The sequence below is a fragment of the Nocardioides proteolyticus genome, from assembly GCF_051280635.3.
GTDB lineage: Bacteria > Actinomycetota > Actinomycetes > Propionibacteriales > Nocardioidaceae > Nocardioides.
Window position 1 is genome coordinate 1 of record NZ_JBNBPO030000027.1, and the last position, 55612, is coordinate 55612.

Sequence of the window (55612 nt, forward strand, 5' to 3'; positions counted from 1 at the left end):
CGCCGCACCAGCGAGGGCAAGACCAGCCGCGAGATCAAACGCTGCCTCAAGCGTTACATCGCCCGCGACCTCTACCGCCTACTCGAATCAGGACCAATCAGGGATTGACGATCCATAGGAGCGTCCGAGAACCCGCTCACCCGCCGCGAGGACCTCACCGAAGCCGAAGCCGACGTCCTCTCCCGCGAACGTCGCGACGTCGCCAGAGCGCTCGAGGACCACTTCGGACTCATCCTCGAAGTGCGGGCCGAAGGGGCACTCGCATACGACCCCGACGAAGAACTCACCGACGTCGCCTTCCCCGGAAACGGCACCGTCCGCCAAGCCGCGCTCCTGCTCCTCGACGCTCTCACCGACACCTCCGCCCCACCGCCGGCACCACCGTCAACCGCCCCACGCACAGCCGGGCCACCGCGAGCGACGACACCAAGGCCATGGACGAAGGCGGCGACCGAACCCGGCAGGTGCCTGGTGCCCTCGCCTCGTGGGAGATGGTCACCGGCGAGCTCGAGGACCTCGCCGCCCGCAACGGAAAGTCGTGGCGAGCCGACGTCGCCGGAGACGTGGACCGGCTGCGGACCGAAGTCGTCGACCTACTCGAAGCCGTCTCCCTGGTCAGCGCCAACCCGAACGGCCTCGCGCTGCACCCTGCCTGCTTCCGGTACCGGCCCCAACCCGTGCGCACCCCCGCCCGCCCGCGACGCACCTCCAGCGGCGCGACCACGGACGCAGACAGCGGCGACCCTTCGCTCTTCGACACCAACTCGGAGGTCCCATGACCATCACCGACCTCAACCCGCATGCGCCCGCAGGCGCGGGCGACGACCAGACTCCCGCCCAGCACCACCCGTACCGGTGGCGCATGCGGCGGGCCGGCATCGTCAACGTCTGGTACTACTACGACACCGAGTTCGACTTGTCCGGCGGCCGACTCGTGCTCCGCGGCACCAATGGCTCCGGCAAGAGCCGCGCGCTGGAGATGCTGCTCCCGTTCCTCCTCGACGGCGACCGCCGCAAGATGGACGCCACCGGAGCGAACAAGGTCCGCCTCCAGGACCTCATGAAGGCCGGTGGCGACGGGCAAGGCAACCGGCCCGGGTACCTGTGGCTAGAGTTAGCCCGTGACCTCGACCCCGACGACGAGGCCGACGCCGACGCGATCGCCGACGGGCGCGACGTCGCCTACCTGACGATCGGCGCCTTCCTGCGGTACTCCCCGGCCACGACCGATGTGAAGGCCTGGTATTTCATCACCGACCGAAGGGTTGGACACGACCTGCCGCTGTTGTCCCCGACCCGCGACGCGCTCAGCCGCGAACAGCTCACCGAGCTCATCGGCTCGGCCCAGATCACCGACTCGCCCACCACCCACCGCGACCGGGTCCGGACCGCCGTGTTCGGACTCATCGGCGAAACCGGTCGGGAGCGGTACGACGGGTTCCTCCAGCTCCTCCACACGCTCCGCTCGCCCGACGTCGGGAACCGGATCGAAGAAGGAAAGCTGCCTCAGATCCTCTCCGAAGCGCTACCCCCACTGAGCGAAGCGGCGCTGACCGCCGCGGGCGAACAGCTCGACGGACTCTCCGAGACCCGCAACGCCCAGGAGCGGCTCGAGGCGGCCCGCGACCACGTCCGCAACTTCCTCGAGACCTACCGCCGCTACGCCGCCGGTGCTCTCACCGCGACCGCTGAGGAAGCTCTCGCCGCAGCCACCGCAGCATCCCGGGCCGACAAGGACGCCACGACCAAGAAGGCCCGTCACCAGGAGCTCGTCAGCGAGCTCGCCGAAGCGAAGGCCACCACCGGGGAGCTTGCCGAGGCGGTCAGCGAGCTCGAGCGGACGATCGCCGGCATCAAGGCCTCCAAGGCGTACGCCGCCCAGCGCGACCTCGACGAGCGCGGCAAACGCGTCGACGCGCAGGGGGCCTCGGCCGACGTCGCCCTGGGTGCCGCTGCCCGATCCCGCGCTGCGGAGGATGCCGCAGCGGACGCCACACGCGCCCGCGCCGAAGAGGTCCTCGCCCAGGCCCGCGACGTGGCTGGCGAACTAGACCAGGTGCACCAGACCCTTGCCGCCGCTGGTCTCCCCATCCGGCTGCCAGAACCGGTCGGCGCGCGCACCACGACATCCCCCGCCGAAGCGGACACCGTTCGCGTGGACCGAGACGAGGACCCGCAACCGTTCACCCGTCCCACCGCGACAGAGGTGACCGTCGGCCCCACCCCGGCCGACCTTGCCGCACACTTGGACCGCACCCGCACTGCCGCAGGAGAACGGCAGCGTCATGCCGCCACGCGGCTGACCACCGCGCAGAGCCTCGACACCCAGCAGGCCGAAGTCACGTCCGCTGAGTCCGCAGCCGCGACCGCAGCTCAGCGAGCCGAGGAAGCAGCAGCCACCGCAGGCGAGCGGGCCGGCGCGCTCGACACCGCGGTCAACGGACTGCACCAGGCGTGGAGCGCGTGGCTCGACGACCCCGACACGCTCGACGCGTTCGGCTCCGGCATCGCCTGGCAGACCTTCGACGCCCTTCAGGACTTTCTCGGGGACCCCGCCCAGCTGACCGTGGTCGAGACCAGCCCTGCGATCACCGAAAACCTCGATTCCCTCGATCGCGTCCCGCACCTGGCAGCCAGCGACGCCCGCAGCCGCCACACCGCTCAGCTGGCCAGGCTCGCCGACGCCGACGACCGCGCCCGGGAGACCCGCGCCGAGCTCGAGGCCGAGAAGGCCCGCCTCGAGTCCGCGATCGACCCGGCCCCCGCCGCACCACCGTGGCTGCAGCCCACGCCCGAAGGAGAGGTGCCGCTGTGGCGCGCCATCAACTTCGCCGACGTCGTCCCCGCCGCCGACCGGGCCGGCCTCGAAGGTGCATTGCTCGCCTCCGGCTTGCTGCTCGCGACGGTCACCGCGGAAGCATCCCTCCGCGCCCCCGACGGTCAGATCCTCATCCGCCCCCACGGCGACCCCGCGGTAACGCCGGTCACTGGCACCCTGGTGCCCGACGACGCATCCGGGCTCCCCGCCGCCACGGTCACCGCCGTCCTCGACCGAATCGGGTACGGCGCCGAGGCCGGATCGGTGTGGGTCGACACCGACGGGTCCTGGGGCGCAGGCGCTTTGTCCGGCCGGCACCAGCCGCCCGCCGCTGCTCACATCGGTGCCGCGGCCCGCGCCGCCGCTCGAGCCCGCCGGTTGGCCGAGATCGCCGAACAGGTGGCGGACCTAGACAGGGCCGCGGAGGTCCGACAGGGCGCTCGGGTAGAGGCGGAGACCGCCCTGGAACGGATCAACGACCGGGTCCAGCGGGCGCCCGTCACCCGAGACGTCTCCAGCGCACGTGTCAGCGCTATCGAGGCAGCAGGTCGCGCCGAGGTAGCACAGCAGGCCGCTGACGGGGCCGCCCGTAGGGCCGAGGAGCTCCGGGCGCAGTGGGCCGCGGCGAGCGCGCGGCACCTCGACATCTGCCGCCAGTTCAGCCTCCCGACCGGCAGTGCCGAGCTCGCCGAGGTGCTGAAGGCGCTCGCCGAAGCGGACCGGACCTGCGCAACGGCGATCCGGATGACCCACGAACTCGACCGGCGGCTGGGCCTGCACGCCGACGCTGTCAATCGGCTCGACCGCGAACGGCAGGCGCGGCGCCAAGTCGAAGCCGCGGCCGACGAAGCGTGGACCCTGTGGCACGGCGAGGCCACCGAGCTCGAGTCGATCCGCGAAATGCTCGGCGCCGACGCCGCCGAAGCGCTCGCGAACCTCAAGGCGGCCGAAGCGGCGTTGAAAGAACGCAGCAGGGAGCTCGGCTCCGCACGGGAGTCCATGGAGTCCCTTCAGCACGACTGCGGCGTCGCTGAGAGCAAAGCAGCAACCGCTGCCGAACAAGCAGAAGCGACCCGTACCGAGCTCGCCACGGCAGCCGGCCGGCTGGTCCGCCGGTACGCACTCCCGGGCCTGGTGGCGGCCGCCACCGGCGCAGCTGTGGAACCGCTCGAGATCGCAGACGTGAGCGTCTCCTCTGTGCAGGCGGCCGCGAACCGGGTCCGTGCCGAGGTCGGCACCGCGACCGCAACGGTGAGCGACACGGCTGCGAGTAAGGCGGAGCAGACGCTGGACCACAACCTGACCGGCACGCTCGACGTCACGGTCGACGTCGAGGACGGCGTACGCCTCGTCGAAGTGTCCGACGCCGCCGGCACCCGGACGGTCGCTGAGGCAGCCGACGAGCTCGAGCGGCTCTGCCAGCAGGGCCGCGATGCCCTCTCGGATCGTGAGCGGCGGGTGTTCACCGAGTTCGTCCTCGGTGGAGTCGCCGAAGAGCTGCGCCGCCGCATCGGGCAGGCCGAGCACCTCATCCACGACATGACCCGCCGACTGGGCGCCATCCGCACCAGCCACGGTATCGGCGTGAAGCTGCGGTGGCGCCTGGCCGAGTCCGCGGACGGCGGCATCGCCCGTATCAGGGAACTCGTCGCCACGGACGCCCGTGTCCGCTCGCCGGAGAACACCGCCGAGCTCACCGAGCTTCTCAAGGCACGCGTCGACGAGTCGTTCGCCCTCGACGCAGCCGCCGGGTTCGCCGCCCACCTGCGCAAGGCGCTGGACTACCGCGAATGGCACCACGTTGAGGTGATCATCATGGGCCCAGCCCCAGGACTGGAGCGGCGCATCGCTCGACGGGCGAAACTGTCCCAGGGCGAGATCCGGTTCGTGTCGTACGTGACGCTGTTCGCAGCCGTCGACGCCTACCTGTCCGGCCTCCCGGACGCGAAGCGTGCCCTGCGGCTCATGCTCCTCGACGACGCGTTCGCGAAGGTCGATGATCGCACGATCGGCGAACTCATGGGCCTCCTGGTCCGGCTCGACCTCGACTTCGCGATGACCGGCCATGCCCTGTGGGGCACCTATCCGCAGGTCCCGAAGCTCGACTGCTACGAGATCCGGCGCGTCGAAGGAAGCGCCGCGGTCACCACCCACGTCCACTGGGACGGCCACAACAAGCACCTGCGAGCTGCCCGGTGACAACACCAGAGGGCGGCACACCATCTAGCCGGCCAAGGCTCGACCCGGAACTGCGGGCGTACCTGACCGACCCGTGCCTGACTCCGCTGTGGGAGGCAGTGCGGAACCGCCTCGAACGCAATCGGCTCCGAGCCGGCGGCGTGGTCACCATCGACCTGGATGAGATCGGAGCCGACCGGCTGTCCGGGCTCCTGGGCAGCAACACGCGCGCCGGCCGAGTCGGGGTGCGGCTCGATGATCTGGACCGTGCCCTGCGTGCCTCGTCCGCTGCCGCCGGCCTCGTGACGGTGGTCGCCGACCTGGCCGGACGACCGCTCGTGGACCGGGCGGCGGCCCGGGAGGACGCAGTGAAGGGCCGGGCAGAGATGATCGGCCTCCTCGATGCTGCGCTCGCCGATGCGGGCCTGACCGATGCCGGGTGGGTGCCCGGATTTGTAGACACAGTCCGCCGGACGGGGCTCTTGACCCGCGCCGGCCCCAGTGCCGCAGCCGCGATCCGCAGCGCTGGAGCAGTCCTGGCCGAGATGCGTGCCGCTGGCGTCCTCGCCCCCGCCACCCAGGACGGAGGCGAGACCGGCCTCGGGGGGTGGGAGCTGGCCGAGCTCGCGAGCCGCTGCACCGGTGACGCGCACGGCCTCGACGACGGTCGGGTCGCATCCGCCCTGGTTCTGCGGGCCGCGGCCACCGCCCTCGAGGTACCGGTCCCAGAGACTGCGGGCGCTCGCCGGGACCTGTGGGGACGACTCGGCGTGACGACCGACCACGTGTCCGGCACTGTGCTGGTGTGGGCCCTGCGACCACCCGGGAACGATCCGTGGTCGGTGATGATGCGGTCCCGCGCCGACTTGGGCCTCGTCACACACCTGACGCTGCAGGAGCTCCACGGGCCGGTCGCCGCGGTGCCCTCTTGGTGCACAGAAGGCACGGTCGTTTCTGTGGTGGAGAACCCTCAGGTTCTGCAGGCGGCAGCGAAGGCCCGCGTACCCGAGGTGCTGTTGTGCACATCGGGGAACCCCTCGACCGCAGGGTGGGTACTGCTCCGCCGCCTGATCGCCGACGGAGCGGCCGTTCGGTATCACGGCGACTTCGACTGGCAAGGTGTCGCGATCGCAGGTCGGGTGCTCGCGGCCGGCGCCTCGCCGTGGCGGATGGCCGCGGAAGACTACAGCGTTGCGGTCGCCGGCTTGCCGTCGGATGCGAACCTTGGCCTGTCCGGCACGCCGGTCGCGACGGCCTGGGACCCGACGCTGGCGATCGAGATGGAGCGCCTCGGTGTCGCAGTCCATGAGGAGCTGATCTTGGCGACTCTGCTCGACGACCTCCACCGTCCCGCGGGGAGCCCGCAGTCAGGCCAGGACGAGGGCACCGAAGCATCCCACTAGCCGCCAGTCGGCGCCGCGGGTGGCGTGTTGCCCATGGTGGCGATCAAGCCGGCGCGTAACGATGGCGCTATGGACTTGTATGAATCAGCGATCCATACAAGTGGGCAGGATCTGCACAGGGTGTCGTGTTCAGGTGGTGGGTGGTCGCCGGCACAGGCCCGACGTGGGAGCCGGCACGGTCGTGGCGATGTTGATCGATCCACGTCGGGCCAGGCTCGGGATCGTGATTGTGCGATCGGCCTTGGACATCGTGCGACGGACATCCTCGCCGCGGTGAATTCGGCGCAACAGGCGGGCTTCAGTGACCGTCATGGGCTTGGTGTCCGCCTCCCGTGCGGAATGAACGGCGCGCGGTGTGACTCGTAGGTCGTCGCCGTCCCGGGTCAGCGTGAGTCCGACGCTGGTCAGTGCGGTGTCGAGAGCCGGTAGCGCTGCGTCGACCTCGTCGATCGGCATGGCTACTGCCGCGGCGAGGTTGGTGAGGCTGATGCCGGGAGCGGACATGATCGTTCCGCCGATGCGTTCTTGGAGCTCGTGGCCTTCGGCGGCGTTGCCGTTGGCGAGGAGCATGGCGGGTCGTACGCCGAGTGCGGTGGCGATGCGGTCCAGGACGCGCAGGGGGAGGTCCCCGGGATCGGCGCCGTTCTCGAGGCGCCGGATGGTCTGGTGGTCGACGCCGACAGCCTTGGCGAGTCCACGAATGGAGTAACCGCGATCGACGCGAAGCGCGCGAAGGTAGCTCGTGTTGATCATGGGAGCTCGTGCACGGTGATGCCGAGCTGGCGGAGCGCTCGGAAGGTGTGGTCGCGGCTTCGTTCTGCCCGCCGGCCATGGACGTGGATGCCCAGGTCGATACGGGCGTCGGTCAGAGCCTTGGCCAGCGCCTTCGGGCTGTGGGGCAGCAACCGGTCGGCCGGGTCGGCGCCGGCTGCGCGGCGAAGGTGGAGCTGAGCCCGTAGCGCGACCCCGGCAGCGGGGGTGAGCTCGATGATCTCGCCGCTGCAGCGAACGACGTGGTCGTCGGGGCTGCAGTCGGCGAGGCGGATGGTCGTAATGTCACCGACGCCGTGTCCGGCCCGGGTGAGAGCTGTCGTGAGCGGCCGGAACGGCTGGCGGTAGGCGAGCATCGTGTCGTCGACCTGCGCGCGGGGGAGGAGTGGCCGCTCCTCGTGGTGGTGTAGCTGCGTGTGATGCACCTTGACGTATAGCTCGCGGTGCCATGCGGCCAGTTGCAGGCCGCGGATGTCAACCGCGAGCTGGTTGTCGGTAGGCGCCTGGTTGAGGAGGTCGAACACCAGGTCTGCGACCGTGTCCTGGGTGGCACCGTGTCGGTCGAATGCGGTGTTGCAGGCCGCGATGACGTCGACCAGGCGGGCCTGGGTGCGGTCCAGGTCGTCCCCGTGAAGGTGGTCGAGGCACGCGTCCCAGAAGCTGGTGAACTCAACCCGGGGCATCCGGGGCAGGTCGCACGCGGGCAGGAGGTTCGGTGTGCGTGCTGTCCGGGCCGGGGCGACGTCGTCGACGTCGCCAATCCGGGTGGTACGGCGGGCGAGCCCGTGGGCGTGAGCCTCGGTCGGCGGTGGTCCGTGCAGGAGCCACAGGTGCTGCAGGCCCGCGCCCGCGGCGAGGTCGCACAGGCGGCCGAGGGTCTGGGGACGCAGTCGTTCGGCGTGTAGCACGACGAGCTCACGGGTTCGGTGAGCAGCGAGCCACGCTTGGGCGTGGACGCTGTCTTCGTACTCGTTGCGCCCTTTGCCTGCGATGTCGCGGCGCTTTCCGAGCGCGGCCAGGACGTCCCCGGCGAGGACGTGAAGGCGTCGGAGGTCGGGGCGCACCTCCACCCACAGCGGTCCGGTGGGGTCTTGGGGGTGGTGGGGAGCTGTGGGCAGCGGACCGTCGAGGACGGGGACGGTGATGATGTCCATCTCAGGTGTGCTTCCGGTTCGGGATCTTGGCGAGGCTGGCGATGGTCGCCTGGGCCAGGCGCTTGTCGAGGCGGGGCGGAGTGCCGACGGGCGCGCTCGGGTCGCGCTCGTAGAGCCAGAGTGCTCGGTGGAGGAAGTTCGTCCAGCGGGCGAGGTTGCCGTGGCAGACCTGGTCGTCGATGGCGGTCAGCAGGGGTGGCTCGGCGTTGCGCAGCAGCGGGTGGAGGCCTTGGAGGCAGTCGAGCAGCTTCCCGCTGGTGAGCGGTTTGACGTGCACGGTGCCGGTGATGGCGTGGGCCAGGAGGGGGTCACGTCTCAGGGCGTCGCCGACGGCTTCGTCGCCGATGAGGATCATCGCGAACCTGGTGTGGGGGTGTGCGTGGAGCCACTGGAGCTGGCCGGCGGCCTCGCTGGTGAGTCGTTCGACGTTTCGGATGACGATGATCCGGTCCTGCTCGCCGAGGGCCTCGATCAGGTCGTCCTGCAGGTCTCGCAGGGGCAGGTCGGCGTTGGGCGCGAGCTGCCGGTAGAGCCAGGTGTTGATCTTGATGGCGTTCTGGCTGGGGGGAAGGTCGATCTGGTGGGAGGCAAGCCGCTGGGTGGCGAGGTAGGCCGATACTGCGGTGGATCGGCCGGTGCCGATGGCGCCGTGGACGAGCATGACCTCGTTGCGGGGGATGACGTACTCGGCGGTGTGGCGGACCTCGGTGAGCGCGGGCGTCGGTAGATGGCCCAACGTAGGGCTGGTGGCGGCGATCGTGCTCGGGGCAGGGCTGCCAGGGGACGGCGTTTCGCGGCCAGGGCGATTGGCGGTGGGGGTCACAGTTCGAGCCTCAGCTGGTCGGGGTCGGCCTCGACGAAGCTGGCGAGGACATCTTCGGCGCCGGCGTCGAGGTCGTCGAAGCTGGTCTCGGCGACGACGGTGCGGTTGCCCTTCTTGTCCCTCACGATGCGAGTAGCGCCGTCGGTGGCCCGCCGGGTGCGGTTGGCCGTGGTGAACCGGGCCACGGCTGCGCGACGGGCCTCGGCACGGTGGGCGAGGAACTCCTCGGTCTGGTCGGCGTTGAGCTGGTCCTTCGGGTAGGCGGTGCCGAGGTGCTCTCCGTCGAGGAAGACCTCGATGAAGTGGCGGTCGTGCGGCAGGTGCCGGATCTCGACCTTGCGCCCAACGGTGCCGTTGAGACCGCCGGTGGGAATGAGCCAGTCGATCGTGTCGAACCGGATCCCGTTCTTGGAGACCTTGACGTTCTTGGCGAGCAGGAAGTCCTGCCACAGCCGCTCGGGGGCGATCTCCTCCAACGGCGTCGCGTCGGCCTGCCACATCTGCAGCGGCGTCCGGCCGGTGCCAGAGATGACGTGGCCGGAGACGTAGTCGTCCATCCAATCCGCGAGCCACACCAAGAACTCGTCCTCGCACATCGCGTGTGTCTCCAGGGCGCTGTGGCCGCGCAGATCCCGGGGGCCTTCGGTGTACCCGGGCAGCACGGATAGGGCGGGCTTGAGGGTGCCGAAGAACCGTTCGATGCGTCCCTTGAGGTGGGGGGAGTACGCCGGAAGGGCGCAGGGGATGATCTCGAGCCGCAGGCAGGACTCGGTGATGATGTCGGCCAGGAACTCCAGACCGCGGTCCCAGACCGCCCGGGTGGGCCGACCGCCGACCAGCGTGTTGCCGTCAGGGGCCGCACGCAACGTGAAGGCCTGCATCAGCGACGCGCGCACCTGCTCCGCGGTGGGACGACCGAAGGTCAGGACCCAGGACAAGACGTAGCGGGTGCGCCCGTCCAGGACCACGGTCAGCCACGGCTTGAGGGCATGGGTGTGACCGGTGGGCACGACGTAGATCGGCAACTCGGTGTGATCCAGAAGCAGGTCGCTCATCCTGTGCGGGTAGTCGTTGGTCAGATAGACCTGCGCGTCCCGGTATCCGGCACTTCCCCGGCGGGCGTAAGTGAGCTGTCCGGTGCCCAATTCCCGGTTCACCCGCCGCTGGAAGGTGCGCAGGCTCGGCAGCTGCAGCTTCGGGCGGGTCTGGGCGAGCAACCGGTGCGCGGCGGCCATGTTGCCGCAGGCGAGGAAGACGGCGGTTGCGATGGTGGCCGGATCCAGGTCCTCCGCGGGCTTCGCCTCGTCGTTGACGGTCGCCGTCAAGGCAATGGAGGTGGCGTCGGCCTTGAGGACGCGGCGCAGGTGCCGCTCGGAGTAGCTAGACTCCGCGGCGTAGTGACGCAGCATGTGCGGTGTGATCACTTCGCCCCGCTCCCGGTGCTCGCGCAGGGCTGCGAGCGCCTTCTCGAGGAGAGGACGTTCGTGCTTGGGCCTGTTCACGGCCGGTCCTTTCGGTAGGAGGTGCTGGACAGCGGCACCGTGTGGAGTGCGGTGTCGGTGAAGGTGGACGATGCGGGGTTGTGGGTGCTGAGCAATCGGCACCCGAGGAACCGCGGGCCCCACAGGTCACGGCCGGAGGCGACGTACTCCAGGACTTGCGAGCGGACCGAGGAAGCAGCCAAGTGCCGGTGGTGGCCGACCTTGACCTCGTCGATCAGCACGCGGCCGTCGGTGTGTCGCCACAGAAGGTCGACGCGACCGCGGCCCAGGCGCGACTCGGCCGCGACGAACTGCCAGTGCGCGGGTAGGGCGAGGTGGCTGAAGTACGACATCACCGCTGCGCGCAGGTTCTGCCGATGCGCGCGCTTCTCGACGGGTCGGACGCCGATCAGCAGTCTGTCCACCGCCTTGGCTTGAGCCTCGAGCGTCGGGCCGGCACCGTCACGTGCGATGGTCGCGATCGCCAGGTGGGCCATGGCGCCCAGGTCGGCGCTTCGCGCCAGTTCCTCGTCCCATTCGGGGATGGTTCCGCGGTAGATGTGCATGCCCGCGGATGGTCGGTCGAGGACGATCCGGCGCAATCCCCGCACCGCGCACCGCGCGAGGTCCTCGGCCGGGATTCGTCGGCGCTGCTCAGTCGGCAGCTCCCGGGGTGCGCAGCAGAAGCCAGACTGCTGCAGAAACACCGGTCTCGCCCATCCAGACACGGCCCAGCAGGCAAGCGGACCAGAACTGCTTGGAGAACCCGAACCGTTCGGTGACCAGGGCTGCTGCCTGCCGGTCACCTCGAGCCCGAATACGGCACGCAAGACCGTGCTGGACCTGGGCCACGGCCTGCGACCGTCGGTCTCCACCGGCCGGGAGCCGGGTGGCGGCCTGAGGGTCTTGTCCGAACTTCCAGGGGTCGACCAAGTAGTCGCGGGGAGCAAGGCTGCGCTGGTCCAGCAGGCGTCGTCGAGCAGACATGCGGCGGACGGTGACGTCGCTCCCATCCAGTGCATTGCCCCGTTACCGGGGCGGGGGCCGACCAGGTTCTGCGGAGGGATGCGCCGTATCGGCGTCCTCCTCGTCATGCCCCACCGGACCACGCCGCTCCATCAGCCACCACGGCCTAGACCCGTTCGTCCAGCTACAACGCGGTGTCGGTGGACGATTGGCCGACGGGCGGGTGTCTGGGCGCGGATCGCGGCCTGTCTGACGCACCCTTGCTGACGAGGCGCGGCGACCGCCGGCACGAGCCGCCATCACCTTGGAGGTAGGTCGATGCACTCCGATGACCTGCCGTTCATCGAGACCGACTTTCACTGGGAGGACGACGAAGGCCGGCCTCAAGCGGTCCTCCGCCTCGGGGAGTTCGACCCCACCCGTGTGCGCCCCGGAGCGACGGCGAGGGCCGGCCGATGGGACGACTCCTACACCCTGCGCATCCTGCGGACTGAGCTCCTCACAGGACACGAAGGTCAGGAGTTCGTGCACGTGACGTTCGAGGCGCCAGCCGACTGGGCCCCGAAGGCTGAGCTCGCCGACGTGCTCCGCGCGCGAGAAGTCGCCGACACCGGCGCCCGCACCGACCTGGACGACGCTCTCACAGAGTTCGGGTTCGACCGCGCCAACCATGAGGCCGAACTCGGCGCGGAGGGAGACGGAGAGGTTCCTGAGGAGCTGCGCGCTGTGTGGACGAACAACCCCGACCCGCTGGACCGGCTCCGCGTCATCCGACGCGAGCAGTACGCCCACCTCGACAAGCACGGCTTCCTCTACGACGCACCCTCAGCAGACCCCGACGAGCTCGGATGGGCCATCAGCGAGATCCTGCGCCTGCGTGACGAGCTCGCCGAGGCGCGCCGCATCGGCACCTGGCTCTACGACCACCTCCCTCCGGCCTCCGGGTGCACGGATGGAGCTCGGCGACGTCTCCGAATGGCCCTGGCTCCTCGAGCAGAACAAAGAGGAGGGCTCGTGAAGACGACACCCGTCGCCGCCGAGCGCGATGGTCGCCTGGTTGTTGTCCGCGGCGTTCCTTACGAGGAAGGACCGGGCGGCGAGGTCCGGCACCCGGCCGACGTCACCGGACGCCTGGACGCACTCTTGACAGAAATGCTGTCGCGCGGCAGCCAGGTCTGCATCCGCCACTGGCAGGACCGATGACCGCCGAACGCCGGCTCGAGCCGTTCAGTCACATCCTCGTCCAGGCCATCGCCACCCACAGCGGCATCGCGCCGCTCGTGGTCTTGGTGCACGAAGGCACGGCGTCCCTGACGCGCCTCGGGGTGCTACCCGTCGGCGGGGCCGACGAGGACTTCAACGACGCCGTGAACCGGCACATCGGACGCCTCGCGCAGCTCACCGTGTCGCAGCGCATCGAGTACCACCAGCAAGTCGACATCACCAAGGACGCACCGTTCCTGGTCCAGACACTTGCGGAGCAGGCCCCTGCGGACTCCATCGTCGAACGGCTCGCGTCCACCGACTTCGCAGCCGAGCTCGCCGCCGAGGGACAGCCGGCCGTCTACCTCGACGACGACGGCAACATCCGGCACCACAACCACCTGGTGGAGCACCTGCTCCTCGAAGCGTTCGAGAACCCGACGGAGGAGAACAAGGCAACGGCGGAGCGCGCCGTCGCCGGCCTCCAGCGCCGGCTCGACCAGCTCCGGAGGCAGGTCGACGCCCCGCTTCCGGAGAGCGAGGTCGGCGACCCGCTCGAAGACATCTACATCCGGCACCACGTCGCCGCGCCAGGGCCCTGGACCATCAACCGCGGCACGATCAGCGACTCGCTCGGAAGGCCGTTCGCCGTCACCGGGTTCGCGGCATTCCCTGCACGGGACCCCTGGATCGTCGACGGGAAGACGGCCGACTTCATCACCCACTCGTGGGAGGACGTTGCCGTCCTCCTCAGGGAGGTCCGACATCTCAGTGCCCGGGTCGGGTACTTGGAGGCCGCGCTCGAGTCCGCGCAGGCGTGCGGGGCCGCCGCGGAGGCCGGACCAAACGAGCTCGGCACCCGACTGGACGACCCTGAGACCGGCCGAAGTCGGCCTCGGCGCCGTGTGAGGTGGAGGGTCACCCGGGAGGAGCTCGACGACGTGCGGAGTCAGCTGGCTGGGTTCGAGGAGCGGTACGGCTATCCCACGGCGCGCCTGGATGAGGTCCCCGAGTTCCAGCTCCCTGACGGCGCGGGCGTCGACTGCGACCACCCGGACCTCGTCACGTGGGCAGGGCTGGAGGCTCGGTACTCCTCGATGCTGGCCGACGAGGAAGGCGCTGAGTGAACGGCCCGTTCCCGCTCCTGGTGGCGGACCTGAGCTTCGACGAAGAGCCGGGCGGCATCCGGGCGTTCTCCTACGACGAGCAGAACCGAGGCCTCGACCACCCACTCGACGTCGGGACCGCCGTCTGGACGCGCGACCTCAACGAACCCATGGGCAGCGAGTACCTCGCCGAGATCACAAACACCCTCGAGGACGGCTGGCCGGTGCACTGGGTGTACTTCCTCCGGGCGACCGACCCCGCTGTCCTCGTGACCGACCTCGCCGCAGCGCTCCACACCACCGTTGAAGACCTGCTGGGCTCCCCATGAACGACCAACCCCGCCGGCCCGACGTCCGGTTCCGGTTCCGGCGGCCACTCACTGACGAGGAGATGGCGGGCATCGAAGCGGCTGCGGAGCGCGGTGGCACCGACGCCGCGTTCGACGCGACCTGGGACGTCATCTTGGGCGAAGCCGAGGGCATGACCACGGCCGAGGCGTCAGAGCGGGGTCTGCGGCTCGACCCGTCTGCCTACGCAATTCCGGAGGGCCAGGCGAGGGTTGTGCAGGGCATCTGGCACCGCCATCGCGGACACACAGGCCCGTCCTTCCTGTGGTTGCAGATGGGTCCCGCGACCTACGCGGACGCCGTGGACGACGTTCCCTGACCGTGGGTCTGCTCCCGGCCCTACCGGTGCCGAGGAGCTGACGTGCGTGGCTGATGCGCGCTCTCACCGCGTGGCGGAGCACGTGCCCCGTCGATCAGGTTGCAGACGATGGGCGTGATTGCCGGATGGCGGTGATGGCTTCGAGGGTCCCGAGTGCTGCGGCGAGCGCCTCGACTGGGTCGCCCTCGGGGAAAGCGGGTCCCGCGGAGGAGTAGAAGCCGCCGTGGAACTCGCCGGTGTGGATCGGGTGGGGGAAGTCCGCAAGCACCGCAATTTCGTGCCCCTCCTCGTCTTGCTCCCAGGTGACCGGCTGCAGGTAGAGGGCGTCGCCACCGATGCCGAGAGCGCGTTCGCGCGTGGCCCGGTCGGTGAACCAGAAGTGGATCAGGTTCCCGTCGGAATCCCACACGGACTCTGGGACGCAGAACCGCTCCCACGTTCCGCCCAGGGCAGCCCGAACCTCCTCCGGATCCGCGCCTAGCGTCTCCGCCAGACGGTCGAGGACATCGACCTCATTCGACTCCGGGCGTGCCTCGCCCAGCACCTCCCAATCCTCCAGGTCCTCGATCGTGCTGGCACCGGGCTCCCAGGCGACCTCCAGGGCCTGGCCATGCTTCCAGTGGAAGTCTTCGCACCACGACAGTGCGTGCTCAAGCTTTGACTGGCGGAACGGGTAGGACAGCTGGATCTGGACGCTGTCCATGCCTTGGTTCTGGATGTCGAGGAGGAACAGCGAGCCGGATCCCTCGGGGTTCGGTATGTCCTCGAAGTCGTATTGCAGCGGGTATGGCTCGAGGCGGTCCTCGAGGTAGTCCACGAAGCCTTGTTCGCCGCCGTATCCCACGCTGAGCACGTCGGTGAGGGAGCTGAGGAGCGGGTCGGAGTCGACGGGCTCGTCCTTCTCAGACGGTGCCATTGCACAACCCTAGGCCCCCGCAGGGGCGGCGGCGCCGATCCCAGGAGGCTCAGCCGCAGACATCGCAGACGCCTGTTGCAGGGATAGCCGTGTTGCAGCCGGGACACACCTTGCTGGGCGCGGACTTGGGCGTTCGTGGCCCGCGGTCACGTCCCTCATGGGAGGGCAGCCAGGCGCCGAAGAGGTCAGGCCTGGCGTCGCTCGGCCAGAGGTCGGACTCCGAGACAAATCCGCCGGTGGCCGTCAGGGCCTCCTCGCGGGAGATGAACCCGTTGCACCAGCCGGTGGCAATCCGGATGTCGGGTCCGCCATCGCGACGCTTCGCCTTGATGTAGCTGGTCGTGGGCTGGAACTCCACAAGGGCCAGGGCTTCGGCCACGGCCTGGACGACGCGACGGTTCTCGGGCTTGACCAGCTGCAGCACCGTGTCCAGGTCCCGATGGACCCGGCCGGCACTCATGCGAGCGCCTCGCCGCGAACCTCGCGCCACCGCTCGGCAGTCTCAGCCGTAACGGCCCACCACACCTGACCGCCGTTGTTGGGGATGTGGTCGCCCCCGGCCACCAGGGGCCAGTAGTGCTGGCCGCGGGAGTTGGCCGGAACACCCGGGTAGTTCGTCGCCAGGTGCCGCGGGAACTTCCGCGGCGCGTCACGCCACTCGTTGACCGTCATGCCCGCGCGCGCCGCGACCTCGCTCGTCGGCAACCAGATCTCGCCCGCCTCGCGCGCCTTGACGCACACGTCGAGGGCCATGGTCCACCGCTGAGCGGTCAGCGCGGAGCTGGCCGACAGCCGACGGAGGTCCTCGACCGACCACGACGGACGACCCGCCAGCCCGGAGTTCTCATCGGGACTCGGTGCGTCCTCGCCGCCGCCCGAGAGCGGCCGGGCGTACGGAGTCACGTTGACGTCGATCTGACCCTGAACGTCAGGGCTCCGCTCCGCCTCCCATCTGGCTACCAGGCGGGTGATCTCGTCGTAGTCCTCAAGCCGAACCAGTACCGGCACCCACTGCGCCATCGCGCCTCCTCCAGAGTCCAAGCGCGTACCTCGCGCTGATAACCCCACAGTAGTGGACGTCAATGGGTTTGGCAATGGATTAGTAGTGGGATTGCTAGTGCGGCTGCAGCGGGACTAGCCGTCGTGCGACGGCCGAGTCTCCTGGATCACCACGCAATGTTTGCGTGGGGACAGTAGCCCGGGAGATGCCGACCCAGCGCGGCGCAAGACATCTCTTCAGGGGCGTTGGCCAGGAGGCGGGTGAACATCGCGCGGTCACAGCCAGTGCGGGTGCGGTACGTCATCAGCACGACGACTCGCAGACGGCCCAGGGTGGGGGCTGCGGCGCGGATGGCGCCCTTCGCCCACCTCGAGCTGCGGTACTCGACCCAGCATGTGTGCCCGATGGCAGCAAGGAGCACCCCCACGGGGCCGAATACCGGGTGCAGCGCGAGCGCCGACAGGACAGCTGCCGCGAGCGTTGCGCTCAGGAGGACCCCAGCTCGGCGCAAGGTCACCTGGTGGCGGAGGAACTCCCGGACGGCCCTGGCCGCCGCTTCGTCGCGGTCCATCCCTGCGATCTCCTCCCAACTCAACTTCACGGGGTGCCGATCGGCTGTCGGTGGCAGGTGATTGTCAACGTCGTGGGTGGTCACCTGAGACTCCTGGTTCGGGAAGCAATGGTCTGAGCCGCCGGAGCGCATTGGAAGTCCGGGGTCCGGCAGGACAGCGGACTCTTCGGCTACCGGATGCGTTGCCCTGCGCAGGGCCCGGCTGACCGCTTCCCATCGGCACCGGCGGCGCGCGTCTGAACCGTCGCCACGAGGACCGGACGAGCCGTCCGGCGGCGGAACAAAGAACACTATGAAAGGCGGAACCCGATCCCCTGAGAAGGACCTCCGTGGTGCGGCCGGGAGGATGGGCCGCGGGTCACTCGCGTTCTGAGTAGGGCTCGGTCGAGGAGTCCGGACTCGGGAGCTCGCCCTGGTCCCAGCACTGGAGGGCCTCGTCGGAGTCCCCGGGGGTTCGTCTGAAGCGGCCGGCCACGTTCTTCGCCCTGGTGGAGGTGGCCTTCCCGAGCACCCGCGACACGTCGGCCACCTCGGTCCGTACGGCGGTGGCTCGCTGTCCGAGCTCGGCACGGGCCTCTGCCAACTGAGGGCGCTGTAGTTCCTTCTCCAGGGTCGGCAGCTCGACCCGAGCTGACCCGGCGAACGCCTCGACCGCCTCGAGAGCGCGGGTCGATGCCCGCTGCATCTCGGGGATGGAGAACACCCGGTGGATCTCGAGGGGATCGATGCGCCGCGCCGCGTCGAGCCGAGCGGTTGCAGTCTCGACGAGCTGCTCATCGAGCTCCCGCTGTGAACGGAGCAGGCCCCGCGCGTCGGCCAGCGCCGACTCCAGATGATCCGGGTCGGTGATGCGGACCCGCTCCAGCCGCAGGTACTCCTGCAGATGAAGCGCCTGCTCGGCCACCAGGATCAGACGCAGCGTCCCTGCCACGCCCTTGGGGCTTCCGGCACGCGCGGTCGCCGCCGCCCGCTTCGGGAGCACTGCGTCGGGGTCGAGCGCGTTGACGGTCTCCAGCGCGTAGGCGCGCAGGCTCTCCAGGGCCCTGAGCAGGTCACGCTTCGCCCCCGCGACCTCGTCCCAGTCGGCGTTCAACAGGTGGCCGCGCTGCCGCGTGGCCTCGACGACCTGCTGCAGGTACCGGAATGTGCCAACCACGTCACCGATCTCGCGGGCCCGGGTGTGACGCGCGATGTCGGAGACCTCTTCCCCGACCTGCTCCACGGTCGCTTTGACGTCGGCGATCGCGGAACGCAGAGCGAGCGACACGGCTGCCTGCTGCATCGCCAGCGCCTGCTCGGGCTGGAACGTCACCTTCTCGAAAGTGAGGTCTCCGGCGAACTTGTTGCCGTCCCGCACGTAGCCCCGCAGTGCCCCGTTCTTGGTCTGCTCGCCGAACTGGGCGACCTTCGCCAGCCCGTTGGCATCCAGGCGAAGGAACTCCTCCGCTGCACCGGTCATCGCCTGCGCGGACCCGGCGATCGCCGCCGCATCGGTGATCGAGGTCGCCGAGCGCCGGCGCGCGAGCTGGTCGGGCCCGAGGATCTCGCGGAGGACGACGTCCACGGCGGCGGCGTCACCGCGCACGTACAGGCTGCCTTCGCCGTCGAGGAACAGGGTCACTGCACCATCGGCGTCCTGTTCGTCGGACTCTCCGGGGTCCTTCTCGACATCCTCGCTGGCCTCCACGGCTCGAGCATAGGGAGGACTCCCGGTTCAATCCCAAGAACGCCGAAGGCCTCGGGTGACCCCGGAGAGGTCGTGAGGCCGCCAAGCACCCCGCCTGCGGCGACGGATGTCGGTGGGGCTGTCCGGTCAGGCGTTGGCCAAGGCCTGCGCGTCGGGAACGGAATGGGGAACCGCGGAGTACACGAACTCCTTGCCCCCGCGACCGGGTGCGCTTGATCGTGTCTTGCGCAGGGCGCCGGCCGCGACGAGGCGCTTGAGGCGATTGTTTGCGTTCTGCGAACTGAGGGACAGGGCATCGGCGATGTCGTTCGCCTTGAAGGTACCCAGGCGGAGGGCAGTGGCAAAGGTGTCAGCCAGCATGCGGTCGCCGACAAGCTGGAGTGAGCCAGCAGCGTTCAGGACTGCGATCTGCAACTCGCGACGCTCAAGGCACATCTCGACTGCCTCGAGATTCTCGGCGTTCAGGCCGGCCACCTTCACCGTCGCGTCGTGATCGCCCGGGCTGAAGGTCGACGCGAACTTGGCCAGAAATTCGTCGGCGAAACTGATCGTCATGGCCTCGACGCCGTGGAAGTCGATCGTCAGGTCGATGCCCTGTTTGCCGGTGAGGGCGTCCTCGAGCCGGTCCCGTCCCTCGCGCCCCTGCGCACGCGTTGTGGGAAAGTTAGCGAGTTGGACCACGCTGAACAGAATCGGTTCTGTCATCGCATCTCCGGTTTCATTGTCCCGATTGAAGCATAGTTCTACTCTCTTGTCGGCATCCGGTGCGCGAGCCACGCCCACGTACCGGTCGTCTGGTCCGGCCGGTCGGAAAGGGTCTGCTCGCGCGTTTCCGCGTTGCCGCACACCCTGATCTCGCCGCGGCCGGATCGCATCTGGAAGTGGATCCTGCCGTGATGCCGGGTGTGGTCGACGAGGTCGCTGAGTCCGTTGCCCCTGTCGTCCTCCACGCCGCTCACCCCTGCTTGTAGGGCGGTCGACAAGGCGATCTCGTCCCGGGTGAGGTGGCTGTGGCGCGGGTTCCGCCTCAGGTGGTTCATGACGCCGATCCCGGTGTCGCACACCGCGAACTCCAGTCGCGGAGCGTCCGTCGTTTCGCCGGTGTAGGTCTGCGCGGCGACGAACGCGCCGGTGACACTTCTGCCGTGCTCCACCGCGTTGGCAAGCAGTTCGCCACAGGCCCGGTAGACGACGTGGCCAGCCGTCGGGGAGTAGTCAGCGTAGAAGCTGGTCACCAGTCGCCCCACTTGATCGGCCACGTCATCGACGTTCCCCTCGGTCAGGTGGGTGACCTCGAGCAGGCGCCCTTGAAGGTCTGTGCGTGGACTAGTCGGCACCCTGCCGACCACCCGGGTGCGGGACGGCATGCGGCGCAGCACGTTCATCCGCTCCAGGTATGACGCAACAGAGTCATCAGTCGGCACCTTCACGGTCACGGGGATGGACTCCGCGGAGGCCCAGTGCGCCGTTGCTACCAGCCCGGCTAGATCGAGGGGACTGGCGAAGCCCAGTTGCGTGGCATCGAGGAGCAGGGAGTCAAGGCCAGTCTCGAACGTCATGATCCCGGCGGTCGCGAGCGGCTTGTCGCCGACCAGGACCAACTCCATGACTCAAGTCTCCCGCGGCGAGCTTCATCCGCCTCGCACCCGGAGTCTCTTGCGCCGAGCATGTTCCAGATGTATCGTTTTCACGGAAGCCGATGAAACCGGTGAAGAGAAGGCCCCTCGGGCCGCGAACCTAGGAGAACTGCCATGGAGAAGCAGGACGAGAGCCGCAAGAAGCTGACGATCATCATCGACGGCCAGCGGTACACCACCCGCGACGACGACCAGGAGGCAGCCTCTCTCCTGCGGCTCGCCGGAGCCGACCCCGCGCAGTACGACCTCGCCAGGATCAAGAACAACGGCGAGTACAAGGTCTTCCGTGACGAGCGGGTCCTGGACCTCGAGGACGGCGACGAGTTCGTCACCGTGCGGCAGAGCGCCCCGGTCGCCTGAGATGAACGTCTCCGGAGTGTCCGACGGAGCCGTGGGATTCGTGGCCGACCTCGAAGCGGAGGGCCTCGAGCCCGAGGTCCGCGGGGACGTGGTGGTGTACCGCATCGTTCCCGCGGCCGGAGCCTACGCCGGCCGGCCTGTCGAGACGGGAGTCAGCGTTCAGGAGCTCCAGGGCTGGCCGGCGGTGCCGCCGCACTGGATCCATGCCCCCCAGGAGGTGCGGTTCGCCCAGACGAACGCTGACCGCCAAGGGGTCCTGGACGGTTGGCAGCGGCACTCCCGCGACACCGGCCCGTGGGACATGTCCCGGCGCCCCATCCTCAACTGGCTCGCCCACGTGCGCGGCGTCCTCGGCCAGGCGGTGTCCGATGCAGCCTGACTCAGTTGCGATGACCGAGCAGGTGCACACAGAACTCGCTGGGCACCTCCTTCGAGACGACGGCGACGAGGACGTGTGCCTCGCCACCTACTCCGTATCCACCGGGGCGACCCGCACGTCGCGCCTGGTGACCTCCGTCGAGCTCCCGGGGCCGGGAGAGCGCGCCGTCCACGGCAACGCCTCGTTCGCCGGCGAGTACGTACTGCGCGTCGCGTCCCTGGCTGCGAGCCGAGGTGAAGGGGTGGCGGTGTTGCACTCCCACCCCTTGGGCACCGGCTGGCAGGAAATGAGTGCAGAGGATCGAGACGCCGAGCGGTCCTATGCCGCCTTGGTCCAGCGCATGACCGGTCAGCCCCTGGTCGGCATGACCCTGGCGGGTGCCGACCAAGCCTGGTCCGCTCGTACATGGGTCGGGGAGCAAGCCAGATGGTGCGGGTCCGTCCGGATCGTCGGGCCACGCCTCCAGGTCACCTGGAACGACCGCCTGATCCCGCCACCTCCCCAGCGAGAGAGCCAGGTCCGGACCATCTCCGCATGGGGGCCACAGGTGCAGTCCAGCCTCGCGCGCATGCGGGTCCTGGTCGTCGGTGTGGGCAGCGTCGGCCTGGACGTGGCGCAGAGACTCGCCGCTACCGGCGTACGGCAACTCACCGTGATGGACTACGACGTCGTCGAGCCGGCCAATCTCGACCGGATGATCGGCGCCACTCGTCGCGACGCCGCTCGGCGTCGCCCGAAGGTCGAGGTTGCTCATCGACTGATGTACTCCGCGGCCACCGCCGACAGGCCGACCATCGAGGCTCTCGCTACGAGCATCTGCTCCCCGGAGGGGCTGCGGGCCGCGCTCGACCACGACGTCATCTTCTCCTGCGTGGATCGACCCTGGCCACGAGCGGTGCTCAACACCGTCGCCTACGCCGACCTGATCCCGGTCATCGACGGCGGCATCAGCATCGACACACTCCCGGGTGGAGGGATGCGCGGGGCGAGTTGGCGCTCGCACACGGTGACCCCCGGCCGCCCGTGCCTCACCTGCACGAAGCAACTGGCGCAGCAGGAGGTCACCCTCGACATGGACGGTCTCCTCGACGACCCCGAGTACATCCGGCGAGCAGGGCGCGCCCGAAGCGCCGGCAGCCCGAACGTTGCTGCCCTGAGTGCCAGCGTCAGTGCCGCCGTCCTCGCCCAGTTCGTGAGCCTCGTCGCGGCACCGGCCGGTCGAGGCGTGCCCGGCCCACTCCGCTACGTCCTCGCACCGCACGCTCTCGAGCATCTCCCTTTCGAGACACTGCCGTACTGCCGCTTCGAGGCCCGGCCCGGTGAGGGGGACACCCGCGTGGACCTGACCCGCAACGAGGGACCGTGGACCAGCAGGCCCCTCAGGCCGAGAAGTCGACGGTCCGCCCGTGAACATGTCGAGGACCTGCTGGAGCGGCTCGCCAACTCGTACCTCGGGCGGTGACAGGACGTCCGCGCTGGTCAGCCTGTCGAGGGCGCGGTCGTTCGAACCGCGACGATGACGCGCCACGTTCATGCATGCCACGAACTTTTGACCGTCTAGGCCTCATCTGTCGGGTCCGCCCGGAATGATGCGTCTTGGCGCACTTGGCGCCGCACTGCCGGGAAGGTTGAGGGACGTGGACGGGTACGTCGTGATGTGGGACGGCGTCGACCGGGTCGAGCTGCCAGCTGCTGGCCGCGACGCCGGGAGGGGATTGGAGATCTCCATCTGGGACCGCGACGAGGCCCTCGCAGAGTTCGCCGCCACCATGAGCGGAGGCACCCCCCTTCCGTCCGGAGGTCTTCGCGTGCCGGTGGCGCTCCTGCCGCGCCCAGACAACAACTACGACCCACTCGCGGTTTCCGTAGCCGTGCCACAGGACCCGGCCGAACCCCGTACGCGCGACGACAGACACCTTGGCTATCTCTTCATCGACGACCTGGAGAAGTTCGGTCGAGAGCTTCTGCACGACCTGGCGCGGTACGGCGGAGGAGAGGTCCGGGCGACGGCCATCCTTCGGCCCCGATCCGCGCCGCGTCTGGATGTTCCCGCCCCGCGCGACGTCGGCCGGAGTGTCACCGCCTTCCTCGCTGCGCCGGCAACCCCGCCCCTGAGCAGTCGCCCTACTCTTTCCAACCTCCTCGGCATCGAGGCCGAACGGCAGGAGAAGACGCGGTACGCCATTGAGTGCATCACCACCTACCCGGCGCCCGCCGCGCAACCGGCGCGCATCGACCTGGTCACCCGGGTGGACAAGAGCCTGGCCCTCCTCGATGCGACCAGCGGGAGGGAAGTCGGCGTCATCTACTTCCTCGACGCTGACACGGCCGGCATGCTCACCCTCGCTGACGAACGGCAGCGCACGGCAGTACTCGAACAACTCGCCAGGCTCCAGGTGCCGATCCTGCCCCGCAGCCCTGTCCCCGAGCAGATCCGGCGAAGCTACCCGGACATTGACGGTCTTCCGCCGGCCAACCTGTACCTGTACCACCGGCACGGCGGGCTCGACTTCCGCTACCGCGACCACCGGGACGCCCGAAACCGGGACACGGCCGTCGGGTACTACCACTCTGAGACCGGCCAGATCTGGGTGGAGGACGCGGACCTCGTCCCGCACGTCGTCTCCTATGCCGCGCGGCTGGGGCTCCAGATCGGACCTGTGGAAGCACCGAAGGTCCCGTGGAACCTCCAGTGGGAAGTGTTTGTCAACGACCGGCGCGGCGACCCGAAGCCACCATCGCCGAAGGCATTCGAGTACCCATGGCAGGTCAAGCTGCATCCCGCTCCGTTGCGAAAGATCCCGGACGGGATCCTGGCTGCATTGACCCCGCGTCACCCAGAGTCGAAAGCCCGCGATGAAACGAGGCGTCCTGCTGAGGACCGATTCTGGCTTTGGGAGCGGTTCGTGTCCGAACGATCCCTGCTGTTCCCCGACCACAAGGCACTCCGCATCCGTCGCGGCTGCCGCCTGTGCTCGAATCCTGCGCTCGAGTTCACGACGCCCATCTGCACCGAGCCGCTGGCCTACTGCCACGCGTGCCTCCGGACGGCGACAATCGGCGGTCAGGTGAGTGGCCGTCAGGGGGTCGTCCGCGCGGTGAGAGAACTTGCAGCCCTGGAGTTCGACAACTCCCCGATGCTGGCCGAGCAGTTGGAGACGATCCACGTCGATCCGACCGACCCCAGAGCGGCTGTCGACATCGACCGGCTCGTCCTGCTCCGGTTCGGGGTCGGCGGCGGCTTCGCGTGGACTCGGGTACTCGAGGAGGCCGGTCTCGCCAAGGACGGTCTCCGTGTCGGCCGAGGCACGCTGATCCGCGCCCGCGACGGCCACCTATGCATGTCGCTACGCGAGAAGGCTGTGGACGACTTCCTGCACCAGCACGGAATCAAGCACGACCGCGAGCCGCTGTACCCACAGCATCTCGAGCTCAACGCCAGCGGGAAGCGACGTGCGGACTGGAAGCTCTCGGACGGCACGTTCGTGGAGTTGTGGGGCCTGCCCAACCAGGCTGCCTACGCAGAAAAGATGAGGCAGAAGCAGCAACTTGCCAAGGCGACCGGTTTGCGCCTCGTGGGACTCGTTGACGCGGACCTGCCCCGCATGCCCGAGATCTTCGCCGACTGGCTGCCGCCGGGGATCCTCGGCCGCACCACGTGGCAGTGGTCGCCCGTCACGATCATCGCCGACCCCGTGAAGCGGACGAGGGCGGCGAGTGCCCGCCAAGGCCCTGGGGATGGCCGAAACGACTACAACGCGGAGCAGCGGGCACAGCGCCTGGACCGATGTGCGCGCGCGGTCGCCCTGCAGAGATCAGGCCTATCCCGCGCAGAAGTCGCCAAGGAGCTTGGCGTGGGGCAGGAGACCGCTGAACAGCTGCTGCGCGATGGCAAGTTCTACGCGGAACCGGCCATGGATCCCGCCCGGCAGAAGGCGGCAGGGGCAGCGCGGGTGGCGCAGGCCGCCGGGCAGACACGGGCAGAATTCCAGCAATCGGGGGGCCTGTCACGAGCGAAAGCATTCGAGGCTTGGAAGGACGCCGCGGTTCTCTTCGTGTGCGAAGTAGAGGACGGCCCGGCCCCTGACCGCGGCTGAATGCGCGGTCGGCTACGCACGCGCGTCGCCACCAAAGCGACTGAAGGGACGTTCACCCTGAAGCGCTGCTTCAGAGTGAACGTCCGTCGTGTGACTAGGCAGGGCTCTGGTGTTAGCCGGTGGGCGTGGCCCAAGAGGTGAGGTGGAATCCACGGCAGCGACCGCAAAAGTAGGAGCGACGCTCCACCTTCGCGCTGGCGTCGCCGGGCACACCTGCCGCGACCACGCTGGCCTTCCCGGCTCGCGTCACCTGTGCACGGTGCAGGACCGCTACCGCCTCGCGATGGTCGCGGTAGCGCCGCTTGCGGCAGCTCCTGACGCTGCCGCGGCGAACCGTCCGCTTACCCGGCTGCACCGGTCGCCTCCGACTGACCGCCGGCGAACAGATCCAGGTACAGCGCCCCGCCGATCGTCGCGGCCGCGGCCAGACCGGGTGGTCCGAAGGTGGTGCACGTCGCCATCACTGCGGTGGCCACGACGGTGACCGTCTCGCGGTACTCGACGTCGTGCCGCATCCGATCCCGGTGCCGGCGGATCTTCCGCGCCAACTTGCGAGCCGCGTTGGCGGCCCGCTTGATGGCGCGGCTCATTGCACGTCCCAGCCGGTGCCAGAAGGGACCGCTCTTCTTCGACTTCTTCTGAGTGGTTACTCGTTTCATGTCGAGCACTGTAGGCACAGGAGAGGGCATACCACTACCCCATTGCCTACATTGGCGCGGATTTTTACTAAGGAAAGTTGTATGCTCTGGCGTTGTGGGCTATCTGGAGCAGGTCGTGGACGAGTTGGAGGCCGTCGAGCCCGAGCTGAGGTTCGGCGAGTTCGTGAAGCGTTGTAGAAGGCTCACCGGCAAGAGCCAGCGCGAGTGGGTCGAAGAGCTCGGAGGGGTCATGACCGTCTCCTACCTTGGCTTGGTGGAGAAAGGCCAACGGATCCCATCGGAGGAGAAGACCCGACTCTTGGCGGACAAGTTGGGCGAGGACCCGGTCTTGCTGGTGGGGTTGCGCAACCAGTCCCGGTGGGCGAGGGCAACCGAAGGGCTCGCGAAGCTCGGCACCGGTCAGACGACGACCGTGGACCTGACGTCGGCGTTGTCGCAGGTCGACGCCGATGACCTGCTGCCCAGGCGACGGGGCCGGCCGTCGAAGGCAGACGCGGTGCGGGGCGACCTCATCAGGAAGCTGGCCGAGATGGACGAGCGCGACCTGCTGAGGATCTCCGGGTATGTCGACGCGATCCTGGAGAACCGGGCCACCTGACCCGCGGTCTGTCGTTGACAGGGACGCTCCTCAGCGTGCGGGGTCTGGCATGAGGTCGAGGTGGACCGACCGCCATCCGGGGAGGTCGAGGCATCTCCGTCCCGGTGGACGTAGACCCGGCCACCGGCAGGGCGAACGGCGAGGAATGCGGCGACGACCTGGTCCGCGGACGACTAGCTTGGAATCGACCCGTGAGCGAGAAGGTCCCGGCCGGCGGGATTCACAGCCCGCACGCTCCCGTCGGTCTCGAACTCCAGCAACGCCATCCCGGCCCGGTCCGCCCACCCGACCGCCTGCTTGGTGTACCCCGACAATGAGAAGAACACCGCCCTCGCCTCCTCGAGCGCAGCGATCCCGTGCAACGCCTGCACCCGATCCCGGCCCGTCGGCAGCGCCTCCATCTTCACCTGGCACACCAGGCCGTCGGCCACGACATCCACACCACCGTCAGCTCCCGTCGGCGTGCGCCGTACCCGGGAGAACCCCAACGAGCCCAATACCTCCGCGGCGTACTCCTCCGCCGCCGCGTGCCCCTTCACTAGCCGGGCAGCCGGCAACACCGGCCGCCCACGGACTGTCGCCGCGCCCGCCGCGCCCGCCGAGCCCGCCGGGGCCCCGGTGTTCCCTGCGTGCAGCCACCGCAACCACCGGACCGCGTCACCGGCCGAGACCAGCTCCGGGGCGCTCGTGCCCGTCAACGGGGCGTGAGCGTGCACCAGCCGCAAGAGGTACGGCACCGTGTCCGGCGTTGTGTACGCGGCCAGGTCCTCGAGCAGCTCGGTCACCGCAACAGCCCGCAGGACCCGCAAGGCGACGTTGCGGCCCGGCCACACCGCAACCTCCGACCACGGCCGATCCGTACCTGCCCGCAGCACGTCGACAGCCAGCTGTCCGTCCGGTTCGGACACGAGCCGGCCGACCAGCCACACCGGCTGCCCGGGCATCCCGGGCATCGTTCGACCGGCAGCTGCCAGGTCCTCGTCGAGGCCGTGCACACGAAACAGGCCGTGGGCCCCGGACAGCCGCCCACACACTCCGCCCGACGAGCACCAACGGCCAGTCGCATCGACGTCCCGGTCAGCTTCGAAAGTCCCTTCAAGGAACACCAGCCGATCTGCCGGCGTGAACTCCTCGGCCGGCGCGGCCACACTCGGCGAGGCCAGTTCCGCCAACCGGTCAGCAAGACGTACTGCCGCCGGCCGGCTGTCCACCGTCTCCGACTCCTCCGACGCCCTGACGGCGGCCTGCACGGCGAGCACCGCTCGCGAGGTGTCGGTCTGCGGTGCCCACGCCTCGGAGCCGTCTGGAACGTCAGCAAGGAAGTCGAGCGCCGTGGACGCCGGCCCCCCGCACGCGGCCATGAACTCGGGCGGGAAGTCGAAGAAGACCTCCTCAACGTCGAGGGAGAGCAGCTCCGCCGCCGTGTTGCACTCAGCGGCACCACCGACCGACATGAGGTTGTCGAGGTACGACTTGGGGATGGGCACGCTGCCGACGGTACGAGCAGCGCAGCCCCTGCGCCGTCGAATCGCGCAACCTTGACCAACGCGACGGCGCTTGGCGAGGCGCTCGACAAGTCCTCCCCGCGCCGGTGACCGGCGCGCCCCCTCAGGACGGCCCCAGGGCCCCGGTTGGCGAACCAGACGGAGCCCCGCGAGGTGGTGACGAGATGGTGGGGTGGGCGGGAGTTCAGGTGTCTGCACGCGGCTTTTGTGTTGCTCGGGCGATGGGGTCGCTCCCGCGCATACACTGCTCACCATGCGCGTTGCACTGGTCGCCCTGGTCACGACGGATCTGCGAATGTCCGGGTGGCCGTTGGATGGACATTGGATGTCCGATCACACCTGATCTGAGCTCTCGCACGAGGGCGCCGGTCTTCTCACGTCCTTGAGCGACAGATTCTCAGTGGGGCGCGACTCGCCCGTCGGAGTCTGAAGCAGCACACGGAAGGGATCGGGACCCGGATGGGTCTCGGTCCCTTCCGCGCGTCCAGCGCCAGCCGGTGGGCGTGGGCGGTCAGCGACCGAGCAGGCGGCTGAAGAAACCCGCCCGTCGGTCGGCCTTGGGGTGCCCGAGGCACCACTGATCGGCGGGCACGGAGGCCTTGACCTGCGCGACGTGCTGGCCGCAACCGGCCCAGGTGGTCTTGCCGCAGGTGCGGCAGGTGGTGGGGCGACACATGATGTCTCCTTCGAGATGAGTGGCCGGGGTGCCGGCGGGTGCCCGGGAGCCGGGCAGTCTGGGGTCAGTCGTGGGCGAAGGTGATCGTGGGCAGGACCTTCTTCAGCCAGGCGGGGGTGTACCAGGCTGCGTCGCCGGTGAGGCGGAGCAGCACGGGCAGGAGGACCAGCCGGACCAGGAAGGCGTCGAGCAGGACGGCGACGCCGAGCACGACTCCCATCTCCTTGGGCGGGATGGGTCCGGACAGCGCGAAGGTGAAGAAGACCGCCACCATCACGGCGCCGGCGGCGAAGATGACGCGGCCGGAGTGGGCGAGGGACCCGACCATGGCGTCCTTGGCGTCGCCCGAGCGCTCGTAGTGCTCCTTGGCGGAGGCGAGCAGGAAGACGGTGTAGTCCATCGCGATGGCGAAGATCATCGCGAAGAAGAACACCGGTGCCCAGGCGTCGAGGAAGCCCTGGGGCTCGAATCCCAGCAGGTTCGCGCCGTGTCCCTCCTGGAAGACCAGGCGGGCGACGCCGAACGCGGCGGCCGTGGACAGCAGGCTGGCGAGGGTGCCCAGGAGGGAGATCAGCGGTGCCTGCAGAGCCACGAGCAGGAGCAGGAAGCCGAGCACCAGCACCACGCCGATGACCAGGGGCGTCGACTCGTCGAGCTGGGCCTTGAGGTCGAGGTTCTCCACGGGCGCTCCGCCGACGAGCGCGGAGCCGGGCAGATCCGCCCGGAGCCGGTCCACAGTGTCGGCGAGTTCGGGGTCGGAGGGGTCGACGCTCGGCACGGCCTGGACCAGGACGAGCCCTGAGTCGTCGGTGGCAGGCATCGGTGCCATGGCGGCGGTGATGCCGTCGTCGGCGCTCAGCACGGCGGTGGTGGCCTCGGCGTCGGCCTGGTCGGTGAGGATCTGCAGGGTGCCGGGGGCCCCTTCGCCGAAGGACTCCTGGACACGGTCGTAGCCCACGCGGGCCGAGGCGTCCTCGGGCAGCACCTTGATCGAGGGCATGGCGGTCTGGAGGCCGATGATCGGGGCGGCGAGGGCCAGCAGGATGACCAGGGAGGCGAGGCCCCAGGCGACGGGGCGCTTCCAGAGGCGCTCGCCCCAGGCGGCGAACCTCGGTGAGCGGTGCTCCCCGGACTTCGACCAGGGCAGCGCGAGCTTGTTGATGCGGTCGTCGAGCTTGAACAGCACCAGCGGCAGCAGCGTCAGGGTTGCGGCGAGGACGAAGATCACCGAGAGCATGATCCCGCCGGCCATGGACCGGAACGAGGGGGAGGGCACGAGCATCACCGCGGAGAGCGAGATGAGCACGGTGAGCCCGGAGAGCAGGACGGCCTTGCCGGCGGTGTCCATGGTCTGGGCGATGGCCCACTGCCGGTCGGCGACGGCTCGCTGGGGGTCGGCGGAGCGGCGGGCGGCGCGCGCGGCGCGGTAGCGCACGACGAGGAAGAGTGCGTAGTCGATGCCGAGGGCGAGGGCGAACATCATCGCGAAGTTCATCGCCCAGATAGAGACCGGCATCAGCTCGTTGATCAGCACCAGGGAGCCGGCGGAGGCGACGAGCCCGGCCAGGGTGAGGAGGAGCGGCAGCCCGGCGGCGACGAGGGCGCCGAAGGCGAGCACCAGGATGGCCAGGGTGACCGGCCAGGACATGAGCTCCGACTTGAGCATCGCGTCGAGGTTGGCCTCGTTGAAGTCGCTCCACAGCAGGGAGGACCCGGTCGGGTTGACCTCAACCGCGTCGGTGGAGAGGCCTTCGAGCTCGCCCTTGAGCTCGGTGGCGACCCGGACCATCTCGTCGGTGTCGGCGCCGGCGCCGGCGAGGATGATCGCGGTCTGCCCGTCGGCGGAGATGGTGGCGTCGGGCATGGGCTGCACGACGTCGGCGATCCGAGGCTCGTCCTCGAGGATCGCGGTCACCTCGGCCAGCACCTCCTTGCCGTCGCCCTCGGTGACCGGACCGTCGGTGGAGCGGACGACGACCTGGATGGCGGAGGAGGTGTTGCCGCCGAAGTGGTCCCGGGCGAGCTCGCGGGCCGCGACGGACTCCGAGCCGTTTGCCTGCCAGCCGGCGCCGGAGAGGTTGTGCTCGACCTGGGGGGCGAAGGCGCCCAGGCCGACGATGGCCAGGAGCCAGGCGACGGTGACCAGCCTGGCGTGGTCGGTCACCCAGACGCCCAGGCGGCCCAGGGGGCCCGGTGCGTGGGCGACGTGGCGGCCAGGGCCCTCGACCGAGGCCGGAGCCGTGCCGGAGCGGGAGGCAGGGGTGGTACTCATCGGGTTTCCGTTTCTGTGAGCGTGCGGGAGTCCGCGTCGAACAAGATCGATCGGCCGGCGGCGGTGCACCGGACCGCGGTCATAGGAGGCCGATCAGAGGAGAGCGGGCAGGGCCTGGGTGGCGGTGTAGGTGGCGACGCCGAGGACGAGGAGGGTGAAGGCGCCCTGCAGCCATGCGGTGTCGAGCCGACCGGCCAGGCGGGCCCCGGCGATGGCCGCGAGGGCCGAGGGGACGGTCAGGGCCAGCACGACCGGCCAGTCGGGGCTGGTGCCGGCGCCGGTGCGTACGGCCAGGGCCGCGGCGCTGGTGATGGTGATCACGACCAGGGAGGTCCCGGCGGCGTACGACATCGGGAGCGCGAGCGCGACCAGGAGGGCGGGTACGACGAGGAACCCGCCGCCGACGCCGAGGAAGCCGGTGAGCAGCCCGACGGCGGTCGCGGTGAGCAGGACCTTGAGGGCGCGCGGGCAGTCGCAGGCGAAAGTGGGGCTGAAGGTGAGGATCGGGTCGTCCAAGGCGGGCCGCGTCCCGACGATCGCGCCGCGCCGGGAGTTGCGGATGTGCCGAAGCTGGCGCCAGGTCATCAGGCCGCCGACGAGGAGCATCAGCGCGGCGAAGGCGGCCAGCAGGACCTGGTCGTCCACGTGCGTTGCCGCCCTCGCGCCGACGGCAGCGCCCGCGATGCCCACCAGGCCGAAGACCGCTCCCCGTCCGAGCAGCACGTTGCCGGCCCGGTGGGCGGCGACGGCTCCGATCAGCGACGTCACGCCGACCACGACCAGCGAGCCCGTGGTGGCCTGGGTCGCGGACTGGTCGAGCAGGTAGACCAGGACCGGCACGGCGAGGATGGAGCCGCCGCCGCCGAGCGCGCCCAGGCTGAGGCCGATGAGCGCGCCGGCGGCGACGGCGATGAGGATGCTCACGCCTCGGGGCCGACCAGGTGCAGCCCGACCTTCTCGGCGTTGTCGAAGGTGTCGTCGATGGCGACGAGCTTCCGTCCCGAGGCGTCGAGCATGGATGCTGCGACCGAGGCGCGGTAGCCGCCTGCGCAGTGGACCCAGACCTCTCCGGCCGGGACCTCGTCGAGGCGCTGCCACAGCTCGTGGAGCGGGACGTTGACGGCTCCCGTGATCGCGGCCTTCTTGTGCTCGTCGGCACGCCGGACGTCGAGGACCACGACCTCCCGGTGATGACGGACGTCGGCGAGGTCGGCGAAGGACGCGGTCGGGAAGCTCGACAGGTCCCCGACCGTCCAGTCCTCAGGGCCGCCGGTGGCGTGGGCGGCGGGCCGGTCGATGCCGATGCGGACCAGCTCGCGCTGCGCCTCGGCGACGTCCTCAGCGGTCTCGCCGAGCAGCGTGACCGGTGTTCCCCACTCGATCAGCCAGCCGAGGTAGGTGGCGAAGGCGCCGTCGAGGCCGAAGTTGAGGGTGCCGGGGGCGTGGCCGGCCGCGAAGGCGGTGCGGTTGCGAAGGTCGACCACCCACTCCCCGGCCTCGATCCGGGTACGCAGCTGCTCGGCGTCGGCGACCTGCGGCGGGGAGAGGTCCGGCTCGGAGGGGCCGGAGGTATTGGCCGGGCCCATGTGGGCGTAGTAGGCCGGGTAGGCGCCCAGTCCGTCGAGCAGCTCGCGGACGTAGGTCTCCTCGTCCTGGGTCAGCACCGGGTTGGACCGCTTCTCCTGGCCGATGGTCGACTCGGTGGCATCGGACTGGGTCGCGGCGCAGAAGGACCCGAAGCCGTGCGTGGGGAAGACCTCGGCCTCCTCGGGCAGCAGCTCGGCCAGCCGGTGGGCCGAGGCGTGCTGGTGGCGCACCAGGGCGCCGGTGTGCTCCTCGCCGAGCAGGTCAGGTCGTCCGGTGGCGCCGTACAGCAGCGAGCCGCCGGAGAACACGCCCACCGAGCCGTCGAGCCCCGCGTCCGCCTCGGTGTCGGTGAGGGCGTAGGAGAGGTGGGTGAAGGTGTGGCCGGGGGTGGCCAGCGCGGTCACCCGCATCCGCGGTCCCACGGCCACGGTCTCGCCGTCGCGGATGGGCGTGCGGTCGAAGGAGACCTCGTCCTCGGCGTTGACGTGGTAGGCCGCACCGGTGCGCTCGGCCAGGGCCAGGCCGCCGGTGACGTAGTCGTTGTGGATGTGGGTCTCGAAGACATCGGTCAGTCGCACCTGGTGCTGCTCGAGCAGGTCCAGGACGCGGTCGATGTCGCGCTGCGGGTCGATCACGAAGGCGACCTCGCCGTCGTGGACGACGTAGCTGCGGTCACCCAGCGAGGGGGTCTCGATCGGGAGGATGGTCAGGCCGGAGTGCTTGCTCATGTGCGTCTCCTTCGTGGTTGTCCGGGGCGGGGAGGCGGTCAGCTGTTGGCCGGGATGCCGGTCTCGAGCGGCCGCCCCGACCGAGCCCAAGCGGTGGTCCCGCCGACGACGGAGTACGCGTCGAAGCCGGCGGCGACCAGCAGGTCGGTCATCGCGGAGCTGCGGTTGCCCGAGGCGCACACGACGTACACCGGGAGCGTCTTGTCGAGCTCTCCCAGCCGAGCGGTCAGCTGGGTCATCGGCATCAGCGCGGCACCCGGCACGTGGCCGGCGGCGTACTCGCCCGGCTCACGCACGTCGATGACGGCGGCGCCGGAACGGGCCTGGTCGAGCTGGTCGATGTCAATCTCGGGAGTGGCGGTCATCGTGACGGTTCCTTCGGATAGCGGCTCGGACAGATACCCCAGGGGGTATCGCTTCGGCACAAACGTACACACCCCCGGGGGTATTCCCAAGGGCTCGGTGCCCGCCCGTGAGGTGGGCAGGCGTCCGCTTGTGGGTCGGGACAGCCGCGGCTGCGCGGCGGTACGGCAGGCGGTGGCGCGGAATACCGAGGGGGGTATCCTGGTTGAGGAGATGCCAGCCGAGCGACACCGCAAGAGATGAGGAGGGCCTGATGACCACCATCACCCTGGGTGCAGAGAACTTCGAGAGCACCGTGAGCAGCAACGGCATCGTCTTCGTCGACTTCTGGGCGTCCTGGTGCGGCCCCTGCCGCATGTTCGCCCCCGTCTACGAGAAGGCCGCTCAGGACCACCCCGACATCGTGTTCGGCAAGGTCGACACCGAGTCCGAGCAAGCCCTCGCGGCTGCCGCGCAGATCAGCTCGATCCCCACCCTGATGGCGTTCAAGGACGGCACCCTGGTCTTCTCCCAGCCCGGCGCGCTCCCCGCCGCCGCCCTCGAGCAGGTCATCACGGCCGTCCGCGACCTCGACATCGAGGCCGCCCGAGCCGAGCAGAAGCAGGGCGCGTGATGTCCGGCTTCACCCTCACCGCCACCCTCGTCCAGCCCTACGACCACGCAGTCGAAGCGGTCCGCGGCGCTCTGGGCGACCAGGGCTTCGGCATCCTCACCGAGATCGACCTCAAGGCCACCCTGAAGGCCAAGCTCGACGTCGACGTCGCACCGCAGGTCATCCTCGGCGCCTGCCGCCCCGCCCTCGCCTACGAGGCGCTCCAGGCAGAGCCGGCGATCGCCGCCGTCCTGCCGTGCAACGTCGTGGTCCGAGCCGTGGACGAGCACACGACGGTCGTGGAGGCCTTCGACCCGGACGCGATGATGGGGCTCGCCGACAACGACGCCCTGCACGTCGTCGCCGCCGACGCCAAGCAACGCCTCACCGCGGCCCTGGCCGCTCTCCAACCCAACGAAGGAGCGAGCTGATGGAGCTCGACCCGTCCGAGATGACTCCGGCCATCAACCGCATCAAGCGCGCCCGAGGCCAGCTCGACGGCGTTCTGCGCATGCTCGAGGAGGGCCGCGACTGCGAGGACGTCGTCACGCAGCTGGCCGCCGTCTCCCGCGCCCTGGACCGAGCCGGGTTCGCGATCGTCGCGACCGGTCTGCAGCAGTGCCTCAGCAACGGTGACGGGCTCGACAGCGTCGACGCCAAGAAGATGGAGAAGCTCTTCCTCTCGCTCGCCTGAAGCTTGCAGTGGGCGGAGCCGTGGCACTACGACACCGCGTAGCCCAGATCCCGCCTCAGAGCGACGACGCCGCCGCGGCAACCGGCCCGCGGCGGGCTCGCCATTCCACTGGACGGTGGAGAGCCCTCCCGGTCAGTAGCTCTGGAATGTCACTTCCGGTTGATCGTCCACCAGGTCGACCTGGACGTCGAGGTAGATGCTGTCCTCCTCGGTCTCCGTGGTCCATTGCGGCGCACCGAAGCCGTACGACTCGTCGTACTCGTAGGTGACGGTCGCCTGACCTTCGGACTCCGAGGACAAGGTGGCAGGAAATGTCCCATCGAAGCCCTCCCACGAGACGGTCGGCGGAGTGGTCAGCGTCCACGTGATGTTGCGCTGTTCATCGCCGTACCCGATCGCGTCCTGAGGGCAGTCCCCGGGCGGATCGAGCTCCGTGGCCGCCATGCATTCGTTCAGCCAGGTCTCGATCTCGGCATCCACGTGCGACGTGAGCGCCGCGGACGGCGCCGGACTCTCGATCTCGGCGTAGACGCCGAAGGACGAAGCCGGCACTGTCGTTCGCGTGTCGGTGGGCTCCAGCCACTTGCTGTCGCCGTAGGGATTCACGGCATAGGAGCCCGGCAGCGCCCACAGGTCGACATCCCGGCCGCCGGTTGCGGTGATCGACACGCCGTTGACCTCGAGGGACGAGCTCGTCTCGGGCATGGAGACGGTGAGCTCGCTGGCCAGGCCCCCATCTGCCACCTTCCAATCAGTGAAGAAGATCGCGCGGGACCCGTCCTCCTCCAGGGTGAGTTCGACGCCGTCGCCTTCCGGCACGCCTTCGAGGTCCACCGTGACGGTGACGGTGTCGCCGAACTCCTCGACGTCGGTGATGTCGTAGCCGGAGATCCGGTCCTCCGCTGCGCCGTAGACATCGTCGGTCATCAGCGCCGCCGACGCTTCGTCGCCATCGACGGGAGCGAGCTGCAGTGCCTTGTCGGCGTCGCCGTCGACCAACGCGTCCAGGTAGGCCTCGGCCTGCTTCTCGGGGTCCGACAGCACCGACCCGGCGATCGAAAAGGCCACCAGCCCGACGATGCCGATCCCGCCCACGACGCCGGCGCCGATGAGCGCCTTCCTGGCGCGCGCCCTGTCGGCCGGTGACATGGGAAGTCGCTGGGCCGGCCCCATCGGCGGCGACGTCAGCTGGGCCGGGCCCTGGGCGAGCCGCCGCACGATCGGCCCAGGCATCGCGCCTGCGAGGGCGGGCGCAGCGAATCGAGACAGCGTTTCGACGAGCGCGCCCCATGCCGCAAGGAGCGGGATGAGCCAGTACGCGATGTGAACGGTGAAGCCGCCCTCGCCGAAGAAGACGCCGGAGATGCCGACGGTCGACACCAAGCAGGCGGTCAGTGCTGCCGCAGCGTACGCAAGGGGCAGCCAGACCCACGAGACCGGTTGCGCGAGGATGGAACGATCGTCCCCTCGGCGCAGGTGCCACGCGATCGAGGCGACGAGGGTGAGGACGACCGCCAGGAGGGGCAACGCCACGCCGGGGAACCATCCCAGGTCCCAGGCGAACTGCTGTTCGCCCACCGCGGTGAGGGCGCCCAGGTGGCCGAGCCCGAACGAGGCGAGGCCTACCGTCGGACCCCAGACGAGGGCGTAGAGCGCGGCCTCCGCGCCGCTGTCCGCCATGAGCCAGACCGTCGCGACCGGAATCGCGACGACGAGCCACGCCAGGACGTGCTGCGCCACGAGGTGCGCGGCCCGACGGGCGTCGGGAGGAAGCCAGTGCGGCCACAGCGGACCGTGCGCGGCAACCCGTCCCAGCAGAGAGGCGGTGAACCCCAACGCGAGCGTCCCCAGAAACAGGCCGATGGAGGCGGTGTGCATGACGGCTCCTCCGTCGCGCATCGCCAGCGCCCGGGTCAGGACCGTCGCGACGACCGCCGTCGCGAGCGCACCTGATGCGGCGAGAACCGCGCGCTCCATTGTGCTCGCCGAGGGAGCCTTCCGTTCGGCGCGCTTCGACAGCAGGTAGGCCGACACCGCGAACAGGGTGGTCACCAGCAGGGGAGGCGCGAAGAGCGACAGCGTGGAACCGCCCTCGCTGAACTGCAGCGGGCCGCCCAACGCCATGCCCACAAGCTGGAACGGCATGCCGACGAGCGTGCCGATCGCCTCGATGTCGATGTTCTCCGAAGGATCGGAGTCGCCGTCACCACCACTGGACTGCACGGCGAGCGCAGTGACCAGGAGAACCATCAGGGCCAGTGACCCGGCCACGGCGATCGCGTAGCCGAGGAGGGGGGCGACGCACGCCCGAAGCGCAGCGCCCGCAGTCGGAACCGTCGCTACCAGCACGCGAGGAGGCCCGGCCTCAGGGGCTGACGGGGGCGGAGCTGGTGGCGGGGGCGGAGCTGGCGGCGTGCCTTCGGTGGGCCGAGGCTCGAGGGGGTCCATGAGCCGAGCATGCTCGGACGAGCCGACGGAATCCGGCGATCTCCGAAAACGCCAGACGCAGACGGAACGGCTGCGAGCAGCCGAACGCACCTGCGAGCATCGCGCCGTGGTCACTTGCATCCCCGAGTCGCCGAGCTTCGTGACGGCCTCCGAGCACGAGGTCTGGCAGCGCCTTCGCGACCAGCTCGGCCCGGACGACGTCCTACTGGCGAGCCTGCGGCTGACCAACGAGGACAAGGACTACGAGGCCGACGTCGTCGTCCTCATGCCCGGCTACGGCGTTCTCGTGCTCGAGGTGAAGGGCGGGTCCGTCTGGTACGAGCAGGGCTGGTGCCAGAAGGCCGCCGGCGAGACGAGGTGGATCCAGCCGGTCGACCAGGCGCGGGACGCGAAGTACGCCCTTCGGTCGTACGTCGAGCATGACCCCCGTTGGGGTAGCCGCGGGCGGGTCGCATGGGCGCATGGCGTCGTGACGCCGTACTCGTCCTTCGAGGACGACTTCACGGTGCCGGAGCTGCCGCGGTGGGCGCTGCACGACAAGGGCGACATCGAGTACTTCGCCACCCGCGTCCGGGAGAACGCGTGGAGGGGCGACGCCGGCCAGCGGACGATGGACGCCGACGACGTCGAGGCGATCCGGGAGATCCTCACCGGGCCGCTGCGGCCGGGGACGTACGACGTGAACGCCGAGGCGGCCGAGCGGGCCGCAGAGGCCAACCGGCTCACCGAGCAGCAGGCCCTCATCCTCAAGGTCACCCGCCTCCTCGACCGCGTGGAGGTCCGCGGCGGCGCCGGGAGCGGCAAGACGGTGCTGGCGCTGCAGCAGGCCCGCGAGCTGACCCACGGGGTCGAGGGCAGGCCGCGGAGGCGAACTGCGCTGCTCTGCTACTCGATCGGGCTGGCCGAGCACTTCAAGCGGCAGGTCGCGACGTGGCCGCGCAAGCACCGGCCGGCGTTCGTCGGCACGTGGGAGGACCTCGGGCGGGAGTGGGGAGCGCCGGAGGGCAAGCGCGAGGACAGCGAGTTCTGGGAGGAGCGGCTCCCGCGTCTCATGGCCGGCCTCGCGGACGAGCTCCCGGACGGCAAGAAGTACGACGCGGTCGTGATCGACGAGGCACAGGACTTCGCCGAGTCGTGGTGGACGCCGGTGCTCAAGGCCCTGCGCGACGAGGAGGAGGGCGGGCTCTACGTCTTCTCCGACGAGAACCAGCGGATCTTCGGGCGGTTCGGTCGCCCGCCGGTACAGCTCGTGCCGCTGGTGCTCGACCACTGCCTGCGCAACACGAAGCAGGTCTTCGAGTCCTTCAGCCCGCTTGCGCCGTCGCGGATGTATGCCCGTGGTGGCGAAGGGCCGACCGTGCGTTTCGTCGAGGCGTCGCCTGACGACGCGGCCGACGTCGCCGACGACGAGGTGGTGCGCCTGCTCGACGAGCGCGGCTGGGATCCAGGCCAGGTCGCGCTCATCACCACCGGCCACCGCCACTTCGTCCAGGTCGACCAGACGAAGGAGCTGGGGCAGGCCGGCTACTGGTCGACCTACTTCGACGGCGAGGAGGTCTTCTACGGCCACGTGCTCGGCTGCAAGGGACTCGAACGGCCAGCCGTCGTGCTGTGCATCAACGAGGACGGCTCGCGGGACCGCGTCCGCGAGCGACTCTACGTCGGCATGTCGCGCGCCACCGACGAGCTGGTGGTCGTCGGTGACGCTGACGTCGTACGACGCGTCGGCGGGCCCGCGGTCGCGCGAGCACTCGGGATCGACTGAGTTCTGTCGGAGCGCCGCCGCACCCTGGTCGGGCTCGCGAGGTGCGGGCCGGAAGGGGAGCACGATGCAGCCGGTGATCGACGAGAGCGAGCATCTCGCCGACGTCCTCGGGATCTCCACGGCGGAGTTCGTCGAGCTCTTCGGTGCGATGTGGAGGCGGAGCCCGACCGAGCCGTGGCACGACTACGACTCCGACCCGTCGGGTGGCGAGGACTGCCTGACAACGCCGTGGCACATCGCGGGAGATCCGGTGCAGCTGATGTTGCGCGTGTTCCACCACGGTGTGTTCATCGGCCTGCCGACCGCGGTCCGCCGCGGCGTCCACGAGCTCGACTACCACGCCCGAGAGCAGCAGTACCTCCGCGTCGACGAGCTCGAGCAGCTGGCGCCCGCTGTCGTGAAGCGGGTCCTGACGGCACGCCGGCGGTCATTCCGGTACTGCAGGTACTGCCGCGAAGCGACCGCGCCGGAGCACCGGTTCTCCGATGACACCTGTCAGGGCTGCGCCTCGACCTGGCACGGCGTTGTCTACTAGCGAGAAGAGCCGACGATGAGGAGGGTGCGATGAACGAGGAACGCTCGGTGCCGCTCGTCGAGGCCAACCTCCGCGGGATCGGTGACGAGTAGTGGCGAGGCAGGTCCAGAACCGGGTCCTCGATCTGGTCGAGCAGGCGCTCGGAACCACCCTCGAGCGCGAGGTGGCTCCCGCCTGGTTGAAGAGGCCTGGGCCGGTCGAGTGCGGGGACAGATGGGAGGTCGTTAGGGCCATCTACACCGACCTCACCAGAGCAACCCTGCCGGACGAGATGCCGCCGCGCGAGCGACGCAGCATCGACGCTGTCCTGACCAGCATCTCCACAGGGATTCCCCGGATCGTCGAAGTGGACGAGGTGCAGCACTTCACGCCGCCGAGGGCGCGGACGCTGCGGCTCTACCCGTCCGAGGTCGAGACGGCCTTCGATCGGGGTGAGTGGAGCGCTCGCTCCGCCGCCGCCACGAGGCTCCGAGGCGGCGGCTTCGGCCGTCCATGTCCGCCACTGTTCCCAGCGGAGGGCGGGCGCCACCTGCAGCGCGCGTTTCGCGACGCCCTCGCCGATCTGCTCCCCGGGATGCACGGTTGGGCTCCGACGCTTCGGATCGGGGACTTCGAGGTGTCGGACTGGATGCACGACGACGAGGCCGTCGGTCGGATGAAGGCGCTCCTGGCCATGAAGGGTGTGACCTGATCGGTCCTGCAGGAGGACGAAGTGACGCTCCTGCGCCTCGTCCGTGCGGCCGCGCCGCACGTCCATGCGGATAGCATGGAAGCGACCTGCCGATGGGGCGGTAGTCGGTGTCAGCTCGAGCTGGCGCGTTCGAGACCTGGGGGGCCCGATGGCCGGTACCGCACCTGGCGTCGCGGCGCGGCGCCGCTTCCCCGCCCACCCGTCCAGCGTCGGTCAGGCGCGTGCCCTGCTCCGGGAGGCGCTGAGCGAGCCGGCGCACGAGCCGCTGCTCGACGACGCGCAGCTGCTGGTCAGCGAGGTGGTCACCAACGCGCTCGTCCACGCCGGGACGCCGATCGACCTCGCTGTGTCGGTGCAGGGCGCGACGCTGCGGGTGGAGGTGTCCGACGGCGCCGCGCACCTGCCCGTACGACGCGACTACGCCGCCATGGCCGGCACCGGCCGCGGACTGCAGCTGCTCGACGCGCTGGGCGACCGGTGGGGGGTGGACCCGACCCACGACGGCAAGACCGTCTGGTTCGAGCTCGGACCGGCAGGGGCCGACCAGGGCGAGCGGCGGGAGGTCGCCGAGCCGGCGTCGGCCGAGAGGGTGAACGGCGTCGCGGCGCCGGACGACACGGTGACCGTGACACTGCGGAACGTGCCGCTCCTGCTGCACTCGGCCTGGAGCCAGCACGCGGAGTCGGTGCTGCGGGAGTACCTCCTGTTCACGCTCGACGACGTCGACGCCGTCGACACGATCGAGGCCCACGCTGCCGCCCAGGAGGCGATGGCGCTGCTCGTCGAGGGCGTTCCGGCGCCGAGGCTGGGCGACCGCCCCGAGGAGCTGCTCGCCGACGCGATCGAGCCGCTCGTCACGCAGGACGAGGTGCTGCTCGCGGTGCCGCGGACGGCGGTGCCCCACTTCGCGCTGCTCGACCAGACCATGGAGGCCGCCTGGCAGCTCGCCAGCGCCGGCCGGTTCCTGACCCCCCCGATCCAGCCGGAGATGCGGGCCCTGCGGCACTGGATGTGCGGCGAGGTGACCCGGCAGGCCGCCGGGGAGCCGGCCACCCCATGGTCCACCCCGGGGCCGACGCCGCCGGAGGCGCTCACGACCGCCCCGGACTTCGGCGTGGTCGCGAACTCGGGCCGTCCACTCGTGGCCACCGACGCGTGGAACGGCATCGTTGCGGTGAGCCGCCCCGCGCTCGACCTTCTCGGCTACGACGACGCGGACGAGCTCGTCGGCCAACGGCTGCTCGCGATCATTCCGCCTCGGTTCCACCAGGCGCACCTCGCCGGCTTCACCCTGCACCTCAGCATGGGACGCAGCACGCTGCTCGACCGGCCGGTGACCGTGCCCGTCCTCCGGCGCGACGGGACGGAGACGGAGGTGGAGCTGACCGTGCGGGCGGATCAGACGTCGGGCGGCGAGCAGATGTTCGTCGGTGAGCTCAGGGCGTGACCCGCTCCTTGCCGCCGGTCTGCCACTCCAGCAGCATGGTGGTGGCGTCGTCCTGCAGCGCCCCCTCCTGGTGGTCGAGGATGGCGTGCATCAGCCGGCGCATCGTCTCCGGCGCCGACTGACCGGCGCCGGCCTCCCGCGCCACGAGGTCGGCGAGCCGCTCGGTGCCGAAGAAGTCGCCCGCTGCGTCCCGCGCCTCGACGACGCCGTCGCTGTAGAGCAGCACCCGGTCGCCGGGCTCCAGCGACTCCGACGAGAGCCGCCGCGGCTCGCCGTGCACGGCACCGAGCCCGAGCGGCACCCCCGGGTCGGCGTGCATCGGGCCGATCACCCGGGTGCCGCGCAGCAGCAGAGGAGCGGGGTGGCCGGCGCTGTGCCAGGTGAGCCGACCGGTGGCCAGCTCGAGCTCGGTGACCAGGCCGGTGACGAACTGGTCACCCCCGAAGGTCTCGGCGACGGCGGTGTCGATCGCGGTGACGGTCCCGGCGAGGTCAAGACCGGTGCGGCGGGCGTGGCGGTAGGCGGCGATCGCCACCGTCGCCAGCAGACCGGCCTCGAGCCCGTGGCCCATGGCGTCGAAGACGGCGAGGCGGGCCCGCGTGTCGTCGACGGCGTAGTCGAAGCTGTCCCCGCCGACGTCGTACGCCGGCGCGAGCATGCAGGAGATGACCACCCGGTCGGTGCCGAACGTCAGCGGCGGCATCAGGTTCCAGGCGATCTCGCCGGCGAGCGACATCGGCTGGCGGCGCCGCACCAGCGTCAGCAGGTCGCCGTAGTGGTTCTTCACCATCAGGATCTCGGAGACCACTGCGGCGAAGGCGTGCAGCAGCTCGTCGTCGACGCGGTGCGCCGGGTCGCCGAACCCGAGTCGCAGGACGCCCAGGCGCTCCAGCCCGTCCAGCAGGGGCACCCACACCTCCCGGCCGCCGTCCGCCTCCTGCAGGTGGGTCTGCCGGTAGCAGCGGCCGGCGAGCGTGGCGTCGACCTGCAGCGGCTCGGGCGCTTCGGTGGCCGCCGTCGGCACCGGCACCAGGAGGTACTGCTCCTGGTCCGCCAGGTAGATGGTCAGGTCCTCCGCACCGAGCGACCGGGCGTTCTCGGCGAGCGTGGCGGCCACGTCGTCGGGCACGCTCAGCCGCACCGCCTTCAGCAGTCCGGTCAGCATCTCGCGGGCAGCGTCGGTCACCGGAGCAACCGTAGCCCGAAGCCCGGTCGAGCTCGCGCGCGGGGACGCCCGCGGGCTCAGCGACCGTTCGCCACCTCCTCCGCCAGGCGTACGACGGCCTCGGCCACGATCGGCCCGAACATCACCGGGTCGTTGTGGTCGGCCCCCTCCACGACGACCCGCTCGACGAGGGAGCGGACCTCGTCGGCGACCCGGGCGCTGAGCCGGGTGGGCACCACGGTGTCCCGGTCGCCGTAGATCACCACGAGCGGCACGTCGCTGCCGCGGAGGTGCTCCACCACGGGGAAGCGGTCCCGGAGCAGGAGGCGGACCGGCAGCCACGGGTAGTGGTGGGCTCCCACCGCGGCCAGCTCGGTGAACGGCGAGCGCAGCACGATCCCCGCCGGCGGGTGTCGCTCCTGGAGCGCGGCCACGACGCCGGTGCCCAGCGACTCCCCGAGGTAGATCGTGCGGTCCAGGGGGTAGCCGAGCTCGTCCAGCGCCGCCACCGCGGCGTCGGCGTCGGCCGCCAGGCCGGCCTCGCTGGGGCGCCCCGGGTTGCCGCCGTAGCCGCGGTAGTCCATCAGCAGCACGGCGAGCCCACGGCGGCTCAGCTGCTCCGCGAGCCCCGCGCGGCTCGCCCGGTTGCCGCCGTTGCCCGGCGCGAGGAGGACCGCCGTACCGGTGTCCTCGCCGGAGGCGGCCGGGACGAACCAGGCGCCGAGCTCCAGGCCGTCGGCGGTGTGCAGCGTGACGTCGCGCGCGCCGTCGATCACGTCTGCCGCGGGCGGCACGGACGTCGCGTCGGGGTAGTAGATGAGCTGGCGCTGGAAGGCCCACAGCAAGGCGATCACCGTCCCGAGGAGGAGCAGGAGGACCAGGAGGCCGCGCCGGAGCCGTCTGCCTGCCACTGGGGCCATCCTCCATGCTGGCCCGCGCCCGGTGCACCCCGCAACAGGGTGGCGGCAGGGCCCTGTGGACGACGCACGCGCGGGTGGGGCGACCTGTCGCACGCTGGGGCGATGACCGACCACCGCAGCCCGCGGCCGTTGCCGCCCGGGCAGATGCCGCTGATCACCGACCAGATCTCCCTCGAGCTCGCCTGGCGCGCGTTGATGGGACAGCTCGGGTTCGCCGCCCCGCAGCTGTGGATGATGCTGCTCGCCGAGGGACGATGCCTCCACCTCGTGAAGACCGAGGGCGTGCCGGAGCACCCCACGGCCGCCGACGCGGAGGCCGTGCTCGACTTCGCCCGTGAGCTCGACGCCCGTCCGGAGGCCTTCGCCCACCTCTACGCCCGCCCGGGAGGCCCCCGGCTGACGCCCGGTGACCTGGCGTGGGCCCGCGGCCTGACCGCGCCGGGCGGCTGGCCGGTGCACGTGGCGAACGACCACCGGCTGCGCGTGGTCGCTCCCGACGACCTGGCCGCCGCCGGCTGAGGGGCGCCGCGGCGCTCGTCACGGCGGCCGTCGAGGCCGCGGGAGGTGCCACAATCGGGCCATGCCCGACGACTTCGTCATCGCGCGCAACCCGGACCCCGGATCCTCGCTCCCCTTCCTGCTGCGGATTCCGCTCGGCGACGGCATCGTGCTCAAGGCGCGGGAGACGTGGCCGCGCACGGCCAAGGTCTACTGCCACCGCTCCGAGGAGTGGCCGGTGGACGCCGAGATCGTCGAGCGGGTGCCCGTCCGTTCGTGTGTACGACGCGGCGCGGCGATCGACCTCGTTCTCGACCGCGGGCGGGAGAACCGCTCCCAGTTCGTCAGCACCGTCGTCCGGGGCGACCGGCAGGTGATCTTCTGGCAGTCCTCGCGCACCGCGAAGCAGGCCCGGCCGCGGGTCGCCGTACCCACGGCCCGGGCCAGCGGCGTCGCCGATCTGGAGATCGTGGTGGACTCGGGGGAGCGGTACGCGTGGTCGTTCTCCGCCCAGCAGGCCACGACCCGTCGCCAGCGGCTCCCGGCCGGCGACTACGGCGTGCTCGCCGGTGATCGCCTCGTCGCGGCGGTCGAGCGCAAGAGCGTCGAGGACCTGGTCGGCTCGCTCACCTCCGGCAAGCTCAGGTTCCAGCTCACCGAGCTCGCGGCGCTGCCGCGGGCGGCGGTCGTCGTCGAGGAGCGCTACAGCAGGGTGCTCGACCACCGCGTCGTGCGGACGTCCGTCATCGCCGACGGGCTGGCCGAGCTGCAGGTCGCGTTCCCGAACGTCCCCGTGACGTACTGCGAGACCCGCAAGCTGGCCCAGGAGTGGACCTACCGGTTCCTCGCTGCCGCGTTGGCCGCCGACGAGCTGGACCACCACGGCGAGCAGCTGGTCGGAGAGCTGCCGGCCGCGGCGCCGCTGCCGGCGCGGGACCCTGCTCCGGCCGAGGTCCGGGCGTGGGCGGTCGCCAACGGCTACGCGGTGTCGAGCAAGGGGAGGGTGCCGGCCGCAGTGCGGGCGGCCTGGGCGGCCGCTCACCGCGGTGGCGACTGATCGAGCCGCGACCCACGAGCGCCTCGGAGCCCGCACCCGGAGGGGGAGCCGGGTGCGGGCTCGTCATCCGCCGGGCCCGAGGCGAGCGGTGCCGGGCCCGCGGCGGCCTCAGGCGGCGCCGGCCAGCTCCGGCTCCATCTCGCCCGCGTCGATCTCGGGCTCGTCGGCGGGCCGGTCCCACAGCAGGCCCGCCACGGCGACCAGCGCGCCGACCGCGCACACCACCGTCGCGAAGACCAGCCCGGGCTGGTAGCCGTCGAGCACCTCGGCAGGGGTGCTGGCGCCTTCCGCGCCGGAGGCGATCACCGCGGTGGTCACGGCCAGCACGATCGCGGCGCCGACCTGCATCGAGGTCTGGAGGACGCCGGCAGCGAGGCCCTGCTCGTCGTCGTCGATGCCGCTGGTGGCCTGGATGTTGATGGCGGGGAACCCGATCCAGCCGGCCCCGATCAGCACCAGCGCCGGCAGCAGCGCCCCGAGGTACGACGGGCTGGTGTCCAGCCGCAGCACGAACAGCAGGTAGCCGACGGCCATGACGGTCATCGTCACCGCGATGATCCGTCCGGTGCCGAACCGGCCGACCAGCTTGTCGGAGAACACGGCCGACAGCGTCACCATCAGGCCGATCGGCAGCAGCGCGAGCGCCAGCTCGAGAGGCGTCCAGCCGAGGTCGTCCTGCAGGAACAGCGTCACGATGAACTGCCAGCTGAAGTAGGAGCCGCCGACGGCGACGATCGCGATGCTCGCGCGCACCAGGGTGGCCTTGCGCAGGATGCCGAGCCGGATCAACGGGTGCGCGATCCTGCTCTCCACCGCCACGAACGCGGCCAGCAGGGCGGCCACGCCGACGAAGGAGCCGACCGTCCGGGCCGAGCCCCAGCCGACCTCCGGGGCGGTGACGACCGTGTAGACGAGCAGGAGCATCGCCCCGCCCGACGTCAGCGCCCCGAGCAGGTCGTGCCCGCCCTCCTCGGCGGGCCGGTCCCGCGGCACCAGGAAGTACGCCGCCACGAGGGCCAGCAGCGCGATCGGCACCGGCAGCAGGAAGGTCCAGCGCCAGCCGACGCCGGTCATCAGGCCGCCGAACAGCAGGCCGGAGGAGTAGCCGCCGGCACCGAAGACCGTGTAGATCGACAGGGCCTTGTTGCGGGCGGGCCCTTCGGCGAAGTTCGTCGTGATGATGGACAGCCCGGTGGGTGCGGTGAAGGCGGCGGCGAGGCCCTTGATGAAGCGGGTCGCGATCAGCAGCGGGCCGGAGCTCACCAGGCCACCGAGCAGCGACGCCACGGCGAACACGGCGAGCGCGATCAGGAACACCCGCCGGCGTCCGAACAGGTCGGCGGTGCGTCCGCCGACGAGCAGCAGACCGCCGTACCCGAGCACGTAGCCGCTGATCAGCCACTGCAGGGACGAGGTGGAGAGGTCGAGCTCGGCGCCGATGGACGGCAGCGCGACGCCGATCATCGAGACGTCGAGCCCGTCGAGGAAGAGCACGATGCACAGGGTCATCAGCAGGCCCCAGGTGCGTGCGGTCCAGCGGAGCTCGCTGGTGGGGGAGGGGGGAGTGGTCACGGACATGGCACCCGAGGATTCCATGCGCGTGCATTCAATGCAAGAGCAAATAATGCGTTTGCATGGAATCACGAGAGCGGCTAGGCTTGCGTCGTGCCGAAACCCTCAGCCACCAGTCCGCCGCGAGCGCCACGCGCCGCGGACCCGGGCCTGGTGACCGCCTGGCGGGAGCTGCTCGGCCGGCACGCCGCGGTCAGCTGCGCGCTCGAGAACGCGCTCCAGGCCGACCACGGCATCGGGCTCAGCGAGTTCGAGACCCTCGACCGGCTTGTCGACGCCCAGTGCCCGGACTACCGGATGGCCCAGCTCGCCCAGGACATCCACCTGAGCCAGAGCGCGCTCTCGCGGGCCGTCGCCCGGCTCGAGCGGGAGGGCCTGGTACGCCGTACGGCCTGCATGGAGGACCGGCGCAGCGTGTTCGTCTGCCTCACCGACGCTGGCCGCCGGGTCCACGACGAGGCGCTGCCGACCCACCGCGACGTGCTCGCCCGCACCTGGGACGAGGGCACGGGCTGCGCCTGAGGCGTCAGCCGCAGCTGTCGCACACGCCGGTGGCGGGCAGCGCCATGAAACAGGTGGGGCAGATCGCCGTCACCGGCTCCGGCTTCGGCTCGGCCTTCGGCTTCCGGGGCGCAGCCGGGCGCTTGGGCTTCGCGGTGGGGACCACCGACTCCACCGGTGGCGGGGCCTCGACCACCGGCGGCACCCAGCCCGGCGGGTGCGGCTCGGTGATCCCGAAGCGGTCGAGGATCGCGCGTGCGGCGTCGGTCGGCTGGTGCTTGGGCCGGGTGACGATGTCGAACGGCGAGGACGCGCCCTCGAGGAAGGTCTGGGCGTCGGGCTTGAGCCGGTCGGGCAGCCGGCGGTGCCGCCAGCGCTGAGGGGTCTCGCCACGCTGGGTGATGGTGACCAGCTCCGGGCGGTCCCAGCAGACCAGGACCCAGTCGCCGCGGTGGCTGGTCGCCCACACGCCGATCGGCCGGTCGCCGGCCCGGGCGGCTGCGCGGAGCGCGATCCGCTCCGGGTTGGAGAACCGGCCGGTCACGTGGAGCACGCCGGGCAGCGGGCGCTCGACGTCGTACTGCTCGGAGTGGAGGGCCTCGACGACCTCGGCGAAGGGGTCGGCGGGCTCCTCGGGGTCCTCGACGGACGCGGGGCTCGCGGGGGGCTCGGCGGGCTCGGGCACGGCGTTGGTCTCCATCGGGGTCGACGCTATCTCGCCCGCCGCTCGACGCAGACCGCGGCCGTGCCTGCCGGCGACCTACCCGCCGTCGGTCGTGACCTGCACCCGGTCGGGGTAGAAGGCCAGGTGGCCGGCGATCTCCGGCACCGCGTCGTGCGGCCGCTCGTAGGACCAGACCGCGTCGGCGACGGTGCCGTCGGCGGTGCGGACGTGGTAGTAGGACGCGTCGCCCTTGTAGGGGCAGTAGCTCTGCGTCCCGCTCGGCTCGAGGGCCGCCACGTCGGCGTCCTCACGGGGCACGTAGAGCACCGGTGGGTACGACGCCTCGCGCAGCTCGAGTGCGCGGTCGGTCTCGGCGACGGTCCGGTCACCGGCGCGCACCCGCACGTGGCCCGCGTGCGGGGTCACCGTGATCGGGTGGTCGGGACCCGGCGCGAGGATGGGTCTGGCCATGTCCCGACCGTAGCCCCGACGGCGGCCCCGGCGGTAGCGCGGTCCCGCGCCGGCCCTGCTCAGGCCGCGGCGCTCGCCCGCTCCCGCTCGAGCGTCTGCTGCAGCTGCTCCAGCGGCATCGGACGGTGCAGCAGGTAGCCCTGCGCGTAGAGACCGGGCGCGCTGCCGATCGCGGCCAGCTGCGACTCCCGCTCGATCCCCTCGACCACGACGTCCAGGCCGAGGGCCCGACCCATGGTGGTGACCGAGCCGAGCAGGGCGCTTGCGCGGTCGTCGGAGTCGATCGCCTGCGCCAGCGACCCGTCGGCCTTCAGGATCCGGACGGGAAGGTCGGTCAGGTAGCTGATCGTCGAGAAGCCCACGCCGAAGTCGTCGATCGCGAACGCCACGCCGAGGTCGGCGATGGCGTGCATCGACGCGAGGAGCTCCGGGCCCATGTCGATCCCCTCGCGCTCGGTGATCTCCAGGACGAGGTCCGCGCCGTCCAGCGCGTGGGTCGCCTGGCGCACCCGGTCGACGTAGGCGGGGTCGCCCAGCTCCTGCGCGGAGACGTTGACGCCCACGGTGACCGGTCCGGGGACGGTGTTCCTGAGCAGCGCCGCGTCGGCCGTCGCCCTGGCGAGCACCAGCGCCCCGAGGTCGATGATCAGGCCCGCGTCCTCGGCCACGCCGATGAACAGGTCGGGCGGCACCGCGACCCCGCCCCGGTTCCACCGGGCCAGCGCCTCGACGCCGATGATCCGGCGGGTGTCGGTCGCCACCACCGGCTGGTAGACCACGTCGATCTCGTGATCGGCGATCGCTCGGCGCAGGTCCTCCACCATCAGCAGCCGCTCGAGGCGGGAGGCCCCGATCGCGTCCTCGTAGGGCACCAGGCGGTCCTTGCCGGAGGCCTTGGCGGCGTACATGGCGAGATCGGCCTTGCCGAGCAGGTCGGCGCCGTCATCGTGCCTGCCGGCGTAGGCGATGCCAGCGCTGGCGCTGAGCGGCACCGGCTGGCCGGCGACCGTGGCGCCCTGCCGCACCGCCGCGAGCACCCGTTCGCAGACCGCCTCCACGGCGGCCGGCTCGGCTTCCTCGAAGAGGATCGCGAACTCGTCGCCACCGAGCCGGGCCACGGTGTCCGCCTCCCTGACACAGCCACGCAGCCGGTCGGCCAGCTCCACCAGGACCTCGTCGCCCGCGCCGTGGCCGAACCGGTCGTTGACCGGCTTGAAGCCGTCCAGGTCGACGAACAGCAGCGCCACCTCGCCGTCGCACCGCCGGGCGCGGGCCAGGGCGTGGTCGACCCGGTCGAGCAGGATGCCCCGGTTGGGCAGGTCGGTCAGCGGGTCGTGGCGCGCCACGTGGACCATCTCGTCGGTGAGTGCCAGGCGGGCGAACGCGTCGGAGGTGACCGCCGCCAGGGTCTTGAGCGCCTGCTCGTCCGCGGCGACGGTGGAGCGCGCGCGCTCCAGGGCCTTCGCGACGATCCACAGCCGGGAGCCCCCGTCGTGGACCTGCGCCCCGATCTCCCCGTCGGCGGGCGGAGCGGTCCGCAGCGCGACACGCTGCGAGCCCAGCAGCTTGCGGGCGTCCTCCAGGAGCGCCCTCCCCACGGTCTCGCGCTCGGAGAGGGTCTGGGCCCGCACGGCGGCCTCGAACAGCACCGAGAGGCGGCGGGCGTTCTCCCGTCCGCGGGTGAGGGCACGGGTCGCCACCAGCAGCGTGGCCAGCGGGACGGCGAGCAGGATCAGCGTCCACGGCGCGGTGGACCGGTGGACGAGCGCACCCAGGTAGCCGAGCGTGTCGAACGGCACGAAGCAGCCCAGGACGAGCAGGGTCCCGGGCTGGAGCAGCTGGTCGCGCAGGGCGGTGGCGGCGTGGATCGCGACCGAGAAGGCGGAGAGGGCGAAGTCGGTCGCGAAGTAGACCGCTGCCGCGGCGCCGACCGCGGCGAGCTCGCGCGGGTCGCTCATCGCCTCGCCCCGCACCACGCCGTACGCGACGGCGGCGAGGCTGCCGGCCACGATGCCCACACCGATGTTGAACACCTTCGACCACGGGCGCTTGCCGGTCGTCAGCTGGGTCAGGATCACTCCGAGGGACCACACGACGACCGCGTCGTGCGCGTCGAGGGTGCAGAGCAGGAACATCAGGACGCAGGAGTCGAAGCCGACCTCCACCCCGCCGTCCCGGACGTCGATCACGACGGGGAACCGCGCGATCACCACGATCAGCGGCACGCCGAGCAGCACCACCGCGTTGACGTCGAGCCCGTCGCGCAGGGCGCCCACCAGGGCGTGCGCGAGCACGCTCAGACCGGCACCGAAGACGATCAGGTCGAACCACCAGCTGCGCGACGCGCGCAGTCGGTCAAGCAGGGCGCTCATGGAAGCTTCGTTCGTCGCAGCCGGCAGGATCCCTCCGAGTATCGGGGCCGGAGCGACGCGGTGCCGCGGATCCGGCGCATCATGGCCGATCGGCCCGGCCGCCTGGCCCATCCGGGCCATCCCGGATGGACGGGGACGATCGGGGTACCTCCGCAGCCATGACCACCGGCATCGACCTCGGTCGGCCGACGTCTGGCGACGTCATCGACCTGATCACCGACGACCACCGACGGATGGAGAAGCTGCTCTCCCAGCTGCGCGAGGGGACGGCCGACCGCGACGCCGTGCGCAAGGCGTTCGCGCACGTGCTGATCGCGCACAGCGAGGCGGAGGAGGAGCTCGTCTATCCGGTCCTGGCCCGCAAGAGCGACGACGTCGACCAGCACGACGTCCACCACGGCGAGGAGGAGCACGCCGAGGGCAACGAGGCGCTGCTGGCCGTGCTCGAGCTGAAGGGCACCGACACGGAGGCCTTCACCGACGCCGTGGAGCGGCTGAGCAACCTGATCGCCCACCACATCGCCGAGGAGGAGCTCACCATCCTCAAGCCGGCGCGCGAGGAGGTCGACGAGAAGGTCCGCCTCGACCTCGGCGAGAAGTGGTCCGCCCGCCGCAACGAGCTGGTCGACGACAACTGCGGCAGCACCGCCAACGTACGACGCATCGTCGACGAGGCGCAGAAGGCCGGCCTCCTGGACGGGGAGGAGGACTGATGCCCGCCCTGTCCCTGCGCTCGGTCCGCGACGTGGTGCTCCTGCTCGCCCTGCGCGGACGTACGCCCGTCGGCCGTGGACGTCTGCTTCCCGGCGAGCCCGGGTAGCCACGACCACCCACGAGGGAGGAGCGAGCATGGGCACCGCGTCCGAGACGCGACAGAGGCTGGCCGAGCTGCCCGAGGGCGACGTCGTACGGATCCTGCTGGAGCAGCACGTCCGTATCCGCGAGCTGTTCACCGAGGTGAAGGCCGCGGCCGGCGACCGCAAGCAGCAGCTCTTCGACGAGCTCCGGGCACTGCTCGCCGTGCACGAGACCGCCGAGGAGCTCGTGGTCCGGCCGATGACCACGGCCAGTGGCGCGCAGGAGGTCGCCGACGCCCGCAACGCGGAGGAGGCCGACGCCAACACGGCCTTGAAGACCCTGGAGGAGACCGACGTCAGCGACCGGGACTTCGACGTCCTGCTGGCTGCCTTCGAGGACGACGTGCTCCATCACGCGGAGGCGGAGGAGGCCGAGGAGTTCCCGGTGCTGCTCGACGCGTTCAACGAGGAGGCGCGGCGCCTGATGGGTCTCCAGGTCCGTGCGGCCGAGAAGGTGGCGCCCACCCACCCGCACCCGACCGCCGCCGGCTCCACGGCTCGGCAGCTGGTGATGGGGCCGTTCGCGTCGATCTGCGACCGGGCGAAGGACGCGATCAAGGCGGTCCGGGGTTAGGACGCCGGACCGGCGCTCGGCTCAGCAGCGGACGAGCTGGGCCCGGGTGGGGACGTAGGGCGTGACCCGCAGCCGCATCCCCGCCTCGGCGGGCGTGCGGCTGCCCTTGCGCCTGTTGCAGCGCTCGCAGGCGGCGACCGTGTTGAGCCACGACCAGCCGCCGCCCCGCGACTGGGGGAGGATGTGGTCGACCGTGGTGGCCCGGCCGTCGCAGTAGGCGCAGCGGTGTCGGTCGCGCAGCAGCACCGACCGGCGGGTGAAGCCCGCGGGCCGGTGCATCCACTGGGCGGCGACGTAGCGGACCAGCCGGATCACCTTCGGCCACGGGTGGGGACCGATCATCCGCACCTCGCCGGTCGGCGCCTGGTGCGCCTCCTCGACGGTGGCCACCTCGCGCCACAGCATCCGGACGGCGTGCTGGAAGGTGACGGTGCCGAGCGGCTCGTAGGAGGCGTTGAGCAGCGCGACCGCGGTGAAGGTCACGGCCACCACCTCCTCCCTGCACGGGGCCGAAGCTCAGGCTGCCCTCATTGTGCGCCGAAAGCGTCGCCGCCGACCAGCACTTCCGCCACGGCTCCCAGTGCGTGGTCATCGGACTCCAGCCACGACACGTCGCCCAGCTCGCGGGCGGACAGCCACCGCACCTCGTCGTGGTCGGCTCCCGCCGTCGGCTCCCCGGCGACCACCCGCGCCAGGAAGAGCCGCAGCTCGAGGGCGTCCGAGATCGGCCACGGCCGGCCGGCGTCGGAGACCTCGGCACCCACGACGACGGTGACCGCGAGCTCCTCCCGGAGCTCGCGCACGAGCGCATCGGCGGGCGCCTCGCCCGGCTCCACCTTGCCGCCGGGGAACTCCCACCGCCCGGCCAGGGACGCCGGGCGGGTGCGCCGCGCCGCGAGCACCTGCAGACCGGCGCCGCCGCCGGGCCCGCCCGCGGGGTGGGGGCGGACGATCACCGCGCCGACCACGGTGCGCGGGAGCTCGGGCGGCGGGGGCACCGGTCCAGTGTGTCGTGTTGGATGGACGCTGTGACGGAGAGACGTGGAACGCGCCGGCAGCGCCTCTTCGCGCGGTGGTACCCGACGGCGATGGAGCGGGCGGAGCGCGCGGGGCAGGCCGAGCTGCGCCGCCGGCACCTGTCCCGGGCGCGCGGTCGGACGCTCGACCTCGGCACGGGCAACGGGTTCTCGGTCCCGCACTACCCGCCGGACGTCACCGAGCTGGTGATGCTGGAGCCCAACCCCGTGCTGCGGGCCCAGCTCCAGCGTCGTACGTCGCAGATCCGGGCCCGGGCCTGGCGGATCGAGGACGGCGACGCCGGTGCCCTGCCGTTCGCGGACGACTCCTTCGACACCGTCGCCGCGGCGCTCGTCTTCTGCTCCCTCGACCACCCCGAGCGGGCCCTCGCGGAGGTCGCTCGGGTGCTCCGGCCCGGCGGGCGGTTCCTGTTCCACGAGCACGTCCGGGGCACCGGCCTGCTCCGCGTCCTGCACGAGGTGGCCACGCCCGTGCAGCGCCGGGTCGCCGACGGCTGTCGCCCCAACCGCGACTTTCTCGCCCTGCTGCGACGATCCCCGCTCCGGGTGACCGAGGTCGAGCACCTGCCGATGCCCGGCAGTGCCGGTCGGGTCACGCCGCTGGTCGTCGGGGTCGCGGAGCCGGCGGGTCAGACGATGCCGGCGGCCTCGCCCACGCGGCGGTAGGCCTCCGCCAGCGTCGTGACGGTCTCGTGGGCGTTGAGCCCACTCGGGTTGGGCACCACCCACAGCTCGGCGCCCGCGAGCCCGTCGGGTTGTCGACCGGGCACCGCCTTGGGCAGGCCGAACGCCGTGCGGTAGGCGGTGATGCCGGCGACGGCCACCACCGTCGGCCGCTCCCGCTCGACCAGCGCCGTGAGCCGGAGGCCGCCCTCGCGCAGCTCCTCGGCGGTCAGCTCGGACGCCTTCGCGGTCGCGCGCGGAGCGAGGTTGGTGATGCCGATCCCGCGCCCGCGCACCGCGTCGCGGTCGTCGTCGGTCATCCCGCCGGCTGGGTCGACCGGGCGGTCGATCACGCCGCCCAGCAGCAGGGCCGGCCAGAAGCGGTTGCCGGGGTGGGCGAAGTGGGTGCTCGTGGCGGCGGTCCAGAGGCCCGGGTTGATGCCCACGAAGAGCAGCCGCAGGGTGTGCTCGGGCTTCGTGGGGAGCAGGTCGGGCACCTCGGCGTCCCGGAACGACTCCAGCTCGGCTCGGGTGAAGGTACGGCGTGGCGCGGTCGGCACGCGACCGAGCCTGCCACGTCGACTGCGAGGATGAGGAGGTGGCGGCCGAGCCGGAGGAACCGTGGAACACCTTCGCCGAGGGGGACAACCTCGCCGTGCTCGCCACCCTCCCCGACTGCTCGTTCGACCTCGTCTACCTGGACCCGCCGTACAACACCGGCAACGACTTCGCCTACGTCGACGACTTCCGCGGTGAGCGCGGGGCGGGTGCGGCGGGGCGGCACGCGGCCTGGCTGGAGTTCATGCGTCCGCGGCTCGAGGCGGGGCGGCGGGTGATCGCCGACACCGGGGCGATCTTCGTCAGCATCGACGACCACGAGGTCGCCCACCTGCGGCTGCTGATGGACGAGGTGTTCGGGGAGGACAACCTCCTCGCGCAGCTGGTGGTGAACCTCAACCCGAAGGGCCGGCAGCTCGGGCGAGGCTTCGCCACGTCGCACGAGTACGTCCTCGCCTACGCCAAGGACGCCGCGCACTGTGTGGTCGACGCGTCGTCGGCGACCACCGTGGTGGCCACCGACTTCCCCCTGGTCGCCGCGGACGGCCGCAGCTACCGCCGGCTCCCGCTGCGCAACACGAACAAGAAGTTCAACCCGGTGACCGCGCCGACCCTGCACTTCGCGGTGTGGGGGTGCCCGGAGACTGGCCGGGTGGCGACCGAGCCGTTCCCCGGGGCCGTCGAGGTGAAGCCGGTCTTCGGTGACGGGGCGCCGGCGGTCTGGCGCTGGTCGCGTCCGCGGATCGACGCCCGGCCGGGTGACCTCGAGTGCCGGGTGGTCCGCGGCCCGGGCGGCGAGCGGGTCGACGTCTTCCAGCGTGACTGGCTCGACGTCGGCGCCGACGGCCGGGGGCGCCGCAAGAAGCTGCGCACGATCTGGCTGGCCGAGGAGATCGGCTCCACCGACACCGCGGTGGCGGAGCTGA

General features: G+C 70.7%; 55 protein-coding genes and 1 pseudogene (1 of these 56 cut by a window edge). 27 read left to right on the forward strand and 29 right to left on the reverse strand.

The annotated features are described in order from the left end of the window. Positions 1 to 114: 114 nt before the first annotated feature. The 4 genes and pseudogenes from ACPOLA_RS15530 to ACPOLA_RS15545 form a co-directional block, all read left to right on the forward strand. A pseudogene (locus tag ACPOLA_RS15530) lies at positions 115 to 363 on the forward strand (DUF2398 family protein); the annotation flags it as partial. A 71-nt stretch (positions 364 to 434) separates the two neighbouring features. Then, complete coding sequence (locus ACPOLA_RS15535; protein ID WP_435771366.1) at positions 435 to 779, forward strand: DUF2398 family protein; 345 nt, start codon at positions 435 to 437, stop codon at positions 777 to 779. Then, on the forward strand, positions 776 to 5017 hold the full coding sequence (locus ACPOLA_RS15540; protein ID WP_435771368.1) for a TIGR02680 family protein: 4242 nt from the start codon (positions 776 to 778) through the stop codon (positions 5015 to 5017). The genes ACPOLA_RS15535 and ACPOLA_RS15540 overlap by 4 nt, the downstream gene beginning before the upstream one ends. Positions 5018 to 5157: 140 nt before the next feature. Next, positions 5158 to 6399, forward strand: coding sequence for a TIGR02679 family protein (locus ACPOLA_RS15545; protein WP_435771369.1), 1242 nt, complete (start codon positions 5158 to 5160; stop codon positions 6397 to 6399). A gap of 129 nt (positions 6400 to 6528) precedes the next feature. Here ACPOLA_RS15545 and ACPOLA_RS15550 read toward each other — a convergent pair whose 3' ends face one another. From ACPOLA_RS15550 to ACPOLA_RS15570, 5 genes are all read right to left on the reverse strand, one after another. Continuing rightward, on the reverse strand, positions 6529 to 7152 hold the full coding sequence (locus ACPOLA_RS15550) for a helix-turn-helix domain-containing protein (protein WP_435771370.1): 624 nt from the start codon (positions 7150 to 7152) through the stop codon (positions 6529 to 6531). Further along, the gene (locus ACPOLA_RS15555; RefSeq protein WP_435771371.1) at positions 7149 to 8324 is read right to left on the reverse strand and encodes a hypothetical protein; all 1176 of its coding nucleotides are present in this window, start codon (positions 8322 to 8324) and stop codon (positions 7149 to 7151) included. The genes ACPOLA_RS15550 and ACPOLA_RS15555 overlap by 4 nt, the downstream gene beginning before the upstream one ends. Before the next feature lies 1 nt (position 8325). After that, entirely contained in the window at positions 8326 to 9060 is a 735-nt protein-coding gene (locus ACPOLA_RS15560) for an AAA family ATPase (protein ID WP_435771373.1), read from the reverse strand. Between the two features lie 83 nt (positions 9061 to 9143). Further along, entirely contained in the window at positions 9144 to 10751 is a 1608-nt protein-coding gene (locus tag ACPOLA_RS15565; protein ID WP_435771374.1) for a TnsB C-terminal domain-containing protein, read from the reverse strand. Next, positions 10646 to 11335 carry a PD-(D/E)XK nuclease family protein gene (locus ACPOLA_RS15570; RefSeq protein WP_435771376.1) on the reverse strand — a complete coding sequence of 230 codons (690 nt, stop codon included), beginning with the start codon at positions 11333 to 11335 and terminating at the stop codon, positions 10646 to 10648. The genes ACPOLA_RS15565 and ACPOLA_RS15570 overlap by 106 nt, the downstream gene beginning before the upstream one ends. 577 nt (positions 11336 to 11912) lie before the next feature. Here ACPOLA_RS15570 and ACPOLA_RS15575 point away from each other — a divergent pair. The 4 genes from ACPOLA_RS15575 (at position 11913) to ACPOLA_RS15590 (ending at position 14570) form a co-directional block, all read left to right on the forward strand. After that, positions 11913 to 12797: a hypothetical protein gene (locus ACPOLA_RS15575; protein WP_435771378.1), complete on the forward strand. Its 885-nt coding sequence runs from the start codon at positions 11913 to 11915 to the stop codon at positions 12795 to 12797. Next, positions 12794 to 13924, forward strand: a complete 1131-nt coding sequence (locus ACPOLA_RS15580; protein WP_435771380.1) for a hypothetical protein — start codon at positions 12794 to 12796, stop codon at positions 13922 to 13924. Before ACPOLA_RS15575 ends, ACPOLA_RS15580 begins: the two co-directional genes overlap by 4 nt. Continuing rightward, on the forward strand, positions 13921 to 14232 hold the full coding sequence (locus ACPOLA_RS15585; RefSeq protein ID WP_435771381.1) for a hypothetical protein: 312 nt from the start codon (positions 13921 to 13923) through the stop codon (positions 14230 to 14232). The genes ACPOLA_RS15580 and ACPOLA_RS15585 overlap by 4 nt, the downstream gene beginning before the upstream one ends. A 62-nt stretch (positions 14233 to 14294) precedes the next feature. Next, positions 14295 to 14570 carry a hypothetical protein gene (locus ACPOLA_RS15590; protein WP_435771382.1) on the forward strand — a complete coding sequence of 92 codons (276 nt, stop codon included), beginning with the start codon at positions 14295 to 14297 and terminating at the stop codon, positions 14568 to 14570. A gap of 94 nt (positions 14571 to 14664) precedes the next feature. Here ACPOLA_RS15590 and ACPOLA_RS15595 read toward each other — a convergent pair whose 3' ends face one another. From ACPOLA_RS15595 to ACPOLA_RS15625, 7 genes are all read right to left on the reverse strand, one after another. Then, positions 14665 to 15486: a hypothetical protein gene (locus tag ACPOLA_RS15595; RefSeq protein ID WP_435771383.1), complete on the reverse strand. Its 822-nt coding sequence runs from the start codon at positions 15484 to 15486 to the stop codon at positions 14665 to 14667. A 49-nt stretch (positions 15487 to 15535) separates the two neighbouring features. Beyond that, a complete protein-coding gene (locus tag ACPOLA_RS15600) occupies positions 15536 to 15946 on the reverse strand; it encodes a hypothetical protein (RefSeq protein ID WP_435771384.1) in 411 nt (136 codons plus the stop codon). Continuing rightward, positions 15943 to 16506, reverse strand: coding sequence for a hypothetical protein (locus ACPOLA_RS15605; protein WP_435771386.1), 564 nt, complete (start codon positions 16504 to 16506; stop codon positions 15943 to 15945). The genes ACPOLA_RS15600 and ACPOLA_RS15605 overlap by 4 nt, the downstream gene beginning before the upstream one ends. Before the next feature lie 146 nt (positions 16507 to 16652). Further along, on the reverse strand, positions 16653 to 17141 hold the full coding sequence (locus ACPOLA_RS15610; protein ID WP_435771388.1) for a hypothetical protein: 489 nt from the start codon (positions 17139 to 17141) through the stop codon (positions 16653 to 16655). 274 nt (positions 17142 to 17415) lie between these two features. Further along, complete coding sequence (locus tag ACPOLA_RS15615; RefSeq protein WP_435771389.1) at positions 17416 to 18744, reverse strand: hypothetical protein; 1329 nt, start codon at positions 18742 to 18744, stop codon at positions 17416 to 17418. Between the two features lie 126 nt (positions 18745 to 18870). Beyond that, a complete protein-coding gene (locus ACPOLA_RS15620; RefSeq protein ID WP_435771391.1) occupies positions 18871 to 19527 on the reverse strand; it encodes an STAS-like domain-containing protein in 657 nt (218 codons plus the stop codon). After that, positions 19488 to 20351 carry a hypothetical protein gene (locus tag ACPOLA_RS15625; protein ID WP_435771393.1) on the reverse strand — a complete coding sequence of 288 codons (864 nt, stop codon included), beginning with the start codon at positions 20349 to 20351 and terminating at the stop codon, positions 19488 to 19490. The genes ACPOLA_RS15620 and ACPOLA_RS15625 overlap by 40 nt, the downstream gene beginning before the upstream one ends. Before the next feature lie 144 nt (positions 20352 to 20495). Between ACPOLA_RS15625 and ACPOLA_RS15630 the strand changes: the two genes are divergently transcribed. The 4 genes from ACPOLA_RS15630 to ACPOLA_RS15645 all read left to right on the forward strand — a co-directional run bounded on the left by ACPOLA_RS15630 (position 20496) and on the right by ACPOLA_RS15645 (position 25217). Further along, positions 20496 to 20741, forward strand: a complete 246-nt coding sequence (locus tag ACPOLA_RS15630; protein ID WP_435771395.1) for a hypothetical protein — start codon at positions 20496 to 20498, stop codon at positions 20739 to 20741. Between the two features lie 16 nt (positions 20742 to 20757). Further along, on the forward strand, positions 20758 to 21120 hold the full coding sequence (locus ACPOLA_RS15635; RefSeq protein WP_435771397.1) for a hypothetical protein: 363 nt from the start codon (positions 20758 to 20760) through the stop codon (positions 21118 to 21120). A 364-nt stretch (positions 21121 to 21484) separates the two neighbouring features. Beyond that, complete coding sequence (locus tag ACPOLA_RS15640; protein ID WP_435771453.1) at positions 21485 to 22582, forward strand: ThiF family adenylyltransferase; 1098 nt, start codon at positions 21485 to 21487, stop codon at positions 22580 to 22582. A gap of 175 nt (positions 22583 to 22757) precedes the next feature. Further along, entirely contained in the window at positions 22758 to 25217 is a 2460-nt protein-coding gene (locus ACPOLA_RS15645) for a hypothetical protein (protein ID WP_435771399.1), read from the forward strand. A 341-nt stretch (positions 25218 to 25558) separates the two neighbouring features. Here the strand turns inward: ACPOLA_RS15645 and ACPOLA_RS15650 are convergent, their stop codons facing one another. Next, positions 25559 to 25876 (reverse strand): hypothetical protein, encoded by a 318-nt coding sequence (locus ACPOLA_RS15650; RefSeq protein WP_435771400.1) that lies wholly within the window; start codon positions 25874 to 25876, stop codon positions 25559 to 25561. Between the two features lie 94 nt (positions 25877 to 25970). On the opposite strand from ACPOLA_RS15650, the gene ACPOLA_RS15655 reads away from it, so the two are divergent. Continuing rightward, complete coding sequence (locus ACPOLA_RS15655) at positions 25971 to 26474, forward strand: helix-turn-helix domain-containing protein (protein WP_435771401.1); 504 nt, start codon at positions 25971 to 25973, stop codon at positions 26472 to 26474. A 173-nt stretch (positions 26475 to 26647) separates the two neighbouring features. On the opposite strand, the gene ACPOLA_RS15660 is transcribed toward ACPOLA_RS15655, so the two are convergent. From ACPOLA_RS15660 to ACPOLA_RS15685, 6 genes are all read right to left on the reverse strand, one after another. Further along, positions 26648 to 27961 (reverse strand): restriction endonuclease, encoded by a 1314-nt coding sequence (locus ACPOLA_RS15660; RefSeq protein WP_435771403.1) that lies wholly within the window; start codon positions 27959 to 27961, stop codon positions 26648 to 26650. Between the two features lie 529 nt (positions 27962 to 28490). Further along, positions 28491 to 28655: a DUF8730 family Cys-rich protein gene (locus ACPOLA_RS15665; RefSeq protein WP_435771405.1), complete on the reverse strand. Its 165-nt coding sequence runs from the start codon at positions 28653 to 28655 to the stop codon at positions 28491 to 28493. A 64-nt stretch (positions 28656 to 28719) separates the two neighbouring features. Next, positions 28720 to 30927: an MMPL family transporter gene (locus tag ACPOLA_RS15670; RefSeq protein WP_435771407.1), complete on the reverse strand. Its 2208-nt coding sequence runs from the start codon at positions 30925 to 30927 to the stop codon at positions 28720 to 28722. Between the two features lie 93 nt (positions 30928 to 31020). Continuing rightward, positions 31021 to 31851: a TSUP family transporter gene (locus ACPOLA_RS15675; protein ID WP_435771408.1), complete on the reverse strand. Its 831-nt coding sequence runs from the start codon at positions 31849 to 31851 to the stop codon at positions 31021 to 31023. Then, entirely contained in the window at positions 31848 to 33242 is a 1395-nt protein-coding gene (locus tag ACPOLA_RS15680) for an MBL fold metallo-hydrolase (protein WP_435771410.1), read from the reverse strand. The genes ACPOLA_RS15675 and ACPOLA_RS15680 overlap by 4 nt, the downstream gene beginning before the upstream one ends. A gap of 38 nt (positions 33243 to 33280) precedes the next feature. After that, on the reverse strand, positions 33281 to 33607 hold the full coding sequence (locus ACPOLA_RS15685; RefSeq protein ID WP_435771411.1) for a rhodanese-like domain-containing protein: 327 nt from the start codon (positions 33605 to 33607) through the stop codon (positions 33281 to 33283). Between the two features lie 251 nt (positions 33608 to 33858). Here ACPOLA_RS15685 and trxA point away from each other — a divergent pair, with 251 nt between their 5' ends. From trxA to ACPOLA_RS15700, 3 genes are read left to right on the forward strand one after another with little or no spacing between them, the layout of a single operon-like run. Then, complete coding sequence (gene trxA, locus ACPOLA_RS15690; RefSeq protein ID WP_435771412.1) at positions 33859 to 34218, forward strand: thioredoxin; 360 nt, start codon at positions 33859 to 33861, stop codon at positions 34216 to 34218. After that, the gene (locus ACPOLA_RS15695) at positions 34218 to 34628 is read left to right on the forward strand and encodes a DUF302 domain-containing protein (protein WP_435771414.1); all 411 of its coding nucleotides are present in this window, start codon (positions 34218 to 34220) and stop codon (positions 34626 to 34628) included. Before trxA ends, ACPOLA_RS15695 begins: the two co-directional genes overlap by 1 nt. Then, a complete protein-coding gene (locus ACPOLA_RS15700; protein WP_435771415.1) occupies positions 34628 to 34891 on the forward strand; it encodes a metal-sensitive transcriptional regulator in 264 nt (87 codons plus the stop codon). The genes ACPOLA_RS15695 and ACPOLA_RS15700 overlap by 1 nt, the downstream gene beginning before the upstream one ends. Positions 34892 to 35023: 132 nt before the next feature. Here the strand turns inward: ACPOLA_RS15700 and ACPOLA_RS15705 are convergent, their stop codons facing one another. Then, a complete protein-coding gene (locus tag ACPOLA_RS15705) occupies positions 35024 to 37162 on the reverse strand; it encodes a hypothetical protein (RefSeq protein ID WP_435771417.1) in 2139 nt (712 codons plus the stop codon). A 283-nt stretch (positions 37163 to 37445) separates the two neighbouring features. Here ACPOLA_RS15705 and ACPOLA_RS15710 point away from each other — a divergent pair, with 283 nt between their 5' ends. The 4 genes from ACPOLA_RS15710 (at position 37446) to ACPOLA_RS15725 (ending at position 41777) form a co-directional block, all read left to right on the forward strand. Beyond that, entirely contained in the window at positions 37446 to 39104 is a 1659-nt protein-coding gene (locus ACPOLA_RS15710) for a nuclease-related domain-containing DEAD/DEAH box helicase (protein WP_435771418.1), read from the forward strand. A 73-nt stretch (positions 39105 to 39177) separates the two neighbouring features. Then, positions 39178 to 39639, forward strand: coding sequence for a hypothetical protein (locus ACPOLA_RS15715; RefSeq protein WP_435771420.1), 462 nt, complete (start codon positions 39178 to 39180; stop codon positions 39637 to 39639). A 91-nt stretch (positions 39640 to 39730) separates the two neighbouring features. After that, a complete protein-coding gene (locus ACPOLA_RS15720; RefSeq protein WP_435771422.1) occupies positions 39731 to 40330 on the forward strand; it encodes a hypothetical protein in 600 nt (199 codons plus the stop codon). A gap of 148 nt (positions 40331 to 40478) precedes the next feature. Beyond that, positions 40479 to 41777, forward strand: a complete 1299-nt coding sequence (locus ACPOLA_RS15725) for a PAS domain S-box protein (protein ID WP_435771423.1) — start codon at positions 40479 to 40481, stop codon at positions 41775 to 41777. Here ACPOLA_RS15725 and ACPOLA_RS15730 read toward each other — a convergent pair. Continuing rightward, positions 41767 to 42963, reverse strand: a complete 1197-nt coding sequence (locus ACPOLA_RS15730) for a PP2C family protein-serine/threonine phosphatase (protein ID WP_435771425.1) — start codon at positions 42961 to 42963, stop codon at positions 41767 to 41769. The two genes, ACPOLA_RS15725 and ACPOLA_RS15730, sit on opposite strands and share 11 nt — an antisense overlap. A 56-nt stretch (positions 42964 to 43019) precedes the next feature. After that, positions 43020 to 43853 carry an alpha/beta hydrolase gene (locus ACPOLA_RS15735; protein ID WP_435771427.1) on the reverse strand — a complete coding sequence of 278 codons (834 nt, stop codon included), beginning with the start codon at positions 43851 to 43853 and terminating at the stop codon, positions 43020 to 43022. Between the two features lie 111 nt (positions 43854 to 43964). Here ACPOLA_RS15735 and ACPOLA_RS15740 point away from each other — a divergent pair, with 111 nt between their 5' ends. Both ACPOLA_RS15740 and ACPOLA_RS15745 read left to right on the forward strand, forming a co-directional pair. Further along, positions 43965 to 44381 carry a hypothetical protein gene (locus tag ACPOLA_RS15740; protein WP_435771428.1) on the forward strand — a complete coding sequence of 139 codons (417 nt, stop codon included), beginning with the start codon at positions 43965 to 43967 and terminating at the stop codon, positions 44379 to 44381. A 61-nt stretch (positions 44382 to 44442) separates the two neighbouring features. Then, the gene (locus ACPOLA_RS15745) at positions 44443 to 45417 is read left to right on the forward strand and encodes an ERCC4 domain-containing protein (RefSeq protein ID WP_435771430.1); all 975 of its coding nucleotides are present in this window, start codon (positions 44443 to 44445) and stop codon (positions 45415 to 45417) included. Positions 45418 to 45525: 108 nt separating this feature from the next. Here ACPOLA_RS15745 and ACPOLA_RS15750 read toward each other — a convergent pair whose 3' ends face one another. Further along, positions 45526 to 46989, reverse strand: coding sequence for an MFS transporter (locus ACPOLA_RS15750; RefSeq protein WP_435771432.1), 1464 nt, complete (start codon positions 46987 to 46989; stop codon positions 45526 to 45528). 93 nt (positions 46990 to 47082) lie between these two features. On the opposite strand from ACPOLA_RS15750, the gene ACPOLA_RS15755 reads away from it, so the two are divergent. Further along, the gene (locus ACPOLA_RS15755) at positions 47083 to 47511 is read left to right on the forward strand and encodes a MarR family winged helix-turn-helix transcriptional regulator (RefSeq protein WP_435771433.1); all 429 of its coding nucleotides are present in this window, start codon (positions 47083 to 47085) and stop codon (positions 47509 to 47511) included. A gap of 4 nt (positions 47512 to 47515) precedes the next feature. On the opposite strand, the gene ACPOLA_RS15760 is transcribed toward ACPOLA_RS15755, so the two are convergent. The 3 genes from ACPOLA_RS15760 to ACPOLA_RS15770 are packed head-to-tail and all read right to left on the reverse strand — an operon-like array spanning position 47516 to position 50997. Further along, positions 47516 to 48190, reverse strand: a complete 675-nt coding sequence (locus ACPOLA_RS15760) for a hypothetical protein (RefSeq protein ID WP_435771435.1) — start codon at positions 48188 to 48190, stop codon at positions 47516 to 47518. A 60-nt stretch (positions 48191 to 48250) separates the two neighbouring features. Further along, positions 48251 to 48625, reverse strand: coding sequence for a DUF427 domain-containing protein (locus ACPOLA_RS15765; protein WP_435771436.1), 375 nt, complete (start codon positions 48623 to 48625; stop codon positions 48251 to 48253). Positions 48626 to 48684: 59 nt separating this feature from the next. Beyond that, the gene (locus ACPOLA_RS15770) at positions 48685 to 50997 is read right to left on the reverse strand and encodes a putative bifunctional diguanylate cyclase/phosphodiesterase (protein ID WP_435771438.1); all 2313 of its coding nucleotides are present in this window, start codon (positions 50995 to 50997) and stop codon (positions 48685 to 48687) included. Positions 50998 to 51155: 158 nt separating this feature from the next. On the opposite strand from ACPOLA_RS15770, the gene ACPOLA_RS15775 reads away from it, so the two are divergent. Together ACPOLA_RS15775 and ACPOLA_RS15780 are read left to right on the forward strand one after the other, a co-directional pair. After that, entirely contained in the window at positions 51156 to 51710 is a 555-nt protein-coding gene (locus ACPOLA_RS15775; protein WP_435771439.1) for a hemerythrin domain-containing protein, read from the forward strand. Between the two features lie 136 nt (positions 51711 to 51846). Next, positions 51847 to 52428: a hemerythrin domain-containing protein gene (locus ACPOLA_RS15780; protein WP_435771441.1), complete on the forward strand. Its 582-nt coding sequence runs from the start codon at positions 51847 to 51849 to the stop codon at positions 52426 to 52428. A 21-nt stretch (positions 52429 to 52449) separates the two neighbouring features. Here ACPOLA_RS15780 and ACPOLA_RS15785 read toward each other — a convergent pair whose 3' ends face one another. Together ACPOLA_RS15785 and ACPOLA_RS15790 are read right to left on the reverse strand one after the other, a co-directional pair. After that, on the reverse strand, positions 52450 to 52911 hold the full coding sequence (locus ACPOLA_RS15785; RefSeq protein ID WP_435771443.1) for an HNH endonuclease: 462 nt from the start codon (positions 52909 to 52911) through the stop codon (positions 52450 to 52452). A gap of 44 nt (positions 52912 to 52955) precedes the next feature. Then, on the reverse strand, positions 52956 to 53426 hold the full coding sequence (locus tag ACPOLA_RS15790; protein ID WP_435771445.1) for a (deoxy)nucleoside triphosphate pyrophosphohydrolase: 471 nt from the start codon (positions 53424 to 53426) through the stop codon (positions 52956 to 52958). Between the two features lie 30 nt (positions 53427 to 53456). Here ACPOLA_RS15790 and ACPOLA_RS15795 point away from each other — a divergent pair, with 30 nt between their 5' ends. Continuing rightward, positions 53457 to 54131: a class I SAM-dependent methyltransferase gene (locus ACPOLA_RS15795; RefSeq protein ID WP_435771446.1), complete on the forward strand. Its 675-nt coding sequence runs from the start codon at positions 53457 to 53459 to the stop codon at positions 54129 to 54131. Here ACPOLA_RS15795 and ACPOLA_RS15800 read toward each other — a convergent pair. After that, entirely contained in the window at positions 54095 to 54688 is a 594-nt protein-coding gene (locus tag ACPOLA_RS15800) for a mismatch-specific DNA-glycosylase (RefSeq protein ID WP_435771447.1), read from the reverse strand. The two genes, ACPOLA_RS15795 and ACPOLA_RS15800, sit on opposite strands and share 37 nt — an antisense overlap. A gap of 38 nt (positions 54689 to 54726) precedes the next feature. Between ACPOLA_RS15800 and ACPOLA_RS15805 the strand changes: the two genes are divergently transcribed. Then, a protein-coding gene (locus tag ACPOLA_RS15805; protein ID WP_435771448.1) for a site-specific DNA-methyltransferase crosses the window boundary here: on the forward strand, positions 54727 to 55612 show its 5' portion. It continues 308 nt past the right edge of the window; 886 of the gene's 1194 nt are visible here — the first part of the coding sequence; the start codon lies at positions 54727 to 54729; its stop codon lies off the right edge, out of view.

What these genes read in the sequence shown, in the direction of transcription:
- ACPOLA_RS15680 (WP_435771410.1), bottom strand. Translation starts at nt 33,242, where the DNA reads ATGAGCAAGCACTCCGGCCTGACCATCCTCCCGATCGAGACCCCCTCG.
- ACPOLA_RS15600 (WP_435771384.1), bottom strand. Translation starts at nt 15,946, where the DNA reads ATGAGTGCCGGCCGGGTCCATCGGGACCTGGACACGGTGCTGCAGCTG.
- ACPOLA_RS15725 (WP_435771423.1), top strand. Translation starts at nt 40,479, where the DNA reads ATGGCCGGTACCGCACCTGGCGTCGCGGCGCGGCGCCGCTTCCCCGCC.
- ACPOLA_RS15775 (WP_435771439.1), top strand. Translation starts at nt 51,156, where the DNA reads ATGACCACCGGCATCGACCTCGGTCGGCCGACGTCTGGCGACGTCATC.
- ACPOLA_RS15665 (WP_435771405.1), bottom strand. Translation starts at nt 28,655, where the DNA reads ATGTGTCGCCCCACCACCTGCCGCACCTGCGGCAAGACCACCTGGGCC.
- ACPOLA_RS15700 (WP_435771415.1), top strand. Translation starts at nt 34,628, where the DNA reads ATGGAGCTCGACCCGTCCGAGATGACTCCGGCCATCAACCGCATCAAG.
- ACPOLA_RS15780 (WP_435771441.1), top strand. Translation starts at nt 51,847, where the DNA reads ATGGGCACCGCGTCCGAGACGCGACAGAGGCTGGCCGAGCTGCCCGAG.
- ACPOLA_RS15765 (WP_435771436.1), bottom strand. Translation starts at nt 48,625, where the DNA reads ATGGCCAGACCCATCCTCGCGCCGGGTCCCGACCACCCGATCACGGTG.
- ACPOLA_RS15540 (WP_435771368.1), top strand. Translation starts at nt 776, where the DNA reads ATGACCATCACCGACCTCAACCCGCATGCGCCCGCAGGCGCGGGCGAC.
- ACPOLA_RS15685 (WP_435771411.1), bottom strand. Translation starts at nt 33,607, where the DNA reads ATGACCGCCACTCCCGAGATTGACATCGACCAGCTCGACCAGGCCCGT.
- ACPOLA_RS15590 (WP_435771382.1), top strand. Translation starts at nt 14,295, where the DNA reads ATGGCGGGCATCGAAGCGGCTGCGGAGCGCGGTGGCACCGACGCCGCG.
- ACPOLA_RS15595 (WP_435771383.1), bottom strand. Translation starts at nt 15,486, where the DNA reads ATGGCACCGTCTGAGAAGGACGAGCCCGTCGACTCCGACCCGCTCCTC.
- ACPOLA_RS15555 (WP_435771371.1), bottom strand. Translation starts at nt 8,324, where the DNA reads ATGGACATCATCACCGTCCCCGTCCTCGACGGTCCGCTGCCCACAGCT.
- ACPOLA_RS15740 (WP_435771428.1), top strand. Translation starts at nt 43,965, where the DNA reads ATGACCGACCACCGCAGCCCGCGGCCGTTGCCGCCCGGGCAGATGCCG.
- ACPOLA_RS15745 (WP_435771430.1), top strand. Translation starts at nt 44,443, where the DNA reads ATGCCCGACGACTTCGTCATCGCGCGCAACCCGGACCCCGGATCCTCG.
- ACPOLA_RS15575 (WP_435771378.1), top strand. Translation starts at nt 11,913, where the DNA reads ATGCACTCCGATGACCTGCCGTTCATCGAGACCGACTTTCACTGGGAG.
- ACPOLA_RS15550 (WP_435771370.1), bottom strand. Translation starts at nt 7,152, where the DNA reads ATGATCAACACGAGCTACCTTCGCGCGCTTCGCGTCGATCGCGGTTAC.
- ACPOLA_RS15625 (WP_435771393.1), bottom strand. Translation starts at nt 20,351, where the DNA reads ATGGAGTTGGTCCTGGTCGGCGACAAGCCGCTCGCGACCGCCGGGATC.
- ACPOLA_RS15580 (WP_435771380.1), top strand. Translation starts at nt 12,794, where the DNA reads ATGACCGCCGAACGCCGGCTCGAGCCGTTCAGTCACATCCTCGTCCAG.
- ACPOLA_RS15760 (WP_435771435.1), bottom strand. Translation starts at nt 48,190, where the DNA reads ATGGAGACCAACGCCGTGCCCGAGCCCGCCGAGCCCCCCGCGAGCCCC.
- ACPOLA_RS15770 (WP_435771438.1), bottom strand. Translation starts at nt 50,997, where the DNA reads ATGAGCGCCCTGCTTGACCGACTGCGCGCGTCGCGCAGCTGGTGGTTC.
- ACPOLA_RS15605 (WP_435771386.1), bottom strand. Translation starts at nt 16,506, where the DNA reads ATGGCGCAGTGGGTGCCGGTACTGGTTCGGCTTGAGGACTACGACGAG.
- ACPOLA_RS15630 (WP_435771395.1), top strand. Translation starts at nt 20,496, where the DNA reads ATGGAGAAGCAGGACGAGAGCCGCAAGAAGCTGACGATCATCATCGAC.
- ACPOLA_RS15650 (WP_435771400.1), bottom strand. Translation starts at nt 25,876, where the DNA reads ATGAAACGAGTAACCACTCAGAAGAAGTCGAAGAAGAGCGGTCCCTTC.
- ACPOLA_RS15670 (WP_435771407.1), bottom strand. Translation starts at nt 30,927, where the DNA reads ATGAGTACCACCCCTGCCTCCCGCTCCGGCACGGCTCCGGCCTCGGTC.
- ACPOLA_RS15535 (WP_435771366.1), top strand. Translation starts at nt 435, where the DNA reads ATGGACGAAGGCGGCGACCGAACCCGGCAGGTGCCTGGTGCCCTCGCC.
- trxA (WP_435771412.1), top strand. Translation starts at nt 33,859, where the DNA reads ATGACCACCATCACCCTGGGTGCAGAGAACTTCGAGAGCACCGTGAGC.
- ACPOLA_RS15695 (WP_435771414.1), top strand. Translation starts at nt 34,218, where the DNA reads ATGTCCGGCTTCACCCTCACCGCCACCCTCGTCCAGCCCTACGACCAC.
- ACPOLA_RS15640 (WP_435771453.1), top strand. Translation starts at nt 21,485, where the DNA reads ATGACCCTGGCGGGTGCCGACCAAGCCTGGTCCGCTCGTACATGGGTC.